This window comes from Hydrogenophaga sp. FG152 (genome assembly GCF_057809615.1).
The window spans coordinates 111,439-169,109 of the sequence record NZ_JBMDKH010000007.1; the positions used below are offsets into that span (position 1 = coordinate 111,439).

The following is a 57,671-nucleotide window of genomic DNA, read 5'->3' on the forward strand; positions in this document are numbered from 1 at the left end:
GTGGATCGCCTGGGCGCTGGGCCTGTTGTGCCTGCTGGTGCCGGCGATCGCGCTGCACTGGGTGGCCGGCCGCCTGAAGCTGCCACCGCGACCCGCCAGGGGCTGAGCCCCCGGGGCGCGGCGCGCCGAAACCACAGCAGCGTGCGCAATGCACGGACCGGGGAGAAACGGGCCGGCGCGTCACGAGGGAAGTGAGGACCGACCCCTAAAATCGGCCCACACTTCCCTGGACGCACACCTTGACGCCCAACACCACCCCCGCGCCGACCGATGCCTGCCCGCTCTATGTGGACCTGGACGGCACGCTCACGCGCAGCGACACCCTGCACGAATCGGCCATGTTGTTCGTGCGCGCCAACCCGCTGAACCTGCTGCGCATGCTCACCTGGCTCCCGCTGGGCAAGGCCGGCTTCAAGCAGCGGCTGGCCAGCGCGGTGCGGCCCGACCCCGCGCGCCTGCCCTACAACGAGCCCTTCGTTCAGTACCTGCGCGACGAACACGCGCGCGGCCGGCCCCTGGTGCTCGCCAGCGCGGCCGACGCGCGCATCGTGCAGGACGTGGCCTCGCACCTGGCCGTGTTCGACGACAGCCTGGGCACCAACGCGCAGGCCGACGGCATCAACCTCAGCCGCGGCAACAAGCGCGCGGCGATCGACGCCCACGCCCGCGCCCAGGGGCACGGCAGCTGGGCCTATGCCGGCAACAGCCGCGACGACCTCGACGTGTGGGCCGGCAGCGCCGAGGCAGTGGCGGTGAACGCCTCCAGCGGCGTGGTGGCCTCGCTGCAGCGCACGCACCCGCAGGCCCGCGTGTTCGAGCGCGAGCCCCTGCGCCTGAAAACCGTGCTGCGCGCGATCCGGCTCAAGCAATGGTCCAAGAACGGCCTGCTGTTCATCCCCCTGCTGGCCGCGCACTCGCTGGACCCGGCGCTCTGGGGCGCGGTGTTGCTCGCCTTCCTCGCCTTCGGCCTGTGCGCCTCGGCGACCTACCTGGTCAACGACCTGCTGGACCTGCCCAACGACCGTGCGCACCGCATCAAGCGCCACCGCCCGCTGGCCTCGGGGGCGATCGGCATCACCACGGCCGTGGGGCTGGGTGCGGCCATGCTGGCGCTGGCCTTCGTGCTGGCTTTCGCGGTCTCGATCGGCTTTGCCGTCATGCTGCTGGCCTACACCGTGACCACGCTCGCGTACTCGATGTACCTCAAGCGGCTGGCCCTCATCGACGTGCTGGTGCTCTCGGGCCTGTACACGCTGCGCATCGGCGCGGGCGCGGTGGCCTCCGGCGTGGACCTGTCCAACTGGCTGCTGGCGATCTCGATCTTCCTGTTCCTGAGCCTGGCGCTGGTCAAGCGCTGCGCCGAGCTGGAAGAGCTGGAAGATGACCAGCGCACACTCGCGCCGGGCCGGGGCTACCAGCCGCGCGACTTGGCCTCGCTGCGCGCCATGGGCATGTCCAGCGGCTTCATGGCGGTGCTGGTGCTCACGCTCTACATCGACAGCCAGAACAGCCAGAAGCTCTACGCCCACGCCGACTGGCTGTGGGCTGCCGCGCCGGTGCTGCTGCTGTGGATCATGCGCATCTGGCTCAAGACCGGGCGGCGCGAGCTGCACGGCGAGGACCCGCTGCAGTTCGCGCTGAAAGACCCGTTCAGCTGGGTCACGCTGCTCGTGATGGGCGGCATCGGCTTCGTGGCCACCGTCGGTTTCTGAACCCAGGACACCCCTTCATGAAATCCATCGCCCTGGGCCTGGCCCTGTTCTGCGTGCTGCTGTCTTCGGCCGCGCAAATCGCCATGAAGCGCGGCATGGGCGCGCCCAGCGCCGCCGCCGACGTCGGCAGCACCTACCTGCAGGCGCTCAGCAGCCCGCTGGTGTGGGTCGGCCTGATGCTCTACGGCGCCAGTGCCGTGCTCTGGCTGTGGGTGCTCTCCCGGCTGGACGTGAGCGTGGCCTACCCGCTGGTGAGCCTGGGCTTCGTGGTCACGCTCGCGCTGGGCGTGCTCTGGCTCGGTGAGCCCTTCTCGTGGCTGCGCGTGGCCGGCTGCACGCTGATCGTGGTGGGCGTGAGCTTGCTCGCCCTGGATGCCTGACCCCCTGACCATGCACGCTTCCGAGTTTTCCACCCACGCCTCGCGCCAGATCTTCTGGGTCGCGTTCGCCGCCACCCTGCTGCTCAAGCTCGTCATCGCCGCCGGCTTCCCCATCACCGGCGACGAGGCCTTCTTCTACCAGTGGGGCGTGTTCCCATCCTGGGGCTACTCCGACCACCCTCCGATGGTGGGCTGGCTGATCGCGGCGCTGCGCCAGATCAGCGACCACCCGCTGGCGCTGCGCAGCTTCACGCTGCTGCTCACCAGCGTCATCGCGCTCGGCGTGGTGGACCTGCTGCGCCGCTTCCTGCCCGAAGACCGCGAGGCCAGCGCCTGGCTGGCGGGCGCGGTCTACCTGGCGATGCCCTGGTCGTGGATGTTCGTGCTGGTGACCACCGACACACCGCTGATCTTCTTCATGGTGCTCTCGGCCTGGTGCTACCTGCGCGCCGACACCAGCGCGCAGCGCGCCAGCGTGCCCTGGTACGCGCTGGCCGGCGCCTTCCTCGGCCTGGCTTTCCTCTCCAAGTACTTCGCGGCGCTGCTGGGCTTCGCCTACGCGGCGCACTGCTTCGGCTGGCGGCGCGAACGCTGGTGGGCCCCGTTCCTCATCTTCGTGCTCGCCCTGCCCTCGATCGCGCTCAACATCGCCTTCAACGCCACACACGGCTGGACCAACGTGATGTTCAACGTGTTCAACCGCAACGAGGGCTCGGCCTGGTCGTTCGAGACCTTCGGCGTGTACCTCGCGATGGCGCTCTACCTGCTCACGCCCTGGCTGCTCTGGCGCGCGCTGAGTGCGCGCGGCACGGCCTCCGGCGTCTCGCCCACCACCAGCCGCACGCTGGCCGTGCTGTGGCTGTTCCCGCTGATCCTGTTCGCGCTGCTGAGCACGCGCCGCACCATCGGCCTGCACTGGGTGCTGGGCTTCGTGCCGCTGTTCGTGGTCTGGGCCGGCCTGCGGCTGGATGCGCGCGCGCTGCGCCGTTGCCTGACCTGGACCGTGGCGCTCTCGGTGCCGCACCTGCTCGTGGTCGCCGCCATCGCCTGGGCGCCGCTCGCCTGGTGGCAGCCCTTCAAGATCCACGACCGCGCGGTCTTCCTGCGCGAAACCGCCGCCGTGGTCGCCGCGCTGGAGAAAGACCTGCCGGCGGGCGCCACCCTGATGGGCCGCACCTACAACCCGGCGGCCATGCTCGCCTTCCACCACAAGCGATACGTGCCCGTCTTCGGCGTGGGCAAACACCATGCGCGGCAGGACGACCAGATCATCGACTTCCGCCGCTACGACGGCCAGCCCATCCGCGTGTTCCTCTACGACGAACCCAAGCTGGAGGAGTTCGCTCCCTACTTCGAGCGCGTGAGCGCCAAGCGTTTCGACGTGGACGGCGTCGCCTTCTACGCGGTCGACGGCCAAGGCTTCAAGTACCAGCCCTTCCACGACACCGTGCTGGCCGAAGTCGCCCGCGAGTTCCACGACATCCCGAAATGGCTGCCCATCCTCGGCAGCCCCTTCTGCGAGCGCTACGGGTTCGAGGCCTGCGCGCCCGGGCGTCCCTGATCAGGCCGCGGCGAACGGCACGCGGGGCGCCACCGCGCACATCAGCTCATAGCTGATGGTGCCCGCAGAAGAAGCCACCTCATCGATCGGCAGCACCTCGCCGCAAGACGACGAGGCCCGCCCCCACAGCACCACCTCCGACCCGATCCCCGCAGACGGAACGGAAGAAAGATCCACCGTGATCATGTCCATGCTCACCCGCCCGATCAGGCGCGTGCGCACCCCATCCACCAGCACCGGCGTGCCCGTGGGCGCGTGCCGCGGATAACCATCCGCGTAACCACAGGCCACCACGCCGATGCGCATCGGCCCCTCGGCCGTGAACGTCGAGCCATAGCCCACGGTATCGCCGGCCTGCAGCGTCTGCGTGCCGATGACCCGGCTGGACAACGTCATGGCCGGTTGCAGGTCCCAGTCGCTCACCCGCTTTTCGGGGAAATCGGGCGCGCTGCCGTACAGCGCAATGCCCTCGCGCACCCAGTCGGCCGACAGGCTTTGCGCCCCCCGCAGCGCCAGCTTCGCGTGGCGCAGGATGGCCGCGCTGTTGCACAGCGTGCGCTCGCCGGGCAGGTCGGCGGTGGCGGCCTCGAACGCGGCCACCTGGTGCGCGATGCCGCGCACGCCGTCGGCGTCGCTGAAGTGCGTCATGAGCGAGATCTCGTCCACCTGCGGCAGCGCGTTGAGCCGCGCCCAGGCGCTGCGGAAGGCCGCGGGCGTGAACCCCAGGCGGTTCATTCCGCTGTTGAGCTTGAGAAAAATGCGGTGCGGCACCTGCGTCTTGTGCGCGGCCAGCCAGTCGATCTGCTCGGTGCAGTGCACCGTGTGCCACAGGTGCAGGCGCGAGCACAGCTCCAGGTCGCGCGGCTCGAACACGCCTTCGAGCAAATGGATGGGGCCGCGCCAGTCCAGCGCGCGCAGGCGCTCGGCCTCGGCCAGGTCCAGCAGGGCAAAACCGTCGGCGCTGCGCAGCGCGTCGAAGCAGCGCTCGATGCCATGGCCGTACGCATTGGCCTTGACCACCGCCCACACGCGGGCGTCGGGCGCGAAGTGGCGCGCGCGCGCCAGGTTGTGTTGCAGGGCGTCGGCATGGACGGTGGCAAGAATGGGACGGGGCATGACGGGCGGCGGGAGGCGTCGGGGGAACGTGCGGGAAGTCGCGGGACGGGCCGTCGGATCGACACCGGGGGGAACCCGCCCCGGTATTTTCAGGGTGGCGTGCTATAACCCGGCATCGTCTGGAGACCCGTCAACTGTCGCACAAAAAAGGCCGGTGCATCGGCTCAGCTCCCCCTGGCTGAAGCGCCCCGGCACACAAAATCATCTCCATGAAGCGCGGCTTCTACACCATCATGACGGCGCAGTTCTTCAGCTCGCTGGCGGACAACGCGCTGTTCGTGGCCGCGATCGAACTGCTTCGCACGCGTGGCGCCCCCGAGTGGCAGAGCGCCGCCCTGGTGCCGCTCTTCGCGCTGTTCTATGTGGTGCTCGCGCCCTTCGTGGGCGCCTTCGCCGACGCCAGGCCCAAGGGCCAGGTCATGTTCATCAGCAACGCCATCAAGGTGGCGGGCTGCCTGCTGATGCTGGTGGGCGTCCACCCGCTGCTGGCCTACACCCTGGTGGGCCTGGGCGCGGCGGCCTACTCGCCGGCGAAGTACGGCATCCTCACCGAGCTGCTGCCGCCTTCGCAGCTGGTCAAGGCCAACGGCTGGATCGAGGGCCTCACGATCGCCTCCATCATCCTGGGCGTGCTGCTTGGCGGCCAGTTGGTGAGCCCCTGGATTTCGTCCCGGCTGCTGGCCGTCGACCTCCCCGGCATCCACCACGCAGCCGAAGCGGCGATCGCCGCGCTGGTGGTGGTGTACGCGCTGGCCGCCTGGTTCAATACGCGCATCCCGCTCACCGGCGTCACGCCGCGGCCGATGCCGACGAACCCGCTGGCCCTGCTGCCCGATTTCTGGCGCTGCAACAGCCGACTGTGGCGCGACCGCCTGGGCCAGATCTCGCTGGCCACCACCACGCTGTTCTGGGGCGTCTCGGGCAACCTGCGCTACATCGTGCTGGCCTGGGCCGGTGCCGCGCTGGGCTACGGCACCACCCAGGCCTCTTCGCTGGTCGGCGTGGTGGCGATCGGCACGGCAGTGGGCGCGGTGGTCGCGTCGATGCGCATGCGGCTGGACCAGGCCACGCGCGTGATGCCGCTGGGCATCGCCATGGGGGTGCTGGTGATCCTGATGAATTTCATCGACAACGTCTGGGTGGCCGCGCCCTTCCTGGTGCTGCTCGGCGGCCTGGGCGGCTTCCTGGTGGTGCCGATGAACGCGCTGCTGCAGCATCGCGGCCACAACCTGATGGGCGCGGGCCGCTCGATCGCGGTGCAGAACTTCAATGAGCAGGCCTGCATCCTGACCCTGGGTGCGCTCTACAGCTTCTCCACCGGCATGGGCTGGTCGGCGTTCGCTGCCATCACGGCCTTTGGCGTGCTGGTGGCCGGCTGCATGGCGCTGATCGCGCTGTGGCACCGCCACAACCAGCGCACGCACCCGCACGAGCTGGAACGCCTGCTGGAAATCGCCCGCCGCGACGACTTGCACGGTTGATCCCCCCGCGCCGCACCTGCGGTGCGTCACCCCCCAGGGGGCAACACCTGCGGCCCGGCAAAGCCGGTTCCGCGGTGTTCTGGACGGCGTTTCTTCTCTCGTGACGCTCCCCACTTCATCGACGTCAAAACCCGACGTTGGTGGGTGCGAAGCCGTTCAGACTGACCAGGCGGTGGTTGGCCAGCACCTTGTAGAGCTCGGCCTCGCCCACGGAACGGGAGAGGTAGGCGTCGCTGCCGGCCAGACCGGCTTTCATGCGGTCCATGCTGCCCGCGGTGGGCGCGAACATGATGACCACCGGTGCGCCCTTCGGGCCCTTGGTCTGCTTGGCGGCACGGCAGATGTGGTTGGCGTCGGGCTCACCCTTGAGGCGGTCGATCGCCACCACGCGGTAGGCATGGGCCTTGAGCATCACCAGCGCCTGCGCGCCCTCGCGCGACCAGTCCACCGTCAGGCCGTACTTCTTGAAGCGCTTGAGCAGGATGCGCCCTTCCACCAGGCTCTCGGCGACCAGCAGCATGTCGCCGAGTGGCGCATCGGGCACGGGCGCGGCCTTGTCGGCGCTGAGGCGGGACTTGGGTGAGCGGGTGCGGGGCGCGGCCAGCGCGGGCAGGTCTTCGAGGCTGCCGAAGTCGGTCATGCGCATCACGCCAGGGCGTGCGGCCGGCGCGGGTGCTGGCACGGTGCTGCCGCGCGCGGGCGCAGCAACCACCTCGCCGCGCACCAGGGGTCGCGTGGGTGGGAACTCGGTGTCGGGCGAGCGGCGCCGGCCGACGCGCGCGGCCGGCGCCATGGCGGGCAGCGGCAGCAAGGCCCCATAGGGCTGGGTCAGGGCGAAACCCCGGTCGGCCCCCGCGCCGGGCGCGACCTGGGGCGGGTGCGGGGGCGTGGGCATCGCGCGCCCGCTGGCCAGCTGCATGCTCGCATCCAGGCCCTGGAATTGGGACGGCTGGAAGGGCTCGCCGCCGCTCGCGGCATCGGCCGCACGGCGCCGCGCGGGCGGGGGCCGGGTGGCACCCACCATCTCGTCGAGCGCGGCCAGCATGGCCACCAGCTTGACGGGCTTGCGCTGCAGGGGCCAGCCGGTGCCGCCGTCGGAGCTGCCCACCAGCATCACCCGGCCGGGCAACTCGGCGTCGCGCACCAGCACCACGGCCTGCACGTTGTCGGCATTGACGATCAGGATCTGCGCGTCCATGACCTCGTCCTGCACCAGGTAGCCCGGCGGCCGGCGCGAGGCCAGGCGGAAGAACGATTCGAATGTGGACGACTCGGTCTGGGAGAACCCCACCAGCGCCACCGTGTATGCAGCCACCATTCTCCAGCCCCAGATTCGTTATTGGATGTTGCGGGTCAGTATGCCCGCACCGCCCAGGCCGGGGGAAGAGGGAAGCGTTACGCCAGCGCCCGAGAATGCACCTTTCGTCGTACATCTCCGCTGCGGCGCACAATCCGTCACACTGCACCCACCCCCGTCCCAGGAGCCCGCATGAGCAGCATCTACGACTTCGAAGCCCAGTCCATCGACGGCAAGCCCGTGCCTTTGCGGCAGTTCGAAGGCAAGCCTTTGCTGATCGTCAACACCGCGAGCGCCTGCGGTTTCACGCCGCAGTTCGGCGGGCTGGAGAAGCTGCACCAGGCGTACGGCGCGCGCGGCCTGGTGGTGCTGGGTTTTCCGAGCAACCAGTTCGGTGGCCAGGACCCGGGCAGCAACGACGAGATCGCCAGCTTCTGCCAGCTCAACTACGGCGTGAGTTTCCCCATGATGGGCAAGATCGACGTCAACGGCGCGAACGCGCACCCGCTCTACCAGTGGCTCACGGCCGAGGCCCCGGGCCTGCTGGGCAGCAAGGCCATCAAGTGGAACTTCACCAAGTTCCTCGTGGGCAAGGACGGCCGCGTGCTCAAGCGCTACGCGCCGCAGGACGCGCCGGAGAAGCTGGCGAAGGACATCGAGGCCGCGCTCGCGGGCTGAGGCCGAAGACGCCCTGATCGTCGCGGCGCTGATGAGCTACCGCTTTCTGATGCTGCGGCTCACCGGCGAGGCGAAGCTGCTCGATGCCCCGGAGCCGGCCCCTGGCGGTGCCGACGCGGCGCCCTTGCCCGCGCCGCGTCCGGCGCGTTTTCTGGTGCGCAAGCTGCGCCGCGAGTTCCTGGTGGCCGCGTCGGACATCGAGTGGGTGCAGGCCCAGGGCAACTATGTGGGGTTGCACGTCAATGGGCACGACTGTCTGCTGCGCTCGACTTTCACCGAGTTCCTGCAGCAGCTGGACCCGGAGCGTTTCGTGCGCGTGCACCGCAGCCACGCGGTGAACCTCGACCATGTCGCCGAGATCGAGCCGCTGGACAGCGGCGATGCGCGCCGGACCATGAGCGATGGCTCCACGGTGCCCTGCAGCCGCCGCCATCGGGATGCGATCGGCCAGCGCGGCAGCGTCTCACCCGGCTCTGGGGCGGTGGCACCTCGCTGAATACCTTTTAGGGGAGGCTCGTGCGGAGACCTCGCGTCAGGCCAGTGGCGGGATCCGACTGCTCCGGCCCTGCTCGCGGGTGTCTGCCCGGGTCCGCAAACGCCCCTTCGTCAACACCGGGTGGGCGCGCACCCTCTGTGGCAACCGCGAATGGGGGCCTGCGCATTCGGATCCCGCCACTGTCCTGCAAGAAGCGTGGGCACTCCCAGCTTGGCACGCCTGCTTTTGTCGTGGGGCGGGTGGTCCGGGCAGGAGGGCGCTGGCCCCATTCGCGGTTGCCACAGAGGGTGCGCGCCCACCCGGTGTTGACGAAAGGGTAGCGGCAGACCCGGGCAGACACCCGCGAGCGGCCGGCGCCCTCCTGCCCGGACCACCCGACCTTGCCAACCGCGGTGGAGCGGAAAACTCAGAACCCCAAAGCCTCGTCAAGCACCTCGACCCAGTGCCGCACCGGCGTGGCCGTGCCGCTCTGCAGGTGCGTGATGCAGCCGATGTTGGCGCTGGCGATCACCGCCGGCCGCAGCTCATCCAGGTGGCCAAGCTTGCGATCGCGCAGGGTGTGCGCGATCTCGGGGTTGAGCACCGAGTAGGTGCCGGCCGAACCGCAGCACAGGTGGGCCTCGTTGTTCGCCACCTGCACCGTGAAACCCAAGGCGCCCAGGTGCTGCTCCACCCCACCCTTGAGCTGCTGGCCGTGCTGCAGCGTGCAGGGCGGATGGAAGGCCACCACGCGCGCCGCATCCGGCGCCTGCTTCAGCAAGGGCCGCAACACCGGCACCAGCGCGGGCAGCAGCTCGCTCAGATCGCGCGTGAGTTCGCTCACGCGCGCGGCCTTGGCGGCGTAGGCCGGGTCGTCCTGAAGAATGTGCCCGTACTCCTTCACCGTCACGCCGCAGCCCGAGGCGTTCATCACGATGGACTCGACCCCGCCTTCGATCAGCGGCCACCACGCGTTGATGTTGGCCCGCATCTGGGCACGCCCGCCGTCCTGGTCGTTCAGGTGGAACTTCACCGCGCCACAGCACCCGGCCTCGGTCGCCACCACCCCCTGGATGCCGGCCGCATCGAGCACGCGCAACGTGGCGGCGTGGATGCTCGGCAGCATCGCCGGCTGCACGCAGCCCGCGAGCAAGAGCACGCGGCGCGCGTGCGTGCGCGTGGGCAAGGCACCGGCCGCGCGCGGCGCGGGCACCTTGTCCTTCAGCAGGCTGGGCAGCAGCGGCCGCACCATCTGGCCGAGCTTCATGGCCGGCGCGAACAGCGGCGAGGTCAGGCCCTCCTTGAGCAGCCAGCGCACGGCCTTTTCACCCACCGGGCGCGGCACTTTCTCATCCACGATCTGGCGGCCGATGTCGACCAGATGGCCGTAGTCCACCCCGCTCGGGCAGGTGCTTTCGCAGTTGCGGCAGGTGAGGCAGCGGTCCAGGTGCAGCTGGGTCTTGCGCGTGGGCTCGGCGCCTTCGAGCACCTGCTTCATCAGGTAGATGCGCCCGCGTGGGCCGTCGAGTTCGTCGCCGAGCAACTGGTAGGTGGGACAGGTGGCGGTGCAGAAGCCGCAGTGCACGCACTTGCGCAGGATGGCCTCGGCCGCGCGGCCGTCGGCGCGCTGCTGGTATTCGGGAGAGAGCTGGGTTTGCATGGCTCGGTTCCCGTCAGCCCATGCGGCCCGGGGTGAAGATGCCCGCCGGGTCGAACTCGGCGCGCAGGCGTTGCGTGATGGTCTGGATCGCCGTGGCCGCCGGGTGGAAGCGCGGCACGCCGGGCGCGCCGTCGGCCCCGGCGCGGAACAGCGTGGCGTGGCCGTTCACGGCCGCGGTGGCCGCCCGGATCTGGCCGGCCGCGCCAGCGGGTGCCCACAGCCAGCGCTGCGCGCCCTGCCATTCGATCAGCGGCGCCCAGGGCAGGTCCAGCACCGGCGCGGTCTGCGGCACCGACAAGCGCCACAGGCCCAGGTCGGCCGCCGGTGCATCGAAGAACGGCAGGCGCTGGTCGCGGGTGTCGGCCCAGTCGCGGCCGGCCTGCGTGGGGTCCACGCGGGTGCCGCCGGCCTCGAGCGCCAGGCGCTCGCAGGCGGCCTCCACCGCCGCGACGGCACCGCGCAGGCGCACGGTGAGGCGGTCCGCAGCCCAGCGGCTGGCATTGACCGGCAGCGGCTGGCCGCCCCAGCGGTGCACTTGCTCCAGCGCCTCGTGCTGGCCGAGTGGAAACAAGAGCGTGGCCTCGGCCGGCGCCACCGGCAGCACCTTGAGGCTGACTTCGGTGATCACGCCCAGCGTGCCCAGGGAGCCGGCGAGCACGCGGCTCACGTCGTAGCCGGCCACGTTCTTCATGACCTGGCCACCGAAGGTGAGCAGCTCGCCGCGCCCGTTGATGAAGCGCGCGCCGAGCACGTAGTCGCGCACCGCGCCGGCGCTGGCGCGCGCCGGGCCGGCCAGGCCGGCGGCCACCATGCCGCCCACCGTGCCGCCAGGGCCGAAGTGCGGTGGCTCGAACGGGAAACACTGGCCGCGCTCGGCCAGCACCGCCTCCAGTTCGGCCAGCGGCGTGCCCGCGCGCACCGTCACCACCAGCTCGGTCGGCTCGTAGCTGACGATGCCCGACCAGCCGGTGGTGGGCAGCAATTCATCCGCGCCCGGCTCGCCGTAGAAGGCCTTCGTGCGGCCGCCGGCGATGTGCAAGGGCGAACGCGTGGCCGCAGCGGCGCGGACCCGGTCAATCAGTTCGCCGGGGATCTCGTGGGGCGGGAAAGACATGGCGCCGATGGTAGTCGCGCAGCCACTCGCTGGCTTTGAATTTTCTGCACGCCGCGATGCAATCGCGGCCCGGGCTTACCTTGTGTAGCCCGCGCACATGCCGGCATTGGGCCGGCCCTTGCATTCGCGCAGAAGCCGCTTCTCGCGAGCGGCCGGCGCTTCCTCCGAGGTGGACTTGTGGAAGGTGACCTTGGATGGCAGCTTGCGCGCCGAGCTCTCGGCGGCGTGAAGCGTGGCGGCCGCCAGAGCGGCCACCAGGGCGACGGCGCCCAGGCGCAACGGGTTCCTGAACATGGTGTCCTCCTTGGATGGGTGAGTCCCGGGCGCGCATCATACGAAAGTTCTCATGTCGAAAAAAAACCCGCGTGCCCTGAGGCAACGCGGGTTCAACATCCAAAGGAGATTCGGGATCAGCGGTTGTAGGCCGTCTCGCCGTGCGAGGTGATGTCCAGACCTTCGCGTTCGGCTTCTTCGCTGACGCGCAGACCGACCATCATGTCGACGATCTTGTAGGCGACAAACGAGACCACGCCGGACCATACGATGGTCACGAGCACGCTCTTGACCTGCACCCACAGCTGGGCGCCGATGGCGTAGTCGTCGGCCTTGACGCCACCCAGGCTGGAGGCGGCGAAGACGGCGGTCAGGATGGCGCCGACGATACCGCCGACACCGTGCACGCCGAACACGTCGAACGCGTCGTCGGCACCCAGCATCTTCTTGAGACCACCCACACCCCACAGGCAGACCAGACCCGCGATCAGGCCGAGGGCGATGGAGCCCATCGGGCCGATGAAGCCAGCGGCGGGCGTGACCGCCACCAGGCCGGCCACGGCACCCGAAGCGGCACCCAGCATGGAGCCCTTGCCCTTGTGCAGCGCTTCGCCCGCGATCCAGGACAGCGTGGCCGCGCCGGTGGCGAGGATGGTGTTGATGAAGGCCAGACCAGCCACGCCGTTGGCGGCACCTGCCGAGCCGGCGTTGAAGCCGAACCAGCCGACCCACAGCAGCGAGGCACCGACCATGGTCAGCGTCAGGCTGTGCGGGGTGAGCGCTTCCTTGCCGTAGCCGATGCGCTTGCCCACCACGTAGGCACCCACCAGACCGGCGATACCGGCGTTGATGTGCACCACGGTGCCGCCGGCGAAGTCCAGCGCGCCGTCGGCGCCCAGCAGACCACCGCCCCAGACCATGTGGGCCATCGGGATGTAGCTGAAGGTGAACCAGATCACGGAGAACAGCAGCACGGCCGAGAACTTGATGCGCTCGGCGAACGAGCCCACGATCAGCGCGCAGGTGATGGCCGCGAAAGTCGACTGGAAGGCCACGAAGACGAACTCGGGAATCGTCGGCAGCAGGCCCGAGAGCGTGTCGGCCGTGATGCCCTTGAGGAAGACCTTGTCGAAGCCGCCCACGAACTTGCCTTCGCCCACGAAGGTCAGGCTGTAGCCGTAGACGCACCAGAGGATGGTGATCAGCGAGAAGATGACGAACACATGCATCAGCACCGACAGCATGTTCTTCGAACGGGCCAGGCCGCCGTAGAACAGGGCCAGGCCCGGGATGGTCATCAGGATGACCAGCATGGTGGAGGTCAGCATCCAGGCGGTGTCGCCGGTGTCGAGCGCGGGCGCGGCGGCGGCCGGTGCGGCCTCTGCGGCAGCGGCAGGCGCTGCTTCGGCCGGCGCAGGAGCGGCAGCCGGTGCGGCTTCGGCGGGGGCGGCCGCCGCAGGGGCTTCAGCAGGCGCGGCGGTCTGCGCCATGGCGTTCAGACCGCCAAAGGCCAGGCCCATGCCCAGGAACAGGGTTGCAATGAGTTTTTTCATGTCCGTGATCTTTCTTGTTCAGGGGGCGGCGATCAGAGCGCTTCCTTGCCGGTCTCGCCGGTCCGGATGCGCACCACCTGTTCCAGGGAAGTGACGAAAATCTTGCCGTCGCCGATCTTGCCGGTGCGCGCCGCACCTTCGATGGCTTCGATCACGCGCTCGACGAGCTCGTCGGACACGGCGGCCTCGATCTTGACCTTGGGCAGGAAGTCGACCACGTACTCCGCGCCGCGGTACAGCTCGGTGTGGCCCTTCTGGCGGCCGAAGCCCTTGACTTCGGTGACGGTGATGCCTTGCACGCCCATGCCGGAAAGTGCTTCGCGCACTTCGTCCAGCTTGAACGGCTTGATGATGGCTGAAACCATTTTCATGCTGTGATTCCTCTTCTAGAACGGAAGGGTGCTCAGACCGGAGGGCCGACACCGCGGTTTGCGGAGGGACCATGGAACTCCACGGCCCGGATTCAATCGCTTACACCCCCAAGCACGGACCGTGCCAACAGCCCCGCCCGCGTACCCCCCCGGGTTCGGGTCCTGGCGGCCACCTACAGTTGGGCCACGCGCCCGGATTTTTCAGGCGCCAGTGCCGCCCCGATCGCCCACAGCCACACCAAAGCTGTGCGCACCAATTGGGTGCGGTCCACCGTGCGCTTTTCGCCCCAGTTGGCGGCTTGGGCGCGCACCGAAACAGGGAGAAACCCCACATGAGTCTGTCATTGGTGCACAGCCGGGCGCTGCTCGGCCTGGAAGCCCGTCCGGTCTGTGTCGAAGTCCACCTCGCCAACGGCCTGCCCAGTTTCACGCTGGTCGGCCTGGCCGACACTGGCGTGAAAGAGGCGCGCGAACGCGTGCGCTCGGCCATCGCGAACGCGGGGCTGGAGTTCCCGTCGAACAAGCGCATCACCGTGAACCTGGCGCCGGCCGACCTGCCCAAGGACTCCGGGCGCTTCGACCTGCCCATCGCCCTGGGCATCCTCGCCGCCAGCGGACAGATCGACGCGGCGCGGCTGGCCGGCTGGGAGTTCGCGGGCGAGCTCTCGCTCGGTGGTGAGCTGCGGCCGGTGCGCGGCGCGCTGGCCATGAGCCTGGCCGTGCACCGGCAGGACACCGAGCGCCCGACCCGCCTGGTGCTGCCGCCAGGCAGCGCGGAAGAAGCGGCGCTGGTGCCGCAGGCGCAGGTCTACCGCGCACGCCACCTGCTCGATGTGGTCGCGCGCTTCCTGCCCGAGCGCGAAGCCGACACGGCGCCACCGCCGCCACCCGAGGAGGCCGGCTGGGCCCGCCTGGCGCCCACCGCGCGCGCCGCCCTGCCCCGCTACCCCGACCTGATCGACGTCAAGGGCCAGGTGGCCGCCAAGCGCGCGCTGGAGATCGCCGCGGCCGGCGGCCACAGCCTGTTGCTGGTCGGCCCGCCGGGTTCGGGCAAGTCGATGCTGGCCCAGCGTTTTGCCGGCCTGCTGCCGCCCATGGGCACGCTGGAGGCGCTGGAGTCCGCCGCCGTGGCCTCGCTGACCGGGCGCTTCAGCCTGGAGCGCTGGGGCCAGCGCCCCACCTGCGCGCCCCACCACAGCGCCAGCGCCGTGGCCCTGGTGGGCGGGGGTTCGCCGCCCCGGCCGGGCGAGATCTCCATGGCGCACCAGGGCGTGCTGTTCCTCGATGAGTTCCGCGGTTTGCTCTTTACAAGGCTCTTGTCAATTTGAGTTTTGGTATGCCTAGACCGTAGCTTTCTCTCTCTGTAGAAGGTCCAAAAACGGACCCACAAGGAGACCGGTAGTCGCTCAACCGAAGCTAGGCCGCCCGGTTGTCAATTTCATCGCCTCGGCCTCACACACACGGTCGGTCAGCTAGACGGCCGGCTCACCAGATGCCGAGGCGCCATAAAGAAAGGCCAGGAAAGTGTTCGGAAATACCGTGCACGGAGGTCACAAACCATTAGCCGCGAAACATTTATTTACACATTTAATGCACCGCGTCATATCAAATGATAAGAGTCGGCCGGTAATTTTCCATCAAGAATCAACAACTTAGAACAATCAGTCGGAATATTAAGATAACGTTATCATAATAGACGCTTTGCTTTTTTGGACGTATGGTATGCATCCATGCGTAATCCAGAACTGCCCCAGACAACTCGCAAAGCACAAATACGTACATTGCGAAGATTTCTCGGAGGGAAACCCATAATTCGCGGAAGGAATCGCTTCCTTTACCATGACCCAGTTGCCGTTCACCTCCCAATTGAGCAGTGCTTTGAGCAGATTCCAAAGCAATTTCGGACGAAGTTGCGTAATTCTTTTAGCTGCTACCTAGCCCTCACCTCCGCGCAGATTGCCCCCAGGTCCAATCTCGATCTCAATATCTACGCCGATAGCTTGGCGGGCTTTATTGGCGCCATCTATTGCAACGACTTCATTGAACTGAGTTCGCCCACCAAGTATTCATGGGTAAAAGCGCTTATTGAGGCATTTCAATATGCGCCAGTAATAGGCATAAAGCTACGCCATCTAAGGCCGAGCACACTTGGACCGACCGAAGCAATAGGGGAACAGGTACAAATCTTCCAAAATACTCCGCTCTGTGTCCGCGAGGCAGAGTATTGGTATTCGTGGTCAGCGCCCAATGCTAAAGGTGACCCACTTTGGCTACCATTTCCAAAATTGTACCGAAAGTTCGGCCGCAACTGGACACGAACCCTATTTTCATATGTTAAGACATGGCTTGCGGGGAGACACGCAACAACAATTCCTGTCCTTTCAGAATTCTGTGACTTCTTATCAGATAGCAACTATCTTGCCGAGGATTTGAAATCAGCAAATTGCATGCACCTGCTCTGGGAAGAGTTCTGGTCTGATTACGGGACGAGGATGAAAAATACTCAATCCTCAAATACCATAATAGTCGATTGGCATCACCACTGGTGTGACTTTGTTAAGACTGCGCTCGTCAGTTCTGGGCTATTCGCTCATGCAGATAACATCGATGGTCCTGATGCAGCAGCAGCACATTCAGTAAACACACGAGGAGACGCGACTCCTAAGCGCCATGAGAGTGACTGCAAATTGCTCGTTGACGTCCCCCTATCCGCTGGCGACAGAAAGGCTCTCGACTTACTGCTTGTTGAAATACCGCAATCACTGAACACAATTGACGCTTGGTGCAAGGCGTCATGCGCGGAAACGATGTGCAGGTACTTGCACAGACGGAGACTTCGAACGAAGGGGCAAGTTCGTCAGTTTCCCGCGCCAAAGCATGTCGGAGTAGAGGAGTGGAAGCTAAGTCGTAACAATCCTGAACATCTAGCAAATGCATCCGCGACCCTAGACCGATATGGGCTATCCAGTTTCGATGAGATTCGCCTCAACGAGCTATATCCGGTCCCGTTAGCTGTTACAGCATACGAGCTTGCGCTTCCGACAAGAGCCACATTACTGCCATTTGCTGCGGGCTTAGTGGCACTCCATCCAGAACTCACGCCATCCATGCTAGAAAATCTCACCCTATGGGATGAGAGGGGGAAACTACGGTACTTCTATCAAGTAAATTCCGATTGGTATTTAGAATGTGTGAAATTGAGGTCCGGGAAAAAAGCCTGGACAAGAATCAAACTCGAAAGACGGTCGAAACGGTTAATTCTTCAAATACTGCTGATAACACGTGAAGCCCGCAAACGTCTAATTCAGGACCAATCCGATGAGTGGCGCTTCCTTTTCATAGATACGTCGAAAGGATTTGGGAAACCAGGTCGCCTTAAGAAGTTTTCCAGTGACACTTCTCGCACAGACACTGTTCGCGAAATTGCCAAGAGATTCTGCCAAACAAGCGAGATATCTAATGATGCCGCAATTCGGTTGGCGACGAAGTTTTCACTACGTACTTTGAGAACCACCGTAGCTTTAGGTCGCGCCCTGAAAGCATGGTCGGAAGATGAGTTCTCAAAAGCCTTAGGTCACAGTCAGCCTGACCCTAAGCTACTTCGTCGCTATATTCCCGACAGTCTGATTAGCTATTTTCACGCTCGTGAAATCCGGAGATTTCAGAATTGCCTAATTCTTCATGCCACTGAAGGCACGGCATACCAGCTGAAAGCTACTGGTTTTGCGTCAATTGAACAGATGGAAGAATTTTTAGACGAGCAGGCGCTACCAGAACTCAAGGTAATTTTGGCGACTCGAGACAACCCACAGACAATTGCACCCGCTACCGGAAGCTTTCTTGCAGTTGCATCAGAAAGTGCATTTTTTTGCTGGGCGACATTGTCAAAGCGCAATTCTCAAAACAAGGCCGTGGGACTTCCTGCTACGAGCCTTGGTGAAATAGGTGAGCGCATTCTTGCATTCGTCGAAACACGTAGAGGAATTGACCCCTCAATTGACGACCGGGTTGACGAAATTTTGAAAAGGGTTCAGGTCAAGGAGGTCACTGCATGAGGCCACTGCCGACCCTAAACCATATTCATCATGCTATGGCATCAAAGCTCAAAAACGTGAGTTGGCATAAAACTGCTATAGGTAGTCCAATCTTTGCAGCGGACTTCGAGGATTTAGGCATTATTGAACTAGATTTCTCCGTACGTTTGTCGACTGGCCTTCTATTAACACATCCAAATCACAGCCAGCTCCTGATTGATATTCAAGAATATCTTTGCCTCCAGGGGGTGCGCGGCCTCTACAGTAAAGGGAACATCTCGCTCCGGTCTCAACGAGAGCATTTTATAAATGCCTGTAAAGTAGTTGACGGCCTACTTATGCATGACAAAGGGGAAATTGCGCGATTCGGATTCAAGGCGGTTTCGACCTATATGTTGAACTCGGTTGTTCAAGCCTATACAACATCTGGTGGCGGAGATGAGGGTTTATACAAATGGCGCAGCAGGCTTTCCAAATATTTGCGAGAACTGAGCGCTGAGGTAGACGATAGGGAAATTTTCATCACTAAGAGTGTCGTACCTGACATCGATGAACTCAAAGACATCGACCTACGTATCCTTGAGATTAATGACCATGAACTGGTCCGGGCAAGAGTAGCGCTGTACAAGATGGGAGTCGAGACCATAGACCCTATTTGGTCAACAAATAGCCTGGGAGCAGTTTGCACTGCGGTGCGCAGTGATATTTATTCTGACACCCTGTTGGGTGGTACGAACTTTCTTTCAAATCTTCATTTTCCAAATGAGATGAAATTTGGAAAACGGCGAAAACTCTATCGTGAATACCCGCGCGTGTACGTTCCTGAGAATTATGAAGCAGAACACATCCAGAAGAAGGGATTCAATGCTTTTAAAGGAGCAATCCTCTCATCGCGCCGTCTCTCCAACGCTGGGCTGAGCATTCCCGCTGACGTGTTGGATGAGTTTGAACAAATCGACCACACAGAACTGCTCCAGTTGACTGAAGCGGGTGGCTTTAAACACGCACCTCCGGATTTGGTTTTAAAGGCATTGCGGGCTTCAATCGAATTTTTTTACGAACACGGCGAACACCTTCTGGATTCGTGCGCTCGCGTGCTGACATCATCTGACCCAGCAATACTGAAGACTGGCAAGGCGGCCGCGTGTGATTTCCAGAAATACCTTGACCCTCGTAGCGTAGCTTTGGGCATTACAGAGTGGTCTCTCACGGTCTCGAGCGGGGCAGAGCACGGCAAGCGGTATGCCTCGGCGCTACGGAAGACAAGGGCCGGATTGCTCGACATGGTTCTTGTCCTCTTCGGAGCTTGCCAGGTGACGTTGGGTATCGTCCTGGCGCCCCGCAGCACCGAACTGCTGAGCATTAAATACGAGGACATCTCAGACGATGAGTTCTTCCTTGCTTTCTATTCGATGAAAACAGGGCATGGCGAACATCGGCGGCAGGACGAAGTCCCCCTTCCAAAAGTCGCGCTGGACATGCTCTTGTTACTCGACAGATTCCATAAGAGCGTTGGTACTTCGAGCCATCTGCTCTCCGTCCCAGGTGTCAGGGGAGGCTTCTCTAATAGTGATGAGGCTCTATACGAGGCACTAGACATCTTTCTTGACTTTATTGAGATTGACCTAGATTCGCATGGGCGTCGATATTATTTTAGACAGCATCAATTTCGCAAATTTTTTGCCGCAGTTTTTTTTCATTGCTGCCGGTTTGCGGGGCTCGACGCGCTTAGATGGATGCTAAGGCATGTGGATATGAGGCAAGTGTGGGCATATGTTCGCAGCTCTGTGCCCGGCCACGTTCTGAATCATTATTTTGCAGTAACCGCATCCCAACTGCTCAGGGACGGTTGCAATGAACTAATGTCGCTCTCAGACTTACTCCAAATTCATTTCGGAGTCAATGATTTGTCTTTGGTCTCAGAAGACGAACTCACCCAAAGAATCGAATATTTGCAATCAACTAGTGAGGTAGAGCTGCATCCCATTTTTATTAGTCAGGATGAGTTTGTTGACGTCCATGTTGGTGTAACCGTATTCAGCAAGGTGTTTGCATGAATTTCAGAGAAGGCAAGGACGCCTCCATCACACGACTATTTCAAGAGCTCAAAGCGGTTATTGAGAAAGATGGCTACTCTGCTTATCCTCAGATTTGCTCGAACAGCCTCAAAAGACAAGAGATGACAGCGGGCATCAATATCCCGGAAATTGGTGTCTTCCCCATGGCACTTGGCACCTTCAAGGCGAGTGCGCGCTGCCTGGATGGCGGCTTCGGAGCATTTGACACGCTGCGTCGTGCTGCTCTAGGGGTTGTTATCGGATATGAGGAGCGCAGCGCGACCCATAAGAAAAAGACGCTGCGGAGCCTTTCTCATCAACTAAACGACATTGAGACCGAACTAAGTGACTTGAGACAAGACCTTATGCGTGCTGGCAGCGCCATCAGATTTCTAATGAGAAAGTTGAACGCATATGCGAAAGAGTCAAACAATCCAGTGATTGTGACTAAAGCAATCCAGGACATTGACGCGGTTGAAAGGCTCCTTTCACACATTTCAACCATCGAACCCATCAGCAGAGGTTGACCATGTCTCAACTGTTTACCATGGCACCATCGACGTTTTGCTTAGCGGTCGCCCATACTGGAGGAAAAGAACTAGTCAGAGAAGCCCCAACTTCGCCGATACCAGAATGGCAAGATGGCAGCTTCTGCTTCCCCATTTGCTATTACGTTTGCAGCCTAATAGAGGCAGGAAAGACCACAGCGCCAGCAGGCGGCACCATCAAGACGTACCTCTGCTACTTGTCTGAGCTTATCCGATATTGCGACGATAAGCTAGACCGCGACTTTCTGCAGCTTACAGATTGGAGCTTTAGCGATACCGTTGGACGGCTATATCCTAGTAACAACTTTGACAAGCCTCGCGAAAATCAAAGCAATCGAAATCGCACGACAGTGCACAAGATGGTTTGTCAATGGTTAGATTTTCTCGCATTTTATGCGACCCTTCGGGGTCGCGACGATTTCCTAGGTGAACATGGAGTTATAAAAGCCGTACGGGTGGAGAAGACGGTAAAGAAGAATGGAAAAACATTCCGAACCTGGGTGTGGGAGCACAACGCCCTAGCTCCCGTTGACGCATACAGGTATCTCGCCCCAATGAGCGAAAAGCATCTTGCTCAGCTAAGGCGCGCCGTCCGACTATTAGAAAGTTCAGCTTTCACCAAACGCAAAAGGCTCACCATGCTTGAGCTATTTTCAACCGTGGGACTCCGACGCATTGAAGCCTCTTTGCTGAGGGTTATTGACGTCAAGTCAGCGATTGATGATTTGAACCGGCACCTGCAGAGTGCAAGCAAATTCGCGGACAAATTTGCTCAAAAAGTTGATGACATGGCTGCCAGCGCTAGGGCCGTCTTCACGTTGAAGTTCCGTATGCGCAAGCAAAAAAAAGGGCGTGAGCGCATTCGAACAACACCAATATCCGCCGTCACTCTTCAGTTTTTCAAAGAGTATCTGGAGGCAAGGGCCATTGAGGTGAGGAAGGCTGGCTACGTGGACGACGACGACTCTCCGTTTTTCATCAATTTGCAGAAACGCGAGCCTTATCGACCGAACTATTTCACTCAAGAGTTTTCTGCTTTAGCCATTGCTGCTGGCCTTGGTCAAGTCCCTTGTAGCCCGCACAGGATGCGTGCCCGCTTCATCGTGAATGAACTCATTCGACTTGGGCGCGATGCCATCGAACGAGCAGGAAGTGCTGCAAAGGGATTTGTAATTGATCTGCGCGACCTCATTGGCAAGTTGATGGAGATTACAGGGCATCTATCGACTGAAGCCATCGACGTCTACATTGGCTATGCAAAAGGCGAGCTGTTTGGCTTCGGTCAGTGTGACAGTCGCTCCGAGATGGAGAGGCGTCTAGCTGCAATCAATCATGCAGAGGAGGTGTACCGGATTCAGATTACGGCAGGCGTGGAGCCAGCAGTGGCTGGGGAGGAGCTAGCTCGAGCAATCAAGGTCGCGGCAGCTACCAGTTGACAAACAATCAAGGCGAGCAATTCATGAACAAAGACCTTGCTTTCAAGATATACCGGCAAGACGCGAGAACCTCATCCACGTGCACGCGACCGCATGCCCGCGTGGATGCCACAGGTGAAGACGCATGAGTCGCCGGCTGAGCATGCTGACCGGGCGGAGTCCAGTATGGAGGAGCGATTGCTTCTCGAGGTCCTTTCCATCGCGCGCGAGCTACATAGATCTGGCCTTCTCTCATACAAGGAACTGCGCTCAGTGAAGACGCGCCTCAAGCCTGCAACGGCCGTGAGTGTTCTTCGCAGACGGACCTCTAAGAGGGAAGCTGTGGCAGCTATGCAGCAACGCCGCTTTCAAGCGGTTGCCCGCGTGGTTGAGCGCTCAGTGCCTGCAAATGCCACTTTTGGACGCTTCCGAGAAGGACGTTGAATGTGCATCGAAAACGAGGCTACCCCATCTCTTTGTCTATGACCGCTGACCAAGTTGGCTACCCCTTACCCGGGCTCACCGGCGTGCTCTGCAGTGGAGGCTCCATCTCCAGTCGGCTGCGCAGCTTTGCTATGGTCGACCTGCAACTGAGACGTTTTCCGTAGAAGGCCACACAAATGAGCCACATGAGGTACGAGAACGCCGAAGACGATTTTGACCAAACCTACATACGCTTCCGGAAGATGTGGCCCAAAGTGCAAAGCGCTTTAGAGCGGCTGATTTCTTTTGCGGAAACATCAGACACACGACAAGCCAGAACAGTGGCAAGTTTGCTTTTGTCAATTCCCGGCCGTGGCACCTTCAATCTTTCGGAGCTCAGAACCCTGAACGGTCCAGTAAGGCGCGATGTGCTCCTCTGCATCGAGGCAGCTTGCTATGGTCATATAGTCGACATGCTACCCGGCGGCCTACTCCGATGCATCGAGGCCAACGAAGCTCACGGGCTTCTCAGAAGCGATCATGCTGAGCTTCTGCGTCAGGTACTAGGCGAAGCTGCCGTGCCTCCACGGGCCACGTCATCGGACGAGCCGATGTGAGTGAGAGCTAGGCTGCTGCAAGCAAACTATTGGCACTTGCGCCTACAAGACGAGAGTGTGACCACCCTTCGGGGAAACGACATCGCTCGTCGACTTCGCTCTACAGCTGAACCGTCTGGTGTACCGATTGAAAGAACGAAGGAAGTTCCTTCAACGACTCAGCTACTTGCGCATTCTGTTCCGAGGTGCTTTCAATCTACACAGCTGTCACATCGCGCGCCCCCCAAAAACACCGAGGGCGAAGTCCGTCTCCATCACAATCTGCATGCGTCGAAGCAGATTCAGTGAGCGCCTTGGCCAACTGGAGCGAGGCCACTAAGAGCAATACATGTCGTACTATGCGGCATGAACACTTTTGCGAACTCCCTGAAAGCTGAGATTGCTCGCGTGGCTCGCAAGGAGCTGAAGGCAGAGTTAGACGCACTTCGCAAGACCAATGCAAGCCAGCGCTCTGACATAGCCGCGCTCAAGCGCGACGTAAGAGCACTTCAGTCTCGTCTTCTAGTGGCAGAACGGGTGGCGAAAAAAACGGCAGCAGTTGTGTTGCCGGTCGCTGAACCTCCAACACAACCCGCTTCGCGTTCACCTGTAGGTCGACTGGGCTCCTTCAACCATCGGGCATTCGCAGAGTTTCGAGATGGTTTGGGCATCACTCAGGTGGAAATGGGGCGCCTCGTCCACGCCTCATCGCTGTCGGTGTGGAAGTGGGAGGCGGGAAAGGCGCAACCTCGCGCTGCCGCGCTCTTGAGGATTCAGGCTGCCATGAAGCTCGGCAAGCGAGCCGCTCTGGCGAAAGCAAGGCCTGCGGGCTAGACGCGACCATCAAGTGCTACTCACATCCACTCGAGAAGCGCAGGGACCTCACAGCCAGTCTCGAACATGTGTAGCCCCAACTACTAGGCGGCCAATGGGGTGCGGGTGTTTCTGTTTACTCCTCTACGCACAGTCTCTAGGAAGTTCAGCTGGCGGATTAGACTAGACAGCAAGTCACTTCACGGCATGAGGAAGCAATGCTGATTCGTTCATTTTCGGTTCAAAACTACAAGGGGTTCCGAGAGCACCAAACGGTGGAGCTCGCGCCTTTGACTCTTCTATACGGAGAGAATAGCGCCGGCAAGAGCGCATTGCTCCGTCTTTTGCCTTGGATATCGGAATCCATGAGCGACCCTCGCCCCGGGCCAGTCCTAGACGGTATCGTCGGCCGAGAAGCACTATGGAGCGACTTGGTTCACATTACTAGTCAGCATCACCCAGTAGAGGTGACCATCGCTTGGGAGGCTGGAAACCAAGCGCGTTGGCAGTTTCGCGGCGGCGCGCTACCAGGTAGTTGCGAACTAGCGAGTATCCACCTCGAAAATCTGTCTCGAGCTTGGATACTCAAGGATGACGGGGACGGCTTGTGGCGCGGGCGCGTCGAAGGCGTCCGAGGGCTACTCCCAGTGGTGGATGAGTCAAAACCTGAGTACGAGCATCTCAACCTTCGACAACAGTTCGTGCTTGATGTGCAGTGGCTTCAAGGCATTCGAGCTTCAGTCCCCCGCGTTGAGAAAGTACTTGCCACAGCGCCAAGTCACCTCTCGTCCAAAGGAGAGGGAGTAGCTCGCTTTTTGTACCAATGGGATCGGCAGTCACGGACTAGCAGAGAAGCGCGCGCTCTAGAGTATGTGCTGTCGTTCTTCCGAGAGCTTGGGCTCGAATTGCGAATCACGGATGTGGCGCCAGCGTTCTTTCGCCTGGATGTCGCACCCTTAGGAAACCCCTCAGCACTGGTAAACCTTGTTGACACCGGCGAGGGGCTGACGCAAGTGCTAGCGCCTCTTGTCGCAATGGCTCGCGCTCTTTTTGGGCTTGGTCCTCGTGTTGTATGTCTTGAGCAACCCGAGCTGCACCTTCACACCGACGCACAGAAGGTACTTGCTGCGTCTATTGCCAATGCCGCTGGAGCGGGCGCGCAGATTCTGATTGAGACCCACTCAGAAGTATTGCTTGCGGCAGTTCAACTGGCGATAGCAACTCGCACCAGCAGCATCTCGAGTGAGGACGTGGCTTTGTATTGGATTGCAAAGCGGAGGGACGCAACGTCGACAGCTAGACGTGCCCCGCTGGACACCCACGGCCGCCTGAGCGGGGCGTGGCCGCTTGACGCCTTTGGGGACCTACTGCAGCTAAAGGGGGAACTCCTTCAAGCTCAACAAAGAGGTACCTGGTGATAGTTACCTTCGAGGATGCCTGCTGGACATCTGATGACCACCAATGGAAAAAGAGCCTGTTCGAGGTTCTAGTACTGCTGGCAATGCGCGAGCAACACTCGATTCTTGCGAACTCGACTCTCATGCTGCCTTGGTGCCAGTCGCATATTCCTTTTCACGCAGATTACTTCAGAACGAGGCTCGCCTCGTCGCAGAATCGCGCAAACTCGATAGCTGTCACCGTGTCGCCAACCGGCCATAACACCGTAGTAGGAGAGCCTCCCTGGTGCACCACGGCGCTGGCCGCCCAAGACCTCGTGAATAGCCCATTACGAGTTGTTTTGGAGAACGACGTTTTCGACCGCATGTTTGTGGAGGCAACCCTCCCCTCCTTTTCCCAGTGGTGCGCAAAGGGATGGATTTCTCCAGCTATGGGTGGAGGAGCAGCGATGGCAAATGACATTGCGACTTCATTGGCTAACAATGTTTCGAAGTGGAGAACATTTTATCTTTTTGACAGTGACCGACTGCATCCCTCCGAGCTCACGGGAGGATGGAGCCCTCCTGGCGGGGATTCATGCCAAGGCCACATCTTCGAAATTGCGTGCACAAACCTGCCCCCAAGACGCTGGCATCGCTTGAGGCGTCGATCCATTGAAAACTATCTCCCAGAAGCGGTTCTGACCGCCTTGAAGCCTGCTACCTCCTCCACACTCTTCGGGCATTCCGTTGGGAGTATGGCGCACTTCTATAACGTTAAAAACGGACTTCGCGGAGATGGTGTTTCACCGCCAAACGCGGCACAAGCTATCCGAGCAGCACGCAGCCAAGGCTTTTGGAACTCGCTCTCCCCACAAGAGGTCTCTGCCTTAGAAGGCGGCTTTGGCCGCCAAGTGTCACGCGAATTTCAGAATGTGCCTCCAACGCACGCATGGTCAGCCGATATCCTGACTGAAATGGATGCACTCGCCGAGGCACTACAAGACGCAATCTAGGACATTTGATGAGCGAAACACCAAGCTATGTCTCACAACCTCAGGTCATCGATCTGCCAAAGCTACTGGCCGACGTTGCCTCCGGCCACATACAGGTGCCGCGCTTTCAGCGCCCTTTTGTTTGGGAAGACGAACGTCGCGTTGAGTTGCTGCGCTCACTGCGTGCGGGCATTCCGATTGGTAGCCTACTTGTGTGGAGGACCTCTCAAAGCCGCCTTCCTAGTTTCGATGCAATCGCGGGTGTAAAAATTCCGCGTCCAGAGAAGGGGCAAACCATCAGCTACTTGTTGGACGGACATCAACGACTAACAACGCTTTTCGCCGCATTCCAGACACCAGGTGCCGCCTCACAAGACGAGGTGGAGACACGTCCCGAAGACGAGACGCCTGCATCCATCTTCTTTGACTTGGAGCAGGATGACTTTGTTGTGGGGAATCCCACAAATGCTTGGTATTGCCTACCGCTGCACTTGTTCCTCGATGCCGTTGCCATCCGCCAGCATTTTCGCTTGCGGGAGCGAGCAGGTGACGTGGTGGACACCGAGATCGACCGACTCCAGCAGATTGCAGAGGGGGTGCTGTACGCGATGCAGTGGTGCAGGATTCCGGTGATTCCGCTCAGCACCGACGACGTCGAACTGGCTACACGGACATTTCATCGAGTGAACAGTCAGGGCGTTCCGATGACCGAGTTTCACATGGTCGCGGCACTTACCTGGGACGATGGATTTGACCTGCGCGGAATCTTCGAGCGTCAGTGGGATAAGCAGGAGTTGCCTGCGGGATGGGAGCCCGCTACTGAACAACAGACACTCAACGTGTTGAAAGGCCTTCTTGGCATGGACGTCGTCCGGTCAACGGGAGATCTGTTGGTCCGCAGAATTCGAGAGAAGCCAGAACTCGCCACGGAACCTGTTGAACTGCTGGCCCGCGCAATGCACCTTGCCGCAGCGAACTTGGTTCACACACCTATCGCAGTCCCTTATCAGATGCAGCTGACGCTTACGGCCATTGCGCTTCATGGCTTACCAGCCAATCAAGCACCGGATACAGAGTGGCTGCGGAGATGGTGGGGTCTAACCACGGTCTGGGGAAGCTTCGCTAGCGCGGCGACGCACAGAGTGCAAGCCGCACTCAAGCATTTGAGAGCGGGCCTCTCGGGCCGAAGGGAACCATGGCCAGACCTTTTGTTCCACAGCCTATCCTGCGCTCCACTGCCAACCCTGAATCTCAGGAATGCAAGAGCGCGGTACTTTGTGGATGGCTACGCAGCGGGTTGTGGCGGTATCGATTTACTCCACGAACGGGGGCCTAGAGCAATCATTTCCTTGATTGCAGGACAAGGGGCTCAGGTTGGCAATAGGTTTATCTGGCCCGCTGAACGTGTGGACGATTTGGATAAGGCGATACGTCAAGGCGACGAGAACCTTCTACGCTCACACTTCATGGATGACGTTTGCGTGAAGGCTTGGCTGCACCAGGACCACGATACTTTCTTGCGCAGACGTGAACAACTTATGAACGAATATGAATCGAGTTGGTTTCTAAGGCTCGGAGCGGAAGACTTTGTGGAAGGCAACACATGAAAGCCGCTTCTCATATTTCGACGCTGGGGTACTGCCGCTACTGGCACCCCCAACGGGAGAGACCTCACCTGCGGCTCCTCGCGTTAAATCTCAGGCTCATCAAGCACATACCCCATGCCACGCACTGTTCTCAACAGCTTTGCGTCGAACTCATCGTCGATTTTTGACCGCAGCCGGCCCACTGCCACCACTATCACGTTGCTCTCGCAGTCGAAGTTGATGTCCCACATGAGAGAAGCAATCAAGGACCGAGGCAACACTTCCCCACGACGCCTCATAAACAGCTCGAGAAGCCCGAACTCCTTAGTGGTCAGGTCCAGCAAACGACCAGACCTCGATGCCTTTCTACGTACCAGGTCCAACTGCAAGTCAGCCACTTGAAGTGTGGTGGACTCCTGGGACTGGGCACCTCTGCGGAGAACAGTCTTGATGCGTGCCAAGAGCTCCGAAAACGAAAATGGCTTCGCCAGGTAGTCATCAGCGCCCAATTCAAGGCCTTTTACGCGGTCCTCAATACTGTCCCTGGCAGTCAGGTAGAGCACGGGCAGATGAGGTTTCTTTCGCCTCAAAGAGCGAAGGACCGACCAGCCATCGATTCCGGGCAAGTTCACATCCAACAGCACGAGATCGTAGTCACCCTCAGTAGCCTCAATCAACCCATCGATGCCATCACGCACCAATTCAGTGTAGTAGCCGGCCTCTCTCAAACCCTGCTTTAGGTACTCGCCCGATTGGACTTCATCTTCCACTATGAGTATCTTCATATTGCAACTGTCTCCAAGGGCGACAGTTTGGCATTTCGAGGGCGCAGAACCCGGAAGTGACGAACATGTAATTCCGCTGACAGAGGGCGGTCCCCGCAGGGACAAACAGGAGCCAAACTCGAGGCTGCTTCCGCAGCGGCCGCTCGGGTGCACCGCTACCTATCGCCATTCGAGGACTTCACGCGACCGCGATGACTCTCTCCACCAATTGAAGGACTCAGGCGTCCGCAACTCCTCGAATGTCCAGCATGACGAGACCCTGCTCAACTGGAAGACAGAGCGCGACTGCAGAACAACTAGAGCGAAGAAGTACCGCACTGGCCGCAGAACTTGGCGCCTGTTTCCAAAGTGGTGCCACACTGCCTGCACGACTTCGGAGCGAGCGATGTCCCACAGTTCTGGCAGAAGCGCGCCGTTGCCCCGTTGGAGCCCCTGCAGCTAGGGCATGCAAGCACTTGGGGACGGGCCGCTGCAGATTCGTAGTTCCCCACGCGATCTCCTTCGCAGGAAGTCGGCCTGTGCCCATAGTTGTGGTCGCTCTTGCCTCTGTGGTGACTACCGCCAAGAAGGGTTTTCAACAATCCCATTTGTATTCTCACTCGAAGAGCCGTCACATCCCCAAAGATGAACGTTCGGCAAAGCCAGTAGCGGTGCCAAGCAAGCTTGGCCACCTTGGTACGACGGTCAATGGTGGCGTTTCAGTCGTACCTCCGCTGTACAAAAGTCTACGCACCGCGCATGCTGCGTCCGCGAATTTTCGATTACGTTTCTTTCATGTTTCGACCTGCCCTTCAACAAAAGGATCTTTGACATGCCGCGACAAAGAAATCTGTACAGCCGTCAGGACTCCATCGTCACTACTTATAGGCTCGAAGGACAAGCCGAAGTTGAGCGGCGAACGCCGTTCACTCGTTTTTGAAATTTACTGCTGCGCTCATGGTCCGGACTAGCCTCAGGACCACGAGCGACGCATCATGTTGGTTGGGTCGAAGAAGGATGCAGGGAGGATGAAGCCAACTCATCTTCAGCTTCGTCTTCTTCTCGCCTATACACCAGCCGATATAGGACCGGCAACACCAGCAACGTCAGCGCAGTTGATGACAAGATGCCTCCAATCACCACTGTTGCCAGGGGGCGCTGAACCTCTGCACCTGTGCCGGTTGCGATGGCCATGGGGACGAAGCCAAGCGAAGCCACCAAGGCTGTCATCAGCACTGGACGAAGCCGCGTCAAAGCGCCTTCGAAAATCGCGTCATCTAGTCTCGCGCCACTCTCCCGAAGGTTTCGGATAAACGAAATCATCACCAGCCCGTTCAGCACGGCCACGCCAGACAACGCGATAAACCCGACTGCTGCTGAGATAGATAGGGGAATATCCCTCAGCCAAAGCGCGAGGATGCCGCCCGTAAGCGCAAAGGGAATTCCGGTAAACACGATGAGTCCGTCTCGCACGTTGCCGAACATGGCGAATAGCAGAACGAACACCAGGAGAAGTGCTACTGGGACCACGATTTGCAAGCGCTTCGTCGCAGACTGAAGATTCTCGAACTGTCCACCCCACGTGGTCCAGTACCCAGTGGGAATGACCACCTTCTCCTTCAGGGCGGCTCCGGCCTCCTCCACGAACGAGCCCAAGTCGCGCCCACGCACATTGGTGCTCACGACGATTCTTCGCTTTCCGTCCTCTCGGCTGACTTGGTTAGGCCCCGGTGCCAAATCAAGTGTCGCCAGCTCTGAAAGCGGGATAAAGCTCACACGAGTGCTTCCGTCCGCCTGTGTGGCCGCCGGGAGCGTTACCGGGAGACGACGGATCGATTCCAGGTCCCCTCGCATTCTCTCTGGCAGTCTTACAACGATGTCAAATCGCCGGTCTCCCTCAAAGAGGGTTCCAGCATTGCGACCACCAATAGCAGTGGCGATAGTGTCTTGAATGTCTCCCACGTTGACGCCATAACGTGCCGCCTTGCTTCTGTCGATGTTGATGGAGAGCATGGGTAGGCCGGTGGTTTGCTCGACGTTCACCTCGCTAGCCCCACTGATAGATCCAAGAACTTCTGCGATTTCCTGGGCCGTTTTGTTCAGCACATCCATGTCATCGCCGAACACTTTGACTGCCACGTCCGCACGCACACCCGAAATCAGCTCGTTGAAGCGAAGTTGAATCGGCTGCGAGAACTCGTAGTTGTTGCCCGGGAGTTTGCTCACCCGCTCTTGAACAGCTTCAACGAGCTCCTGGCGTGTCCGCTTAGGACTTGGCCACTGGTCTTGAGGCTTCAGCATCACATAAGCGTCGGAGATGTTCGGAGGCATGAGGTCTGACGCAATCTCGGCAGTACCTGTACGGGCGAACACACGCTCAATTTCAGGAAACTCTGCCACCAATGTGCGCTCAAGTTGCTGTTGCATCTGAACAGACTGAGACAAACTCGTACCCGGAATTCGCAACGCCTGGATAGCGAAGTCACCCTCGTTGAGGCTGGGTATGAACTCACTGCCCAAGCGAGTTGCCAAAAGTCCCGACAGCACAACGGCCACAGCTGCAGCGGTCAGAACAACGGCCCTCGCGCCCATGGCACGTTTGAGCAACGGGTGGTAGGCGCGACGAGCCCAGCCCATGAGACGATTTTCCTTCTCGCCGACGTTGTTGCCGATAAACATGGCGACAGCTGCAGGAATAAACGTGATTGAGAGAATCATGGCACCCAACAGTGCGATTACGACTGTCAGAGCCATCGGATGGAACATCTTCCCTTCCACGCCTGTAAGGGCGAAGATGGGTAGATAGACGACCATGATGATGAGCTGGCCGTAGAGGAGTGGCCTGCGAGCCTCCTGAGATGCGGCAAACACTTCATGGAATCGCTCCGCCTTTGTCAGCGGACGTCCATAGCGCTCTTGCGCATGCGCTAGGCGACGAATGCAGTTTTCCACAATCACCACGGCGCCATCGACGATGATGCCGAAGTCAAGCGCTCCCAGACTCATCAGGTTGGCGCTCACCTTCTGATTCACCATCCCGGTGAAGGTGAAGAGCATCGAGAGCGGAATGACCAGCGCAGTCAGCAACGCAGCTCGGATGTTGCCCAAGAAAAGGAACAACACCGCGATGACGAGCACGGCACCTTCAAACAAGTTCTTCTTGACCGTGGAGATTGCCTTGTCCACTAGAACTGTTCGGTCATAAACAGTAATCGCGTGTACGCCCTCTGGAAGATTCTGATTAATCTCCTCCATCTTCTTCGCAACAGCTTGGGCGACAGTTCGGCTGTTCTCGCCCAATAGCATGAACACCGTGCCCAGCACGACTTCGCGACCGTTGTCCGTGGCTGCACCAGTTCTCAAGTCCTGGCCAATTTCGACCTCAGCAACGTCGCGGATTCGAACCGGAGTTCCACCGTTGTTCGCCAAAACGACATTGCGGAGGTCTTCAAGGCTGCCGACTTGGCCTGGAGCCCGAATCAGATACTGCTCGCCACGTCTCTCGATATAGCCGGCGCCCACATTGGCGTTGTTTCGCTCAAGAGCTTGAACGACATCCGGCAACGTCAACCCGTAGGCCAACAAGCGCTCAGGTATCGGAGCGACCTGGAACTGTCTCTCAAAGCCGCCGATAGAGTTAATCTCAGTCACACCCGGCACATTGCGGAGTTGCGGTTTGATGATCCAATCCTGAATCACACGAAGGTCGGTCGGCGTATACGGTTTGCCGTCCGCATTCTTCGCTCCTTCTTCAGCCTCCACCGTCCAGAGGAAGATTTCACCCAAGCCGCTGGATATTGGCCCGACAGCTGGATGAACGCCCTCTGGCAGAGAGCTGACCGCACCCTGCATTCTCTCGTTCACCAACTGGCGCGCGAAGTAGATGTCGGTGCCGTCCTTAAACACCACGGTGACCTGAGATATGCCATAGCGCGAGATGGACCGCGTTTGTTGAAGGCCAGGCAGCCCGGCCATGACGGTCTCAATCGGGAACGTGACGCGCTGCTCTGTCTCAAGAGGCGAGTAGCCAGGTGCAGCCGTGTTGATTTGCACTTGGACATTGGTGATGTCCGGCACAGCGTCAATGGACAACCGTTGGAAGTTGTACACGCCGAGCCCAACCATTCCGAGCACGGCCAACATAACCAGCCATCGTTGTTCGATGGCGAAGCGGATGATGCGTTCAAACATAGTGGGCGGCCTTTAGTGCGCGTGCGTCGCCGAGCTCTTGCCCTGCTCAGACTTGACGACGAAGCTGCCGTCTGCGGCATAGGACTCACCAGCCTTCAGGCCATCCAGAATCTCAACCCGCTGACCATCAGTGCGCCCGACACGTACAGCTTTCGCGACAAAGCCGCCTTCAACCTTGGTGAAGACCGAAGTCTTGTCTTCCACGGTTTGAAGCGCGTTTGCATCGACTGTTATCGCCGATGCCTTGTCATTGTCATTCGTAAGCACCTCGACGGTTACGAAGAGCCCAGGCCGCCAAGCGCCCTGCGGGTTGCTCAGTTCAACACGAGCAGGTGCCGTTCGAGTTTGAGCACCAATCAGCGAACCAACAAACGCAATCTTTCCATCCGCAACAACATCTGCGGCGTCAGCTTTTACTCGTACACGCTCCCCGACTCGAACCTTGGCAAGGTCACTTGCACCCACGCTCATCTCAGCCCACACCGTTGAAAGGTCGGACAAGGTGAACACGTTTGCGTCCTCGCGTACGGCCTCGCCGATAGCGATGTGCTTTTCCACGACCATCGCATCGAACGGTGCCCGCAGCTCAACTCGACCTAGAGCACCGGAGCCTGCTGATGCCCCAAGTGTTCGCAACTTCTGAGTGGCATTTGCCACTGCAATCTCTGCCTCACGCAAGGCTTGTCGGGCTTGCAGGACATCCTGTTCCGGCGAAATCTTCTGCTGCCAAAGTGTGTTTTCGCGTTCGTAGGTCGTCTGTGCAAGTTCACGACGCTTCGTTGCCGCTTGGAGCTCAGACCTAACCTCCGAAACGGCAGAACTAGAAATCACCGCCAAGACTTGGCCTCGAGACACCTTCTGCCCGAGATTTGCGCTCACACTTTCAACGACCCCCGCTGCTCGCGGAACGATGTGCGCGGTTCGGTCCTCGTTAAATCGAATCTCTCCAGGGAGCTGCAGCGTGGTACGAATCACAGCAGCACCACTTTCCTTAATCACGATACCGGCTGCCTTCACCTGCTCGTCCGTCAGAGCCACCTTTTCCTCATCCTCCTTGTGCGCCTCTTCGCTTGCTCCGGACGGTGACTTGCTCTGTTCAGCAGAGGTGCCGGAACCAGTTTCCTTGGCTCCTGCTTTGCTGGCACCGCCTTCGACCTGTGAGCTTTCTTCTTCATGGCCATGGCCATCGCTTTCGCCGTGGCTCTCTCCGCCTCGCAGGATTAGGGCTCCTCCGACTGCGCCCAGCACCAGGATGATGGCGATGATGATGAGCTGCTTTTTCTCAGGACTTGCATTCATAGGTGATTTGGTAGCCATGGCAGATTCAGTTGAGAGTGTTGTTTCCAAGGAGCCGAGCGACATCTGCTGCCGCTCGATGAGATTCGCCTAGCGAGCGCAGGTACTGGGACCGAGCCTGTAGCAAAGTCCGTTGTGCATCGAGAACGTCGAGGTATTCGAACTTTCCGAGCTCGAAACCTTGCGCGGCGGCGTCGAAGGCGAGCTGTGCACTGGGAAGGATTTCCGCACTGACGGCGGCCACCTCTTGTGAGGCGATTTCCATTCGCTGCCTTGCAATCGCGAGATCCGCTCGCAACCGCAACTCAAGTACCCTCGCGTCGTCTTCCGACTTGTCCCGCAGTCGCAGCGACTGGATGATGTTTCCGCGATTGGTGTCAAACACGGGCAGTGGAATCGAAACCCCAACGATGGCCGTCGAGCGACCGTCCTGCTGAGAACGCTGCATGCCGAGGCTTACGGCTATGTCTGGCTTCCTCTTTGCCTGTTCAAGGTCCGCAAGTGCTGACAGTCGGCTGGTCTCAAGTCGAGCTTGTCGCATCGTCGGTGAGTTCTCCACGCGAGCCTGCAGAACGTCGATTGGAGGGAGTGTCGGAAGAAGCAAGGCGTTTCCGTCTAACGCGTCGAAAGGCACCCCACCAGCCAACAGCGCACGCAACTCTTGAAGCTGCGCTGCCAGCTCACCCTGCGCCTGGACAAGCTCGAGGCGTACGTTAGCCTCTGCGACCTTCGAGCGTGTCTCCTCCAGAGGAGACACCTTCCCAGCCTGGACGCGCTTGGACGCAGCCTGGCTGCCAGAGCGAGCGATGTTCAGAGACTCTTGCGCCAACCTCACACGCTCCTGCGATAGAAGCGCAGATAGGAATGCGGCCGTGACGTCTGCCTTCAATTGAGCTTCAGTCGCCTCGCTCTTAACGCGAGTTGCTTCCAGTGCGCGCTCCGCCGCAGCCACTCTCGCTGAGCGTTTTCCTCCAAGCTCCAAAGGCTGGCTCAAGGTAACTGTTGTGCTACGCATACCGGAGCGGAGGTCCTCCACTTCCAAGTCGAGCGACGGGTTTTGATAGACCCCCGCCTGCGTGAGCGCGCCTTGAGCAGCATCTATCTCACGTCTGGCAGCGGATAACGTAGGGCTGTTGTCGATTGCGGACTGCAGTGCCGCTCCCAAAGTCAGAGGCTGAGAAGCTTGCGTGGAGGACGCTACTACAACTGATGGGGCGCTAGTGGGAGCGACTTGCTGCGCGTTCGCGCCAAATCCGACGAGCATCGCAAGCCCCAGGGCGAGCGACATGGGTTTCCTGGTCATTTGGCTTCTCCCGTTGACCTAAATATCAATGAACGAATCGAGGCAGCACGGCAGTGCTCTGCTAGTTGCACAAGCAAGTGACGCAAAGTCGTGGTGGCCATCAGATGGAATCTCGGTCCTGGTGCCCAACTGGCCTAAAGCTGCTCAAGCGACGGGGTACCGCCACTTCAGAGCAAGTTTTTTTCGACAGCTCAGCCTTGAAATGGTCTGAGCAGGTCGCTTGGCCAAGAAGAGCTGTTACCGGCGATAGAGCTGGTTTCTAGCCACGTAAACGCGGTAGTCCTTGGCAACGAAACCCGAAGGAGCAAACTGCTTCAGGTTCCAAGACCGACCATCAAGGCCGTTAAAAGTCCAAGCAAACGTCTTCCCGTCTGCACCCTGAAACAAGATGGTTTCGCCATATGTGACACTGGCGGACTTCGTGGACATCACGTCTACCACGCGTGCGTTCTTTGCTTCCACAGCAAGTTGCCCATAAGGGGACTCGCCACTACGAAGCGTGTCTGCCGAAGCAGCAGATGTCAGAAGAGCAGACGATGCAAGGGTTAACGCCGTAAGCACGACTTGAAGTTTTTTCATCGAGGCCTTAGAGTCGGTTGGAACAGGAGCCAAAGTTCTCTTTTGGCACTGACGGAACTGTAGAACTGGCATCTCCACAGTTCGAAAACCGGTAAATGACAAATCAGTCATATTGGGTGTCAGTGGCGACGGAAGAGCTCGTGAGACTCTTCAGGAGCAGCTATGAGACTGCTGCCCAAGATGCAATCACAGGGGGCATGTGAGCAGACCTTCGCTCTTCCCCTGACGGCCTTGCTAGCTGCTAGCTATTGCTCTTTTTGAGCAGCGGCAACTGGCTCATGCGCTGATTCTCTAGTGGCCTGCAAGCTACTCAAAGATTGGATATCGAGTGCAGCAAAGCTCACACGACCGCAGTCGCGGCGGATTGACCGAGTACCCATGGTCCGCCCAGTTATGCGCGTCGCTTCTGCACCCAGAACTGATACATCCCAACAAAGGTTTGGGGATTTTCTGCTTCGAATTGGTGCCACATTCCCAAGTCGTGAACAGAGTCATCATCAGGAAACCGTGCTTGGAATTTTCGAAGCACCTCTGGCTCAACATGCATGCCTACGAGGTCGAGCGACAGCTCTTTCAGCAGCGCATCAATAGCGAGTAAGTTTGTGCGGTGCTCTTGCGCATGGAATAGCAAGTCGCGGCATGCACTCAAGCCGTAGAAGTCTCCGAACGCGGTGAGGTGACTCAGTGCCTCCGGACAATCTGCCCCCATGATTGCCGCGCGACATTCTCGAATGCCTTGTGCAGTAGCGAGATAGCCATGATGAGCAATGAATTGCCGCGCGGCGACTACTGGAGCGCGCGCTGCTTCGCTGTACAGGCCGAGCAACATGAGTCCGCCTGGCCGTAGCATTTGGAGTAGTGCTCGCCATCCCGCCGCTGGGTCAGCCAAATGATGAAGCACACCTACGGACTCGATGAGGTCGAAGCGTCGGTTGAGCGACGATAGTTGCAGAATGTCGGCTTGGGCGTACTCGACATTGCATTGACCGAGCTCATGAGACTTGCGCATCGCGTAGGCGAGGCTGCTTGCACTTAGGTCAATCGCAAGCACTCGCGAGTCGCTATATGCGCTTGCACTCTCAGTTGAGTGACGACCGCTTCCGCATCCCGCAATAAGAACGTCGACAGTACCGATTCTGTTCATTGGTTGAAAACGCGCGTGCGGAATCTGCATGCGCAGCCGGTCTTCCAACGTGAGTGGGGCGGGAAACAAAGAGGAGCGGACCCAGCGCGGGTAAGGGTTCTCTTCGTACTGTTGCTGAACCTTGCTCGACGAGTCTTGGTCTATCGCTGTTATTTTTGGAAGGACCGAGCGCCAATTGAACTCCTGCCTCACTTCATCAATTTGCTGACGTATCACCGACCGCAGCGAATCAGACCAGGCATGTTCCCTCAGAGCGTCTACAAATGGCAGATTGCACAGAGGTAGATAGCTAGCAAGCGCGAGCATGACTTGTGGCAACGGCATTCGACCCGATTCGATAGCGAGACTCGCACGCTTCAGTAGCTCTTCGACCTTCTCGCTTTCTTCTGGGTGCACGAGCCAAGAGTATTCGTTCACAAAGCACTGCTGTGCTAGGGCGGAACGCAAGCTCAGCAGCTCATCATCTTCCACATCGAACCTCAGAGCGTCATCCAGAAGCGTCTCGCGGACCGCTGTCAACAAGCGCTCGAGCTCGACATCGCAAATCGTCGCACTCTCAAGCAACGCAAGAAGAAGTCTGTTTTCGCACCAGTCGGCAAGCAATCTCTCTCGCCCAACTCCTTTCGACAATGCTTCTTGGAATCCTGCCTCGCACTTTAGGAAGGCGATGGCGGCGGGCGCGAGCTCTTCAGGCCGGCGCCAGGCTTCAGCGATTGCGCGCGTGAGAAGGGGGCGCAAGTGGCTCACGCCTGGCGAGACGCGGAGGCGCTGCAAGCACTCGGCGAGGCCAATCTTCACTTCTGTCGCCTCACGAATGGCCAGTGCCTCCTGGTAGCTGGACAAGGCCTGAAGCGGCTGACCCAAGCGGTTAAGCACAACGCCCAGATTGCAATGTGCTTCGACGAATCCAGGCGCAGATGCGATTGCTTGGCGGTAGTGCGAGGCAGCCTGCTCATGCTGGGCTTGCCTCATATGAATAAGCCCGAGGTAGTAGTGCGCTTCAGGAAACTGCGGGCGCGCCAGTGCAGCTTTCCGGAAGAGATCCAGAGCATCCCAGAAATTTCCGCTTTCACAAGCCAAGACGCCCAGCAAGTACAGCGCATCCGGCTGCGTCGCATCTGAACGAAGAACTGTTCGACACAGATTCGCCGCCTCGGTTGCTTGGCCCGACTCGAAGAAGCTCCATGCCACGTTAAGCGCATCGACTGGACTAGTCGCTTCACCCGCCGCCAACGGGGTCGAACTACGCGTCATGCAGCAATGCTTGTACTTCTTCCCGCTGTAGCATGGACATGGCTCATTACGCCCAACTGCGCTCACAGCTCCCCTCTACATAAGAAGACTGGCGTCATGACTTCAGTCGTCCGCAGCCATTAGCGGAAAGACAACCTCACCCTTGAACCAACGTTCCTCGCAGGTTGGGTCAGTAAGCGCCATGAGTAGCGCCTCGCCCAGCTCGTGGATGGAGAGGGGACTCTTGGCCTTTGAATAGGCCTCTCGAACGCCACTGACGAGCGCCAATGACTTCAGCGCCAACTCGCCGTCCTCTAGCGCGCTGATTCCTGGTCGCTTGCACTCCTCAACATCTAAGGACAGGTACTTCCTGCAAGTCGACGGTCTGTCTTCGTAGACGGAGCAACGGTCGTCATTCAGCAATGGGCAGTTCATCCAGTGCTGCGCTCTAGGGACTCCTTGTGACCTTTGAACATGAAGACGAAGCCGTTCAGTCACCAGGTTTAGTTGGTCGCCTGGCAGCGCCCGCAGCCTTCGAGCCAGAACAAACACCTCGGGCGGGAAGACCTCAATGCGGAAGTTGCAGCAATGCGAGCACCCCGGTTTGCAGTCGAAGCGCACATCAGGTCTTGCTTGGACCCTTGTCACCAGTTCGTCTATCTGCCGATGCAGGTTGTGAATCGCATGGATGGCGAACGTCTTGTTTTTGTTTGCCGAAAGCATCTGGCGGTAAGTCTTCTGCTGCCTTTCGGCGATGGCTCTGACTTCGGCTTGACGCTCCTGGGAAAGAAACTCCACGGATAGTTGTCCTGGGATTGAGGGCACGGCCTCTAACCGCACTCGAGAACAAAGCCATCGACCTGACATCACAGTGGACATGGGCCGAGTGAACGTTTGCAGACTTAGCGGTCCGTCGGATCGCTACGCGGTTGCCAGCGGGAGCCGTCATCTGTTGGACTTAATTTAGAGAGCGCACCGACACAAACCGACATCCGAGCGATGACAAATGCGTCACTTTCTGCTTATGTGTCGGAAGAGCTGAGTCGCGTTCAGCCTGGCTCTGACCGGAGGAATCGGTTCGTGCCAGCAGTGAGCGCCCGGGTTGAACTGAGAAGCAGCCAAACATGCAATGGGGAGTTGCACGAGGGCAGTTGCTTTCAAGTTGCTGAATCGCGCTTGAAGAGCCAAATTCACTAGCGTTTCAATGAATGCCCTGAAGTTTTCTCTTGGTGAAACGCTATGCCATAGCAAGCTGTCTACGTCGAGTCCCGTGCCCTCGTTGCCTGCAATTGAGGGTGGGGGTCAAAAGCTCCGACTCGGCTTTTATCTGTTCATCACCACTTGAAAGCTCACTCATGAAAACAACCATCTCCCCCAAGACCCTGGCCGTCCTCACATTGGCAGCGCTTCCCATGCTGGCCAGCGCCCAGCTGAGCGCGAACGTCAGTCTCGTCACCAACTACAAGACTCGCGGCCAAGACCAGGATGTGCGAGAAGGACAGCTGCGACCTGCGCTGCAAGGCGGTTTCGACTACTCCCACGCAAGTGGTTTCTATGCTGGAAACTGGAACTCGACCGTCAACTTCCAGACGAGTGCCACGGGCCCGACCGCAAATCTGGAAAGCGATCTCTACGCTGGCTACATCTTTGCAACCGGCGAGCTCAGCTGGGACGCCGGTGTTCTGCGCTATCACTACACGGGCGCCAGCGCTGTAAACACAACTGAGCTGTACCTCGGTGTGGGTTGGGGTCCTCTGAGCGCCAAGTACTACCACACCGTATCTGACGACTACTTCAACGCTGCGGGCTCCGCGCTCGGGTCGGGTTTGAAGGGCAAAGGTACTGGGTATCTGAACGTGGCCTACGCTCAAGAGATCCATCCCAAGTGGACCTTGAAGGCTTCGCTGGGCTACACCTCGTACAGCAGCGACATTACCCTTCCCAACTATGTCGACTACAGCGTTGGCGCTGTCTATGACCTTGGCGATGGCTTCTCAGTGTCAGGCGCCATGGTCGGTGCAACCAAGAAGAACTCATTCCTCGGCAAGGCAGATGGAAAATCTGTGAACGCAAACACGCTTGTCATGATGTTCACGAAGAAGATGTAACTTTCAGGAGTTGATTGCGCGTTAGTAGGCCGCAACCAAACCTTCGCGGAATCCCCAACGAAAAAAGGCCCAAGAACCGCAAAGCTCTTGGGCCAATTCCACGGGGAGCACTTTATACGCCGCAGCACAGACACCACATCCGTGCTGCGGCTCTTTTTGTCAGAACGAGTGACGCACGCCGATGGAGTATCCGGTTGCGCTGTCGCCGGCGGCGATGAGCGGAGACGCCAGGGAAGACGAGGAGACTGCGAAGCCGCGATTCGCGTTGCTGTCGTTGCTCACTCGTGCGAGCAGGCCGTAGACCACAGTGCGCTTGGACAACTTGTGGATGTAGCCGAGACCCAACTTCGAGGAATCGGCCTCGACCTGGTTGCGGGTGCTGAAGCGTGTATAGCCGACACGGAACTCACCCGCCTGTCCGACGGGGGCCGACGCGCCCAAGGTATACGCATTGACACCGCGCCCGGCGCCACGTTCGGTCGCAATCAGCACCATCGGCTTCACGAATCCGAGGTCGTACGAAGCGCCCAAGTTGACCGCTTTGTAGGTCACTTCCTGGATAGCAGTGCCACCCTTCAACTGTGCATAGCCCAACGCGATGTCGAGCGGGTTCGATTGATATCCCACGCGTGCGGAGACGAAATTGCCTCGGCTGTTGTTCGGCTCGCTGCTAGCTCGCTCGCCGAAGCCGTATTGCACCTGGCCGTGGAAGCCACCCATCTTGGGCGTCAGATACGAGACGATATTGCTTGCGCGCTTGGAGTGGCTACCCTCTTGCGTGCCAGCGGCGACCGTTGCGTTGCCGAGCATGTTGTTAGCGCCGTTTCCAGCCACTCCAATGTCGCCGAACGGGTCAAAGGTCTCTACGTTCAGATAGGACGCGAGCTTGTCCCGGCCAAGTCGAACCTCGCCAAACCCGCCAATCAAGCCAACAGTGGAGCGACGGTCAAAGCGAAATGTTGTACCGCCGTTGTCAACGGCAACGCTGCCTTCAAGCCAGAAGCTGGCCTTGAGACCTCCGCCGAGGTCTTCCAGTCCACGAAAACCCAGACGGCTGCTAGATTGTTCACCACTGGAGAGTCCCGTGACGCTCGCGCTGTCGCTGGACAGTCGTGTCACAGATGCGTCGACAACACCGAAGAGAGTGGTGCTGCTTTGCGCAAACGCCCCTGCAGTGGTCGCGAGAATCGAAAGGGCGATGAGAGAGTGTTTCATGTCGTCTATTGCTGTGCAGTTGAGTTGGACCGTGTTCCGATGCGACCTACATCGCAAGGACTCGGTGGAACGACAACCCAAGTCGGGCTGACACAAATGATTAGACCGACGCAATGTGACAAAACGAGGACGAAAACACCTCTGGCGAGCTTTGCACCATGGATAAAAATTATCTAACGTGAATGTGACGCGAACATGACTTTTGCGATATGTTTTCGGTGCACGTGTCAGCCGTTCAAGAATCAAGCGTTCACGAGCTTCTTCGCACACCTTCTGCGAGCAAAGTTCAGCTCTTTTCTCTTCAACTCAGTCGTATAGAGCGACCATCACGTCATGTCTGAAAAGCTTCGCCTCGACCTCCCTGTTCTTCTGCCGAGCATTCCTGGCGAAGCAGATGCCTGCGTTGAGCGGCTGCGACAGCTGCTGCGCAATCGGCCAGGCGTTGACGAAGTGCACGTGCGGCCTGGTGCCGCAGAAAAGTCGCCGCAGCTATGCATTCACTATGACCCGGACCAGCTTTCGTTAACGCGCATTCGTGAACTTGCGAAAGCAGCTGGCGCAGAAATCTCTAGCCGCTTCGGCCACCTTCAGTGGCAACTTGACGGGGTTAACCATCAAAGGAAGGCTGGGTCCGTGGCCGACCGTCTGCAGAAGTTGGAGGGGGTTCTTGAAGCCAACAGCAATGCTTCAGGGCTCCTGCACATCGAGTTCGACCGCGAGAAGACCTCGGAAGAAGTAATACGTGCCGAACTCTCAAGCCTTGGAACGAATCCGCGCGAGGCGGAGGAAGACCATAGCGCGCATAGCCACGACCACGGTGACCACAAACATGCTTCCGGCGGCCACGAAGGGCACCAGCATGGCGGCGTGTTCGGCGCGAACAGCGAAATGATCTTCGCGCTGATCTGCGGAGCGCTGCTCGGTGCGGGAGCCGTCACGGAGAAGCTAATCACGGGCGCGCCATCCTGGCTTCCACTTGCTTGTTACGTCGCTGCGTACTTCTTTGGCGGTTTCTATACATTGCGAGAAGCCATCGACAACCTTCGACGCAAGCGCTTCGAGATTGACACCCTGATGTTGGTCGCGGCTGCCGGCGCAGCTGCTCTCGGGTCATGGGCAGAGGGCGCGCTTCTTCTGTTTCTGTTCAGCCTGGGCCACGCACTTGAAAGCTATGCCATGGGTCGGGCAAAGCGCGCCATTGAGGCACTGGCAGAACTAGCGCCAGACACGGCCACCGTTCGCCGCGATGGGCAGACATCTGAGATTGCGGTAGAAGAGCTCGTGGTCGGTGACGTCGTTTTGGTGAGGCCAAATGAGCGCCTTCCCGCCGATGGATTTATTCTGGTTGGCACAACAAGCATCAACCAGGCGCCGGTCACTGGCGAGAGCATGCCTGTCGATAAGCGGCCCGTCGATGATGCAGCCCTCGCTCGCTCGAGACCCGATGCCATCGAAGCAGCCTCCCGCGTTTTCTCGGGCACCATCAACGGGGCACATGCCATCGAAATTGAGGTGACGCGACGCTCCACCGATTCGACCCTGGCCCGAGTGGTCAAGATGGTCAGCGAAGCAGAGACGCGCAAGTCTCCAACGCAGCGATTCACGGACCAGTTCGAACGCATTTTCGTGCCCGCTGTTCTGTTGCTGGCGTTCCTACTCTTGTTTGCTTGGGTAGTCGTGGACGAGCCGTTCCGCGATAGCTTTTATCGCGCCATGGCGGTTCTTGTGGCTGCCAGCCCGTGTGCTTTGGCCATTGCGACGCCTAGCGCGGTTCTTTCAGGTATTGCTCGCGCAGCACGAGGCGGCGTTCTGATAAAGGGTGGCGCTCCTCTTGAAGAACTCGGCTCACTCAACGCAATGGCATTTGACAAGACCGGCACACTTACGGAAGGCCGACCGCGAATCACCGATGTGGTGACAGCGGAAGGTGTCACCGAAACGGAACTGCTCGCTGTAGCGGTTGCGGTCGAGTCCTTGAGCGACCACCCGCTTGCTGCTGCGATAGCGAAGGATGGTCGTGAGCGCTTGGGGCAGCAACCCATCCCAACCGCAAGCAATCTCGAGAACTTGATTGGACGCGGGGTGACTGCCACTGTGGACGGGGAGACAGTCTGGATTGGCAAAGCAGAACTCTTTGGAAGCGATGGCATCGCCCCCCTGGGTGCTTCGGCCGCGTCAGCAATTGAAAGTCTACGTGAAGCAGGCCGCACATCCATGGTTGTGCGCAAGGGTGAGCGAGATCTCGGCGCCATCGGACTTCTTGACACCCCACGCGAAGGCGCACGTGATGCACTGAAGCAGCTTCGAGAGCTCGGCATCACCCGCATGATTATGATTTCCGGGGACCACAAGAAGGTGGCAGAAGCAGTTGCCAGTGAGGTAGGTCTCGATGAGGCCTGGGGTGACTTAATGCCCGAGGACAAGGTCGAAGCGATTCGCAAGCTTCGCGAGGAAACGAAAGTGGCAATGGTGGGCGATGGCGTCAATGACGCGCCCGCTATGGCCAACGCGACCGTAGGCATCGCCATGGGTGCTGCAGGCTCAGATGTTGCACTGGAGACAGCCGACGTGGCGCTGATGGCCGACGACTTGAGAAACCTTCCTTTCGCCGTAGGCTTAAGCCGTCACACGCGTTCGGTGATTCGTCAGAACGTCTTCGTGAGTCTTGGCATTGTGGCGGTTTTGGTCCCCGCGACCATCATGGGTCTTGGCATTGGAGCAGCCGTTGCCGTTCATGAGGGTTCGACGCTCTTGGTCGTCTTTAACGCACTGCGCCTTCTGGCATACAAGGGCGGCGACAAGAAGTAAAACGGGCTACACACCATACGTGTGTAGCCCGTGTACTCCAGGAGCCTATCGTGGCAATCCCCGTCCCGGCAGCGCGGATTCGCCCACTACGAGCGATGAAGGCTCAGCTGCGATACAGCGGATTACGACTCACGAACACTCGGAACTGCTTGTCGGAGAAGCCGGCTGGGGCAATCTTGGCAAGGTCCCAGGAACGACCACCAACACCGTTGAACGTCCATGTGAACTGGTTGCCTCCATTGCCGCGAAAGACGACTGTCTCACCGTAGGAAACGTTCGCGTAGCTGGACGCACTCAGGTCGATGACACGTGCCGATGCCGTGGCAGGAGCGGGTTGGCCAATCAGCGCCTGCTCCTTGCTGGAAACGCCAGCAGCGGAGGCGCTGGCCAGGGTGGCTGCAATTGAGACTGCGAAGGCGGCTTGTCGGAAGGTATGGATTTTGGACATGTAGGACCTCATAAGTGATTTGGAAAGCCTCTCGTGTGAGGCAACAGCTGCCGTTTCGGCACTGAGAAGCACTGTATGAGTTGGTCCTCAACAACATGAAGTCATCAAAATGACAAATCAGTCATATTTGAAAGCAAGGCTGAAACGCGAGTGCGCAGTACAGGTTGCCGGGCAAACTCGCTCGTGAGATTGCCCACACCGATGTGGAAAATCGGTTATCGACCTACTTAGCGAACCGCTTCAGACGGATGCCCACGCTGGTGACTCCGTGGCTCGATGCAGCCATGGTCGTGCCGCCATGCATACGCGCAATGGCCGCAACAATTGAGAGACCGAGGCCGTGATTCTTGCTAGCTCCGCTGCGTGATGCATCGGCTCGAAAGAACCGGTCAAACATCCTAGAGAGGGTCTGGGTGTCAACCGGGGCCCCGCGATTCTCGACAAGAACCGTCACCTGCTCGAAAGCATCGGGTTCAATCCTCACTACGATGGTCGAGCCCTTTGTGGCGTAGCGAGTGGCATTGCTAACCAGGTTAGAGAACGCGCGCTGCAACAGCTGCAGGTCGAACTCGCCATCGACGTCCCCCTTCACCTCAAGGGTTAGTCCAGCATCATCGAGGGTAGCTTCGTGGTATTCGGCAACACGCCGTACGACTGCCGCGAGGCTTGGAGTCGATGTGCGACGCGCAGCCGCCCCCCTGTCTGCTTGCGAGAGAAACAGCATGTCGTGCACTATTCCAGCGATGCGCTGCAGATCCTCCAGATTCGAACCGAGCAACTCACGTATCTCGTCCAGGCTCTTGGATGAATTCATCGCCAGTTCAGCACCGCTCATCAATGTAGTCAGCGGCGTCAACAACTCGTGGGCGACGTCAGCGTTGAAGCCCTCCATTTGTTCATAAGACTGGTCGAGTCGGGCCAACAAATCGTTGAATTGCGCAATCAACGGAGCGAGCTCGTCGGGCTGTCGCGAACCATCCAGTCGGATGTGCAGCGTCCCTGCTGTGAGCACTTTCACCTGTGCCGAGAGCTCGCGCAAAGGCCGCAATCCAAGCCACACCAGGAGAAATCCGCCGAAGGAAATCAGCAGTACACCTCCAACCGCCGCCCCAAAGAGAATCCAGGCGATGCGTCGCAACACCAGCGCATCGCCACCTACATCCAGCGACAACTCCGTGCGAAGCATTTTCTGACCAGGTTTCGGGGAGTCGAGGTTGAACTGAATCGTTCGTCGCTCATGCCTCGACGGTGGCAGCAGTTTCTGGTGAAAAATTCCTCCATCTGTCTGTGCGACAGAAAGCCCGAGTTGGGGATGGCCAACCATGAAGTCGTCGAGCTCATGCTTGAGCTTGACTTCATTGCCGTTGCGCGCGGCCTCGGAGGCAAGATATGTCAGCAGCGCCCGCTTCTGGTCCAACTCCTCAAGCTGCCGCGCCTTGAACGCGTAGTGTGTGGCTCCGTACACCGTTGCACACACGATTAGCAGCCCACCCAAGCTTTGCCACGCAAGCCAGGCCGACAGCCGTCGTCCTAGCGAATTTGCGCTATTCCGATTCATTCTTGTCGGGGTTCTAGGATGTAGCCAACGCCCCGAACCGTGTGAATCAACGGGCTGTCAAACGGCACATCCACTTTGGTGCGCAAGCGTCGGACCGCAGCGTCCACCACATTTGTGTTGCTGTCGAAGTTCATGTCCCACACTTGCGAGGCAATTTCGGTTCTCGAAAGTACTTGGCCCTGTCGTCGCAGGAGCAAGGAAAGAAGGCTGAACTCTTGCGATGTCAGGAGAATCTTTTGCCCTCGGCGAGACACCTTGCGACCGACCAGGTCAACCTCTAGGTCAGCCACGCTAAGCACCGTGGGCTGCTCAGCTCCCACTCCTGTCTGTTCTCTTCTCAACAATGCCTGAACCCTGGCAACGAGTTCAGAAAATGCAAACGGCTTGACCATGTAGTCATCTGCACCTGTGTTCAGGCCGCGCACTCTGTCTTCGACCTTTATTCTCGCAGTCAGCATCAAGACCCTTGTGCGCTTGGTCTGACGCAACGCGGCCAACAAGCCAAGCCCGTCAATGCCAGGAAGCATGCCGTCTAGCACGATGAGGTCGTAGTCGGACTCCATTGCGAGATGCAAGCCATCGATGCCATTGTGCGCAAGGTCCACAACGAAACCAGCTTCCTGGAGGCCTTTCCGAAGGTACTCCGCCAGTTTCACTTCATCCTCAATCACCAACAGCTTCATGTGCCTCGAGTCCAAAAAAAAGTGGTCGTGGGTGGCGTGCTCCGCGATTGCATGGTGAGCGCCTGATGGTGCGCTCTTGAAAACCGCTCTTCAACAGGTACCTCCACTTGAAGTAGCCAGGAGCGAGCTCTGTCGGAGAGAAGGTCGATTCGCGCATCGATGCCATGTCTTCGCGCCAGACGCGAGAAGCAAAATCACCTGACTCTTGCGAGTCGACGCCTTCAGATGGGACAAGAGGAAGTGTACCGAAGCGGGCGTCACGTGACACCTGTGCTTGCAAACGCCCAATTAACCTCACGCCAAACTTCACGCCACCGTTCAAGAAGGCGATGCTATTCATTTATGGAATCCCTCACGCCGTTTGTGGCTGTGCGGCCAAAAGACAAAGGGCCTCGCATCCCTTGAAGGAACGCGAGGCCTCTTTCTTCGAAAGCTAACGCTCGGGCAGCGAGGCTGCCGAGAGCACGAGCAGCTTAGAAGTTGTGGCGAATGCCCACAGCAACGGAGCTGAAATCGGCACCAGCGGTGCCGGTCATGTAGGTCGCGTTGGTGCTGTTGTTCACGCGGGTGTAGTAACCGTAGACCTTCGTGCGCTTGCTCAGGTTGTAGTTGTAGCCCAGCGTGTATTGCGTAGCGTCGCTGTCGACGATGTTCTCGTATTCGCCTGCACGGCCCACGTTCACGTGAAACTCCGAGGCGCCAACGCTGTAGGCTGCAGCCAAGCGGAGATTGTTGCGTGTTCCAGCTCCCGTAGCCAGCAGTTGGTTTGCGTCCTTGTTGCGCTGATAGTAGCCACCAACGGTAAATTGACCGAAGGAATACAGAGCACGCAAGGAGAACTGCTTGTTGCTATCAATGGCGCTGTAGCCTGCGCCAAGGTCCAGTGCGCCCATGGCGTAGTTGGCAGCAAAGTCATAGCCATTCTTGCCGCCGGTACCGGGTGCTTGCTCATGCAGCACAACAGAACCTTCCGCAGTGAAGCCACCGATGTTGGGGGTGCGGTAGGCAATCTTGTTGCCGGTGCCTGGGCCGCCGAACCAGACCGGGTCGTAGTACAGAGCGTCAGACGAGGACCCAGTGTCGTGGTTGTGCATGCTGACATAGTCGGCAGACGCGAAGTACGAGGCGGGGAAGAAGTTGCCCAAGCGAACGGTACCAAATCCGCCCGACAGGTTCACTTCGCTGTGGCGGCCGAAAAGCGCACCACTGCCAACGCCGGTGTCAGACTGAAAACCGCTTTCCAGCTGGAAGCCAGCGGTCAGTCCACCGCCGAGATCCTCAACACCCTTGAAGCCGAAGCGGGAGTTGTTGTTGGCCACAACCGTGGTCTTCACGCCACCCACATCTTGGCGTTCCACCGTGGTATTCACACGGCCGTACAGCGTCACGCTGCTTTGGGCAAAGGCGGCAGTGGTCCCGAGGAGGGCGAGCACGGCCAGTGCCGAACGATTCGTCTTGTTCATGAGATTTCCTTTACGCTGATAGCTCTATTCAGAGACTAGTTTGGGGGGACGAATCGCACCTCGCATGCTGGTCAAAGAGTCACCGAAGACGAACAGCCAAAACTGATGGCTGTCTGACCAAGCACATGACGACGGTGCGTACCCGTGACTATGTTCACGTCTACGCATGAACGCTCACCCCGCGTCTAGTTCTGAAAAATTCGCTAGCGATTTGCCTGAAAACAGGCGAAATGCGTTGCTCTCTTCGCACGTACCAACCCAGCCCATCCGTAGGGCGTTGTGTTTTTCCGTCACTACGTACGGGAAGTCCAATTCGTGAAAATAACAATTTGGTGACGACATCGTCATCAGAGCGAAAGCTCGTGGAAACCAGCATCTCGATAGATTCCCCGACAGGTTTCTATCGAAGTTCTGGAAAACATGCGGCGTCAAGACGTTCAACTGCTGGCCCTTGCTAGACAAGGCGACTTGGATGCGTTATGCGAGGTTGGGCAACGCTACTTGCAAGGTGTGCAGGGCTTTCCACAGTACACCGATCTAGGCCTCAAATACCTATCCCACCCAGCGCTTTCCACTTCAGAGCGCTCCGCCAGAATCATTGCGGAAAGCCTTTCGTTGAGCGACCTCGTCCGACGCGACCTGGTCCCAATGCTGGTTGCCGCAGCAAGTGCTGGTTCGTCAGGTGCTTGCCTGAAGCTGGGGGTATGGCGTGGTTTGATGCAACTGGACGAAGAGCTTGCTCTCGAGCTATGGGAGCGAGCCGAAGCCTTGGGTAGTGCGACAGCCTCAGACGCTCTAAGTGCTTACAAGAGCTCCAAGGAAGGCTGTCTCTTGTCGGCATTGAAAGCTCTTGTCAAGGAGCCCGACGTCGCGGCCGAAGGCACTGTTGAACACGCGCTCTCCGAGGCCACACAATCTGGAAACTTTGCACTCGTCATTCGACTGCTCAAGTACGCAATTGCGCTGCCTTTGGAGCGAGGCTCAGCGCTGTGCGATGCCGTTTGCGGCGCCCTTGTCTTCCTGCAAAGCGTTCAGGTGTCTCTCCCCGAACTTGACAGTACGACGCTTCATGCCATCCTGGAGGACTGCGTGGGCCGAAGGAACGCCGAGGCTGCGTTGCTTTTGGGCCGCGCATTTTGCGGCATTGACACCGCATTTGCATCCTCCGAAAGTCTGGTGCCCCGGCGAAATCTCAGAGGGGGTACCGCGCTACTACTTCGTGCGGCGGATGCAGGTCTGAGCGAGGCTTGGTTGCTCCTCTACCGAGTCCACTCCGATGGCCATGGCTCCGTGGCAAATCCCCAGGCAGCGCTTTTCTTTCTTGAGAAGGCTGCCGCTAGTGGCAACGCCAATGCGCAACGTCAGCTTGGAGCAATGATTCTCAAATCAGCTACTGGCATCGCAGAGCAGGAGCTTGGGCTTCACTGGATGTCTCAAGCTGCAGCCCAAGACGACGTCATTGCGAAAAGCCTGCTGCAATCGTTCGTTCTTCCCGTGCGAGGAACTGACGACGACGCTCTACATGTCATTGAAGAGCTGGAAAAAATCGACCCCTGGGTCGCACATCGTTTACGCGTCTCGAGGCATTTCGGATTGACCAAAGCCGAAGCAACGTGCGTGGACGTTGTGTCCGGCGTAAGGTCATGGGGCCTGGTCGTTTCAAGCGGCGCGGCTGACCGCAACCAGAGAACCAGGTTTGGCCGAGCAATACCGGCGCTAAAAGGTCAATTTGTCGACAGCTTACGCGAGTCTGCAGAGTTCTTCCGACTCGCGGGTGAGGGCCCGGTGCTGTCCAACGCCGAGCAGCGACAGCGGTCGCAGAAGCTTCGATATCGACTTGACCGCAGCGGCGTCGATGAGTCCATGTTCTTTGCACAGGTCCCAACATCGACCCTCACCTCGCTGCGACAGGGCTCCAGTTGGGCGCAAGGGGTACGACAAACCTTGCGAACCGCAATTGCCAACTGAACGCCCTGTCCTGACAAAAAAGTAATGCTCAGGCAGCGCTCTCGTCACGGCCATCTGGGTAGCTTAGGGGGGTACGCAGGTACTCCGAAGCAATAGTGCTGTTCGGACAATCACAGAAGGAACATATATGAAAACGAAACTTGCCATCGTGGCCCTTGCTCTCGCCTCCACTTCCGTCTTCGCTGGGCACGCCGCCGTTGAAGCCGCCAAGGAAATCATCCCGCTCAAGGACGGAGGCAGTCTCTACATCTTCCCCGATGGAAAGATGGGCAAGGAGAGCCGGGTAGGTACCGCCGTCTACTTGAAGAAGGGCGAAGTTCTGGAGGCCGTAGATGGTCGGTCAATTCCTGTCACGAGCAACGAAGTGGCCCGCATGGACTATCTTCTGAACAAAGACCACAGCAACAACTGAATCGAGCTCACCTAGTGCAACGGGGACACCACCTTCTCAAATTCGAGGACAAAGGTGTTGGCCCCTGCTAGGGACCTCAGCTTGACTTGACCGTGGTGGGCTCTCATGATGGCTTTGGTGATAGCAAGTCCGAGGCCCAGACCTCCAGCATCCTTTACGCTCGGCGAAGAGAGTCGCACAAAGCGGTCAAAGAGCGACGCTTGAGAGGCAACAGGAATCTCTTCCCCCCTGTTGGTAATCGCCAGACTGACCTTCCCCTCAGCTGTGCTGATGCTGATGTCGATGGTGGATGCGGGCTGCGCATACTTCACTGCATTTGACAGAAGGTTGCTGATTGCTCGACGAATCATCAGACGGTCACCTTGCACTCGAGCGGAGCCCCTGACTGCAAAGTTCAGCGATTTTTCGCTTGCCGTCACGTCGTAGAAATCAACCAACGATTGAGACTCTACGTCGAGCTGGACGAGTTGGACAGATGGCAGAGCGTGCATGTTCTCCGTTCGCGCCAGGAAGAGCATGTCAGAGATGGTTCTCGCTTGGTCTTGCAATTCTTCCGATATCGTCTCAATCGTGCTTCGATACTCGTCACTGGTTCGTGATTGAGCCAGCGTGACTTGCGCAACGGTCAGAAGGTTGCTGACTGGCGTGCGCATCTCATGAGCCAGATTCGCTGAAAAGGCGCTCAGACGGTCAAAGTCGCCTTGAAGGCGATCCAGTAAGCCGTTCAATGAGTTCGCAAGTTCGCGCATCTCCTTGGGCCAACTCTGTGCAGCGATGCGCTCCGATAGCCTGTTCGCATTTATTTGCTCGGCTCTGGCCCTCATCGTAGTAAGCGGCTGTAGGCCACCTCGGCTTGCTAGCCAGCCGAGCATCGTGCCCACTATCACCGCGAAGCACACATACCCCAACGTCTTCATCGACAGCACGTCAAGGAAGTCCGTATGCTGGCGTGTGTCTACTGCGGCAATTACTGAGAGTATTTTTGAACCGTCTCCCCCTAGACTGACCTCGAAGCGCTTGGCATGAAAGCTGTGGACTGTCCTTCGCCAGTCTTTGGTCTCCCCAGAGCCCGAAAACTCTTCTGCCAGGCCGGTTGGCAACTGCAAATCTCGATGCTCAAATAAGTCCCCCGAGTCGCTGAGCACTTTGATGTAGAGGCCAGCATGCCCGGGCATGCTTGTAGCAAGCCAACCCCTCAGCTCATCCTCCGTCCGGCTGTTTCGCGCCGCTTCAGTTACGAGCTGAACCTTGCCCTGCAGGAGTAGCTCGTCCAACTCGTGAAATCGGCTGCTTGTCTCCCGAAAGACCAGCCATGAGAACCCGGCTAAGACAACCGCCAGCACGCAGGCGAACAGAATCGTCAATCGAGCGGTCAACGACATAGTTCTCAAACACTTTCAGGGCTCGGGTTCGTCAAGCACGTAGCCCATGCCACGCACTGTTCTAAGCAGCTTGGCGTCGAACGCGTCATCAATTTTTGACCGGAGCCGCCCCACTGCGACAACAATCACATTGCTCTCACTGTCAAAATTGATGTCCCACATCAGCGAAGCTATCAAGGTACGTGGGAGAACCTCCCCTCGGCGCCGCATGAAGAGCTCGAGAAGTCCGAACTCCTTCGCAGTCAGGTCAAGGCGACGACCCGCCCTGCTAGCCCTTCTCCGCACAAGGTCTAGCTGCAAATCGGCCACTTGGAGGGTTGTGGACTCCTGCGACTGAGTACCTCTGCGCAGCACCGTCTTTATGCGTGCGAGAAGCTCGGAGAACGAAAATGGCTTGATGAGGTAGTCATCTGCGCCCAATTCAAGGCCTTTGACGCGGTCTTCGATACTATCTCTTGCCGTAAGGTATAGAACCGGTAGATGAGGCTTCTTTCTCCGCAATGAGCGAAGCACCGACCATCCGTCAATTCCAGGCAAATTCACATCCAGCAGCACGAGGTCGTAGTCGCCCTCCGTCGCCTCGTGCAATCCGTCGACACCATCCCGCATCAGCTCGGTGTAGTACCCCGCTTCTCTCAGACCTTGCTTGAGGTACTCGCCCGTATGGGCTTCGTCTTCCACGATAAGAATTTTCATACGGCGACCGTCTCCAAGGGCCGGCAGTTTGGCACGTGAAGTTCTTCAATCTGGAATGTGACGAACATGTAATTCGGCTGACAGAGGGCTGTTGCACTCCGGGGCTAAATGGCGTCCTTTCGACAAGGAGTCTGGCCCAGACCCGCAGGGCGAGACGCTTTAGACGATAAAGCGCCTGCTATGGTCCACGTCCAGAGCGATGCCTGTGAAAGGCGGTGATTGGTCGCGCTGAAGCAACCTTCACCGCCATTCCATCTCACTGTGGTGCGAACATGAACCTGAGCTACTGGCCCACGAGCCAGGTACTGGTAGTCACCGATCAACGGCGATACAACGGACTCTTGGTCACGTAAACACGATAGTCCTTGCTCGTAAACCCGGCAGGTGCGAACTGGGCGAGATCCCAGGAGCGACCATCCAAACCATTGAAGGTCCACGAAAACTTTTTACCGCCCGCGCCCATAAAAGAGACCGTTTCCCCATATTTGACGTTGGCGTACTTGGTTGCTTCAACGTCCACGATTCTCGAGCCAGCATCCGTGCTGGCCGACTGGCCTTGGACCGACTGACCATTGCGGAACGTTTCAGCTGCAGACACTGCACCCAGAGTGCTGGTGAATGCGACTGCGATTGCTGCGATGCGGAGTGTTGAAAGTGCTTTCATTTGGAACCTCAATAGTGAATGGAACTGACCCTTGAGCTAGGCAGGGTTGCCCTCAAGAACCGACATCAACTTTAAAAACGAGGCTCCTACAACATTGAGATTGAAGAATGACAAATCCGTCATGTTGCTCAGGAGGACGGCGATTTCTTCGCTGCGCGCACACGAAAAAGCACGCAGACCTGCCATACCGGCCAATCTGCGTGCGAGAAGAACCCGAGGTCACCCCGAGAATCGGGGTATCTGCTTAGAAGGTGTGGCGCAGGCCCACTTCGAAGCCGGAGGAGTTTTCACCTCCCAGCATGCCGGCAGGAGGCGTTCCGAGGACAGAACTACGGGCAGCGCCGTCGTTGCTGATGCGGCTATACGTGGTGTACAGCGCCGTACGCTTCGACAGGTCATGCACATAGCCGATTGCCAGACGACTGCTGTCGTCGCCATCTGCATAGCCAGAGCCCACTGGACCACCAGAACGATTGGCGCGCGTGTAGCCAACGCGGATAGTGCCGGTGGCAACAGGAACGCTGGCGCCGATGGAGATGTCCTGCGTCTTGCGGTCACCCCAGGTCTTCACGTCATACAGCGTGTGCAACGTTGCAAAGCCAAACATGTAGTTGAACTTGACGTTGTAGTGTTTGAAGTCGGAAGGCGTTCCGACATCGGTTACACCGTACGCCACACCAACGTCCATCGCCGAGTTCTTGTATCCGAGCCCACCACCCGTATAGCGGTTGCCCACAATTCCTTCGCTTGGCGCGACTTGAATCTGGCCATACACGCCACCCATGGCGGGCAGCAGGTAGCTGATTGCATTGTCCGCGCGGAGAACCGTGCTGGCCACGCTGCCCAGGTTCGAGCCAGCTCCATAGAGGAAGATGCCGCGTGAGCCAATACCCACGATTCCAAACTCGTCGCCCAGGCCGTTCATGAAAGTGGGGGTGTAGTCACGACCCAGTCGGACTTCACCGAATCCACCACTCAGACTCACTGTCGAGCGGCGGCCAAAGAACTTTGCGGGGTCCGCTGTACCCGTGTCCACGGCGAACTGTGATTCGAGGTGGAAGCTGGCTCTCAGGCCACCACCGAGGTCTTCCACGCCGCGCAGGCCCCAGCGACTGGTCATGTTGTCGCCAGAGGCAAGTTGAGTTTGCGACCCGGCAGATCCGTTCTTCACCGAACGCACCGCAGCGTCGACAACGCCAAACAGCGTCACAGAGGATTGGGCGCTTGCGACGGTGGACACAGCTGCCAGCGCAGCGAGCGTCAGCATTTTCCTGTTCATATTGATTGCTCCTAGTTTGGGTTTGGTACGCACCTCCAACTGCTCTCGTCGCGGCCACTGGCAGCAAGAAAGCTTGGTGCGATACGTAGGCTATGGGCACAACAAGGAATGAAGCAGGTCGGCCCCGAGTTGCAGAAACAATCGCAAGTGATTTCTCCTACAGGAGGCGCCATCTGTATGCTGGCGTCCACGGGCTCGCCGCACTCGCGCTCATCACAGCCACGAAATCTATGGACGGGAGTGCAGCGCTCTAGCCATAAAAAGATGTCAAGGCGGCACACGTTCTTGAGGCGGAGAGTTCTGTTGAAGACCGGAGCAATCAGGTGTGCGCAGCTCAAGCTGAAGGCTCGCGTCTGAAAGAGAAGCGCCGCAGGCATCGCATCGGAGAACAGGCGCGAACTCCGAAGGAGAGCAACGGGCCGATGCACCCGAGGGGCTTCAGGTGGTACTACTGATAGTCAAGTCAGTCGATGAGTGGCGACGAGTGCGCCATACCGTGCTTCTTCGAACAACGCTTGATTCGCCCCGCAGAGTCAGCGTATCCGCGAGACGTCTCCACCTCGACTCAGCGATGCCATTGACGTTGATATGCCCATTGGGCGTATCGAGCATGCGCTTGTGCGGTCTCCACCAGTCCTGGGTCGCCTTCCGGCAAATCACTCAACACCCCTTTGGCGTAGCGCATGACCCTGGCGGGACGGTCTGGCTGCAAAACTGCCAGACGGTCGCCCTCCATGTATGCCTGAATCTTGTCGAACTGGAGAATGGCTCGACCCACTCGCGCGCGTTGAGCTGGGTCACTCATATCCCGGCCCATCCAGGGACTCTCCCCGCTCAGACCCATCAACGACACCAGGGTCGGTGCAAGGTCTATCTGACTTGCGATGGACGCGATGCGTTCCGGCGAGCGAATCGCGCCTCCAAGAATGAGACCTAGGATGTGAAAGCGTTCGACCGGTATCACGGACGGTCCATACACTCTCGAGTTGTGGTCAGCCACCACGAGGAAGAGTGTGTTTTGCCAGTACTCAGAAGACTTGGCCTTCTCGAAGAAGCGTCCAAGTGCATGGTCCGCATACTTCACAGCGTTGTTGACCGTGCTTCTTGGTTGCTCATACAAGTCGAAGTTGCCGTCCGGAAACTCGAATGGCGAGTGATTTGAGGAGCTGAGCACCAGACCGAAGAATGGCTTGTCCTTAGGCTGCTGAGTGAATTGCTGGTGAGCGAGTTCGAACAGGTCACCATCGGATGCGCCCCAAGTACCTATGAACGCGCTCTTCGGCATGTCCTTTTGCTCTACTACACGGTCAAAGCCGTTGCCCATGAAGTAGCTTCGCATATTGTCAAAATGCGACTCGCCACCGTAGAAGAACGTCGACGTGTAGCCATGCGGCTTCAAGAATCCGGCGAGGGTAAAGAAGTCACGTTGGGACTTTGCCAACTTCACGGTGCTTACCGCAGCCGTCGGTGGGAAGCCAGCCACCACTGCTTCAATCCCCCGCACTGAGCGAGTTCCTGTTGCGTAAAGGTTTTCAAACCAAATGCCCTCATCCGCTAGGCGGTCAAGGTTGGGAGTGAGGGGAAGACCTCCAAGCCGCCCTACGAACTCGGCACCGAGGCTCTCCTCCAGGATAAGCACGAGATTTAGTGGCCGCGCTCGCGGCTGCAAGCTCGCTATCTGATGGCGCAACGGCACCGAAGGGTCTCGAAATGCAGTCGAGGGAAGGCCTGTTTCACGGCGAACGATTTCTACGACCTTTGACTCGGGAATATCCGCGTACGTGATGCCGCCTTCTTCAGCCTTTCTTGACTGATAAATTGCATAGCTGACTGTGTAAAGGGAGCTCAGTGGAAGCTCGTTGACCAGGTGGTCGGTCGTCACTGCAGCACTCGCCGGGTTGGCCGCTCGGTGGCCGAGGGCTCCCCGAGCGCTTACAGCCAACACTGCAAGGAGCAAGACCGAGAGCAACGGCGCTTGCCAGAGACGCAGCTGAGCGGAGGCACGAACGGGTTTGCTCATCCGCCAGTAGGCCAATGCCAGAAGGGGGAGAAGGACTGCAGTGAAAAGCAGATGTGGCCAATAGTCCTTTAACAGCGTGCCACCCACTTCCTTTCCATAGCCGAGGTACTCGACAAATAGGTAGTTGGGGCGGCTGTCGTACTGACCAATGAAGGCTGGTGTGGCCAGCTCCATGAAAGCCACCAGCAGCACTGCCACTCCGCCGTAGCAGCGCAGAAAGGTCGACCACCAAAGACGACTGCCACGATACAGCGCCATCCAAGGTGTTGCAGCTGCGGGAAACACCCAAATCATGCCAACAAGAACCAGGTCGAATCGGAGACCCTCAAGCAGGAGGTGCCCCCACGCGTCAGCCTCCGAAATGCGACTCGCCTGCCAGAAAGACATGGCGAAACGGGATACCCACAGCATGGCCAGCATGCATGCCATGGGAATGAGCAACGGTCGCAACACGACCATGAGGCTTTGCAAAGTTGAATGTGCTTCCAACTCGCGATGACTCGTCAGAGCGCTCCCTAGCCGGCGGCTAGAAGCGGCACTTGTCTTCAATTTAGATTGAGATTTCTTCGAATTCCAAAGCGGCATGCTGGTCTCAGCGCATAGTCGGACTCTGCGACGTCCTCAAGCTCAACACCTTCCTCCGTAGCCACGAAAGCACAAATGAAGTGGTTAAGAAGAAGGTCGTGTTCGCAGGGGGAGGCGACGTAGAGCAAACGGCCACTCACGGCGAGTCACCTCGCGCAAGGCAATCCCGTTCTTTAACGGACAAGGTACATCCTGGCGTCACCGCTCGAACGTGCGCAACGTCGCGAGAGGAATCTACTGAGGGACAAGTTTCTAGATGCTTGCGTCTTGGTTAAAACGAAGTCACCTTGTCGTTAGAAATCTGCACCTGCATAGCGCGGTAGACAGTGCTCTTGACGACGTCAAGGTATGAGCTGCA

The 57,671-nt window shown here is 59.2% G+C and carries 45 protein-coding genes and 3 pseudogenes (1 of these 48 running past the window's edge); 21 read left to right on the forward strand and 27 right to left on the reverse strand.

The window, feature by feature from the left end; translation table 11 throughout:
* From ACODTB_RS10530 to ACODTB_RS10545, 4 genes are all read left to right on the forward strand, one after another.
* A protein-coding gene (locus ACODTB_RS10530) for a hypothetical protein (RefSeq protein ID WP_488929292.1) crosses the window boundary here: on the forward strand, window positions 1-106 show its 3' end. The gene continues 287 nt to the left of window position 1, outside the view; 106 of the gene's 393 nt are visible here — the last part of the coding sequence; the start codon falls outside the window, past its left edge; it ends in the stop codon at window positions 104-106.
* 133 nt (window positions 107-239) lie between these two features.
* A complete protein-coding gene (locus tag ACODTB_RS10535) occupies window positions 240-1,712 on the forward strand; it encodes a UbiA family prenyltransferase (RefSeq protein ID WP_488929293.1) in 1,473 nt (490 codons plus the stop codon).
* A 17-nt stretch (window positions 1,713-1,729) separates the two neighbouring features.
* Entirely contained in the window at window positions 1,730-2,092 is a 363-nt protein-coding gene (locus ACODTB_RS10540) for an SMR family transporter (RefSeq protein ID WP_291121883.1), read from the forward strand.
* A gap of 10 nt (window positions 2,093-2,102) precedes the next feature.
* Window positions 2,103-3,653, forward strand: coding sequence for a glycosyltransferase family 39 protein (locus tag ACODTB_RS10545; RefSeq protein WP_291121884.1), 1,551 nt, complete (start codon window positions 2,103-2,105; stop codon window positions 3,651-3,653).
* Here the strand turns inward: ACODTB_RS10545 and alr are convergent, their stop codons facing one another.
* Window positions 3,654-4,769, reverse strand: coding sequence for an alanine racemase (alr, locus tag ACODTB_RS10550; RefSeq protein WP_488929294.1), 1,116 nt, complete (start codon window positions 4,767-4,769; stop codon window positions 3,654-3,656). It abuts the gene before it with no gap.
* 209 nt (window positions 4,770-4,978) lie between these two features.
* Here alr and lplT point away from each other — a divergent pair, with 209 nt between their 5' ends.
* A complete protein-coding gene (lplT, locus tag ACODTB_RS10555) occupies window positions 4,979-6,250 on the forward strand; it encodes a lysophospholipid transporter LplT (protein ID WP_488929295.1) in 1,272 nt (423 codons plus the stop codon).
* A gap of 124 nt (window positions 6,251-6,374) precedes the next feature.
* Here lplT and ACODTB_RS10560 read toward each other — a convergent pair whose 3' ends face one another.
* Complete coding sequence (locus ACODTB_RS10560; protein WP_488929296.1) at window positions 6,375-7,568, reverse strand: response regulator transcription factor; 1,194 nt, start codon at window positions 7,566-7,568, stop codon at window positions 6,375-6,377.
* Window positions 7,569-7,739: 171 nt separating this feature from the next.
* Here ACODTB_RS10560 and ACODTB_RS10565 point away from each other — a divergent pair, with 171 nt between their 5' ends.
* Both ACODTB_RS10565 and ACODTB_RS10570 read left to right on the forward strand, forming a co-directional pair.
* Window positions 7,740-8,225: a glutathione peroxidase gene (locus ACODTB_RS10565; protein ID WP_382163347.1), complete on the forward strand. Its 486-nt coding sequence runs from the start codon at window positions 7,740-7,742 to the stop codon at window positions 8,223-8,225.
* 13 nt (window positions 8,226-8,238) lie between these two features.
* A pseudogene (locus tag ACODTB_RS10570) lies at window positions 8,239-8,721 on the forward strand (LytTR family DNA-binding domain-containing protein); the annotation flags it as partial.
* Between the two features lie 406 nt (window positions 8,722-9,127).
* Here ACODTB_RS10570 and glcF read toward each other — a convergent pair.
* The 5 genes from glcF to ACODTB_RS10595 form a co-directional block, all read right to left on the reverse strand.
* Window positions 9,128-10,360, reverse strand: a complete 1,233-nt coding sequence (gene glcF / locus ACODTB_RS10575) for a glycolate oxidase subunit GlcF (RefSeq protein WP_488929297.1) — start codon at window positions 10,358-10,360, stop codon at window positions 9,128-9,130.
* A 13-nt stretch (window positions 10,361-10,373) separates the two neighbouring features.
* Window positions 10,374-11,474: a glycolate oxidase subunit GlcE gene (glcE, locus tag ACODTB_RS10580; protein ID WP_291121888.1), complete on the reverse strand. Its 1,101-nt coding sequence runs from the start codon at window positions 11,472-11,474 to the stop codon at window positions 10,374-10,376.
* Window positions 11,475-11,549: 75 nt separating this feature from the next.
* Window positions 11,550-11,768 carry a hypothetical protein gene (locus ACODTB_RS10585; protein WP_291121887.1) on the reverse strand — a complete coding sequence of 73 codons (219 nt, stop codon included), beginning with the start codon at window positions 11,766-11,768 and terminating at the stop codon, window positions 11,550-11,552.
* Window positions 11,769-11,884: 116 nt separating this feature from the next.
* A complete protein-coding gene (amt, locus tag ACODTB_RS10590; protein ID WP_291121886.1) occupies window positions 11,885-13,300 on the reverse strand; it encodes an ammonium transporter in 1,416 nt (471 codons plus the stop codon).
* A 32-nt stretch (window positions 13,301-13,332) separates the two neighbouring features.
* Window positions 13,333-13,671 carry a P-II family nitrogen regulator gene (locus ACODTB_RS10595; RefSeq protein ID WP_291124926.1) on the reverse strand — a complete coding sequence of 113 codons (339 nt, stop codon included), beginning with the start codon at window positions 13,669-13,671 and terminating at the stop codon, window positions 13,333-13,335.
* Between the two features lie 332 nt (window positions 13,672-14,003).
* Here ACODTB_RS10595 and ACODTB_RS10600 point away from each other — a divergent pair.
* The 10 genes and pseudogenes from ACODTB_RS10600 to ACODTB_RS10645 form a co-directional block, all read left to right on the forward strand.
* Window positions 14,004-14,963 (forward strand): annotated as a pseudogene (locus tag ACODTB_RS10600) (YifB family Mg chelatase-like AAA ATPase); the annotation flags it as partial.
* A 438-nt stretch (window positions 14,964-15,401) separates the two neighbouring features.
* On the forward strand, window positions 15,402-17,726 hold the full coding sequence (locus ACODTB_RS10605; RefSeq protein WP_488929298.1) for a hypothetical protein: 2,325 nt from the start codon (window positions 15,402-15,404) through the stop codon (window positions 17,724-17,726).
* Window positions 17,723-19,762 carry a hypothetical protein gene (locus tag ACODTB_RS10610; RefSeq protein WP_488929299.1) on the forward strand — a complete coding sequence of 680 codons (2,040 nt, stop codon included), beginning with the start codon at window positions 17,723-17,725 and terminating at the stop codon, window positions 19,760-19,762. Before ACODTB_RS10605 ends, ACODTB_RS10610 begins: the two co-directional genes overlap by 4 nt.
* On the forward strand, window positions 19,759-20,289 hold the full coding sequence (locus ACODTB_RS10615; RefSeq protein ID WP_488929300.1) for a hypothetical protein: 531 nt from the start codon (window positions 19,759-19,761) through the stop codon (window positions 20,287-20,289). Before ACODTB_RS10610 ends, ACODTB_RS10615 begins: the two co-directional genes overlap by 4 nt.
* 2 nt (window positions 20,290-20,291) lie before the next feature.
* Window positions 20,292-21,746 carry a site-specific integrase gene (locus ACODTB_RS10620; protein ID WP_488929301.1) on the forward strand — a complete coding sequence of 485 codons (1,455 nt, stop codon included), beginning with the start codon at window positions 20,292-20,294 and terminating at the stop codon, window positions 21,744-21,746.
* 665 nt (window positions 21,747-22,411) lie between these two features.
* Window positions 22,412-22,765 carry a DUF7673 family protein gene (locus ACODTB_RS10625; protein ID WP_444691501.1) on the forward strand — a complete coding sequence of 118 codons (354 nt, stop codon included), beginning with the start codon at window positions 22,412-22,414 and terminating at the stop codon, window positions 22,763-22,765.
* A gap of 345 nt (window positions 22,766-23,110) precedes the next feature.
* A complete protein-coding gene (locus tag ACODTB_RS10630) occupies window positions 23,111-23,578 on the forward strand; it encodes a helix-turn-helix domain-containing protein (protein WP_444687917.1) in 468 nt (155 codons plus the stop codon).
* A gap of 344 nt (window positions 23,579-23,922) precedes the next feature.
* Window positions 23,923-24,975, forward strand: a complete 1,053-nt coding sequence (locus tag ACODTB_RS10635; protein ID WP_488929341.1) for an AAA family ATPase — start codon at window positions 23,923-23,925, stop codon at window positions 24,973-24,975.
* On the forward strand, window positions 24,972-25,949 hold the full coding sequence (locus tag ACODTB_RS10640; protein ID WP_444687915.1) for a hypothetical protein: 978 nt from the start codon (window positions 24,972-24,974) through the stop codon (window positions 25,947-25,949). Before ACODTB_RS10635 ends, ACODTB_RS10640 begins: the two co-directional genes overlap by 4 nt.
* A gap of 8 nt (window positions 25,950-25,957) precedes the next feature.
* On the forward strand, window positions 25,958-27,535 hold the full coding sequence (locus tag ACODTB_RS10645; protein ID WP_444687914.1) for a DUF262 domain-containing protein: 1,578 nt from the start codon (window positions 25,958-25,960) through the stop codon (window positions 27,533-27,535).
* Between the two features lie 83 nt (window positions 27,536-27,618).
* On the opposite strand, the gene ACODTB_RS10650 is transcribed toward ACODTB_RS10645, so the two are convergent.
* The 9 genes and pseudogenes from ACODTB_RS10650 to ACODTB_RS10690 form a co-directional block, all read right to left on the reverse strand.
* Window positions 27,619-28,299 (reverse strand): heavy metal response regulator transcription factor, encoded by a 681-nt coding sequence (locus ACODTB_RS10650; RefSeq protein ID WP_488929302.1) that lies wholly within the window; start codon window positions 28,297-28,299, stop codon window positions 27,619-27,621.
* A gap of 296 nt (window positions 28,300-28,595) precedes the next feature.
* Window positions 28,596-28,886: a double zinc ribbon domain-containing protein gene (locus ACODTB_RS10655; protein ID WP_444687912.1), complete on the reverse strand. Its 291-nt coding sequence runs from the start codon at window positions 28,884-28,886 to the stop codon at window positions 28,596-28,598.
* Between the two features lie 385 nt (window positions 28,887-29,271).
* Window positions 29,272-32,469, reverse strand: coding sequence for an efflux RND transporter permease subunit (locus ACODTB_RS10660; protein ID WP_444687911.1), 3,198 nt, complete (start codon window positions 32,467-32,469; stop codon window positions 29,272-29,274).
* A 12-nt stretch (window positions 32,470-32,481) separates the two neighbouring features.
* Window positions 32,482-33,786 carry an efflux RND transporter periplasmic adaptor subunit gene (locus ACODTB_RS10665; protein WP_444687910.1) on the reverse strand — a complete coding sequence of 435 codons (1,305 nt, stop codon included), beginning with the start codon at window positions 33,784-33,786 and terminating at the stop codon, window positions 32,482-32,484.
* Between the two features lie 7 nt (window positions 33,787-33,793).
* A complete protein-coding gene (locus tag ACODTB_RS10670; protein WP_488929303.1) occupies window positions 33,794-35,053 on the reverse strand; it encodes a TolC family protein in 1,260 nt (419 codons plus the stop codon).
* A gap of 252 nt (window positions 35,054-35,305) precedes the next feature.
* Window positions 35,306-35,647: a CzcE family metal-binding protein gene (locus ACODTB_RS10675; RefSeq protein ID WP_444691560.1), complete on the reverse strand. Its 342-nt coding sequence runs from the start codon at window positions 35,645-35,647 to the stop codon at window positions 35,306-35,308.
* A gap of 391 nt (window positions 35,648-36,038) precedes the next feature.
* The gene (locus tag ACODTB_RS10680; protein ID WP_488929342.1) at window positions 36,039-37,982 is read right to left on the reverse strand and encodes a methyltransferase domain-containing protein; all 1,944 of its coding nucleotides are present in this window, start codon (window positions 37,980-37,982) and stop codon (window positions 36,039-36,041) included.
* 60 nt (window positions 37,983-38,042) lie between these two features.
* A pseudogene (locus ACODTB_RS10685) lies at window positions 38,043-38,111 on the reverse strand (SEC-C metal-binding domain-containing protein); the annotation flags it as partial.
* A gap of 36 nt (window positions 38,112-38,147) precedes the next feature.
* A complete protein-coding gene (locus tag ACODTB_RS10690) occupies window positions 38,148-38,822 on the reverse strand; it encodes a YkgJ family cysteine cluster protein (RefSeq protein ID WP_488929304.1) in 675 nt (224 codons plus the stop codon).
* A 557-nt stretch (window positions 38,823-39,379) separates the two neighbouring features.
* On the opposite strand from ACODTB_RS10690, the gene ACODTB_RS10695 reads away from it, so the two are divergent.
* The gene (locus tag ACODTB_RS10695; RefSeq protein ID WP_444687906.1) at window positions 39,380-40,132 is read left to right on the forward strand and encodes a TorF family putative porin; all 753 of its coding nucleotides are present in this window, start codon (window positions 39,380-39,382) and stop codon (window positions 40,130-40,132) included.
* Between the two features lie 159 nt (window positions 40,133-40,291).
* On the opposite strand, the gene ACODTB_RS10700 is transcribed toward ACODTB_RS10695, so the two are convergent.
* Entirely contained in the window at window positions 40,292-41,347 is a 1,056-nt protein-coding gene (locus tag ACODTB_RS10700; RefSeq protein ID WP_488929305.1) for a porin, read from the reverse strand.
* A gap of 333 nt (window positions 41,348-41,680) precedes the next feature.
* Between ACODTB_RS10700 and ACODTB_RS10705 the strand changes: the two genes are divergently transcribed.
* Complete coding sequence (locus ACODTB_RS10705) at window positions 41,681-44,155, forward strand: heavy metal translocating P-type ATPase (RefSeq protein WP_488929306.1); 2,475 nt, start codon at window positions 41,681-41,683, stop codon at window positions 44,153-44,155.
* Window positions 44,156-44,258: 103 nt separating this feature from the next.
* Here ACODTB_RS10705 and ACODTB_RS10710 read toward each other — a convergent pair whose 3' ends face one another.
* The 5 genes from ACODTB_RS10710 to ACODTB_RS10730 form a co-directional block, all read right to left on the reverse strand.
* On the reverse strand, window positions 44,259-44,603 hold the full coding sequence (locus ACODTB_RS10710) for a CzcE family metal-binding protein (protein WP_159597256.1): 345 nt from the start codon (window positions 44,601-44,603) through the stop codon (window positions 44,259-44,261).
* A gap of 223 nt (window positions 44,604-44,826) precedes the next feature.
* Window positions 44,827-46,161, reverse strand: coding sequence for a heavy metal sensor histidine kinase (locus tag ACODTB_RS10715; RefSeq protein ID WP_488929307.1), 1,335 nt, complete (start codon window positions 46,159-46,161; stop codon window positions 44,827-44,829).
* Entirely contained in the window at window positions 46,158-46,844 is a 687-nt protein-coding gene (locus ACODTB_RS10720) for a heavy metal response regulator transcription factor (protein WP_159597254.1), read from the reverse strand. The genes ACODTB_RS10715 and ACODTB_RS10720 overlap by 4 nt, the downstream gene beginning before the upstream one ends.
* A complete protein-coding gene (locus tag ACODTB_RS10725) occupies window positions 46,825-47,184 on the reverse strand; it encodes a hypothetical protein (protein ID WP_488929308.1) in 360 nt (119 codons plus the stop codon). The genes ACODTB_RS10720 and ACODTB_RS10725 overlap by 20 nt, the downstream gene beginning before the upstream one ends.
* 133 nt (window positions 47,185-47,317) lie before the next feature.
* Window positions 47,318-48,307: a porin gene (locus tag ACODTB_RS10730; RefSeq protein ID WP_488929309.1), complete on the reverse strand. Its 990-nt coding sequence runs from the start codon at window positions 48,305-48,307 to the stop codon at window positions 47,318-47,320.
* 615 nt (window positions 48,308-48,922) lie between these two features.
* On the opposite strand from ACODTB_RS10730, the gene ACODTB_RS10735 reads away from it, so the two are divergent.
* Together ACODTB_RS10735 and ACODTB_RS10740 are read left to right on the forward strand one after the other, a co-directional pair.
* Window positions 48,923-50,275 (forward strand): tetratricopeptide repeat protein, encoded by a 1,353-nt coding sequence (locus ACODTB_RS10735; protein WP_488929310.1) that lies wholly within the window; start codon window positions 48,923-48,925, stop codon window positions 50,273-50,275.
* Between the two features lie 127 nt (window positions 50,276-50,402).
* Window positions 50,403-50,687, forward strand: coding sequence for a CopK family periplasmic copper-binding protein (locus ACODTB_RS10740; RefSeq protein WP_488929311.1), 285 nt, complete (start codon window positions 50,403-50,405; stop codon window positions 50,685-50,687).
* 11 nt (window positions 50,688-50,698) lie between these two features.
* Here the strand turns inward: ACODTB_RS10740 and ACODTB_RS10745 are convergent, their stop codons facing one another.
* The 5 genes from ACODTB_RS10745 to ACODTB_RS10765 form a co-directional block, all read right to left on the reverse strand.
* Complete coding sequence (locus tag ACODTB_RS10745; protein WP_488929312.1) at window positions 50,699-52,069, reverse strand: heavy metal sensor histidine kinase; 1,371 nt, start codon at window positions 52,067-52,069, stop codon at window positions 50,699-50,701.
* 15 nt (window positions 52,070-52,084) lie between these two features.
* On the reverse strand, window positions 52,085-52,765 hold the full coding sequence (locus ACODTB_RS10750) for a heavy metal response regulator transcription factor (protein ID WP_444687897.1): 681 nt from the start codon (window positions 52,763-52,765) through the stop codon (window positions 52,085-52,087).
* Window positions 52,766-53,084: 319 nt separating this feature from the next.
* Window positions 53,085-53,429: a CzcE family metal-binding protein gene (locus tag ACODTB_RS10755; protein ID WP_488929313.1), complete on the reverse strand. Its 345-nt coding sequence runs from the start codon at window positions 53,427-53,429 to the stop codon at window positions 53,085-53,087.
* Between the two features lie 244 nt (window positions 53,430-53,673).
* Window positions 53,674-54,696: a porin gene (locus ACODTB_RS10760; RefSeq protein WP_444687895.1), complete on the reverse strand. Its 1,023-nt coding sequence runs from the start codon at window positions 54,694-54,696 to the stop codon at window positions 53,674-53,676.
* Window positions 54,697-55,273: 577 nt separating this feature from the next.
* Window positions 55,274-57,217 carry an LTA synthase family protein gene (locus ACODTB_RS10765; RefSeq protein WP_488929314.1) on the reverse strand — a complete coding sequence of 648 codons (1,944 nt, stop codon included), beginning with the start codon at window positions 57,215-57,217 and terminating at the stop codon, window positions 55,274-55,276.
* Between the last annotated feature and the right edge of the window lie 454 nt (window positions 57,218-57,671).

Coding starts and splice junctions, on each gene's coding strand:
- ACODTB_RS10540 (WP_291121883.1), top strand. CDS start 1,730: ATGAAATCCATCGCCCTGGGCCTGGCCCTGTTCTGCGTGCTGCTGTCT.
- ACODTB_RS10545 (WP_291121884.1), top strand. CDS start 2,103: ATGCACGCTTCCGAGTTTTCCACCCACGCCTCGCGCCAGATCTTCTGG.
- alr (WP_488929294.1), bottom strand. CDS start 4,769: ATGCCCCGTCCCATTCTTGCCACCGTCCATGCCGACGCCCTGCAACAC.
- lplT (WP_488929295.1), top strand. CDS start 4,979: ATGAAGCGCGGCTTCTACACCATCATGACGGCGCAGTTCTTCAGCTCG.
- ACODTB_RS10560 (WP_488929296.1), bottom strand. CDS start 7,568: ATGGTGGCTGCATACACGGTGGCGCTGGTGGGGTTCTCCCAGACCGAG.
- ACODTB_RS10565 (WP_382163347.1), top strand. CDS start 7,740: ATGAGCAGCATCTACGACTTCGAAGCCCAGTCCATCGACGGCAAGCCC.
- glcF (WP_488929297.1), bottom strand. CDS start 10,360: ATGCAAACCCAGCTCTCTCCCGAATACCAGCAGCGCGCCGACGGCCGC.
- glcE (WP_291121888.1), bottom strand. CDS start 11,474: ATGTCTTTCCCGCCCCACGAGATCCCCGGCGAACTGATTGACCGGGTC.
- ACODTB_RS10585 (WP_291121887.1), bottom strand. CDS start 11,768: ATGTTCAGGAACCCGTTGCGCCTGGGCGCCGTCGCCCTGGTGGCCGCT.
- amt (WP_291121886.1), bottom strand. CDS start 13,300: ATGAAAAAACTCATTGCAACCCTGTTCCTGGGCATGGGCCTGGCCTTT.
- ACODTB_RS10595 (WP_291124926.1), bottom strand. CDS start 13,671: ATGAAAATGGTTTCAGCCATCATCAAGCCGTTCAAGCTGGACGAAGTG.
- ACODTB_RS10605 (WP_488929298.1), top strand. CDS start 15,402: ATGCGTAATCCAGAACTGCCCCAGACAACTCGCAAAGCACAAATACGT.
- ACODTB_RS10610 (WP_488929299.1), top strand. CDS start 17,723: ATGAGGCCACTGCCGACCCTAAACCATATTCATCATGCTATGGCATCA.
- ACODTB_RS10615 (WP_488929300.1), top strand. CDS start 19,759: ATGAATTTCAGAGAAGGCAAGGACGCCTCCATCACACGACTATTTCAA.
- ACODTB_RS10620 (WP_488929301.1), top strand. CDS start 20,292: ATGTCTCAACTGTTTACCATGGCACCATCGACGTTTTGCTTAGCGGTC.
- ACODTB_RS10625 (WP_444691501.1), top strand. CDS start 22,412: ATGTGGCCCAAAGTGCAAAGCGCTTTAGAGCGGCTGATTTCTTTTGCG.
- ACODTB_RS10630 (WP_444687917.1), top strand. CDS start 23,111: ATGAACACTTTTGCGAACTCCCTGAAAGCTGAGATTGCTCGCGTGGCT.
- ACODTB_RS10635 (WP_488929341.1), top strand. CDS start 23,923: ATGAGCGACCCTCGCCCCGGGCCAGTCCTAGACGGTATCGTCGGCCGA.
- ACODTB_RS10645 (WP_444687914.1), top strand. CDS start 25,958: ATGAGCGAAACACCAAGCTATGTCTCACAACCTCAGGTCATCGATCTG.
- ACODTB_RS10650 (WP_488929302.1), bottom strand. CDS start 28,299: ATGAAGATACTCATAGTGGAAGATGAAGTCCAATCGGGCGAGTACCTA.
- ACODTB_RS10655 (WP_444687912.1), bottom strand. CDS start 28,886: ATGGGATTGTTGAAAACCCTTCTTGGCGGTAGTCACCACAGAGGCAAG.
- ACODTB_RS10660 (WP_444687911.1), bottom strand. CDS start 32,469: ATGTTTGAACGCATCATCCGCTTCGCCATCGAACAACGATGGCTGGTT.
- ACODTB_RS10665 (WP_444687910.1), bottom strand. CDS start 33,786: ATGGCTACCAAATCACCTATGAATGCAAGTCCTGAGAAAAAGCAGCTC.
- ACODTB_RS10670 (WP_488929303.1), bottom strand. CDS start 35,053: ATGTCGCTCGCCCTGGGGCTTGCGATGCTCGTCGGATTTGGCGCGAAC.
- ACODTB_RS10675 (WP_444691560.1), bottom strand. CDS start 35,647: ATGAAAAAACTTCAAGTCGTGCTTACGGCGTTAACCCTTGCATCGTCT.
- ACODTB_RS10695 (WP_444687906.1), top strand. CDS start 39,380: ATGAAAACAACCATCTCCCCCAAGACCCTGGCCGTCCTCACATTGGCA.
- ACODTB_RS10700 (WP_488929305.1), bottom strand. CDS start 41,347: ATGAAACACTCTCTCATCGCCCTTTCGATTCTCGCGACCACTGCAGGG.
- ACODTB_RS10705 (WP_488929306.1), top strand. CDS start 41,681: ATGTCTGAAAAGCTTCGCCTCGACCTCCCTGTTCTTCTGCCGAGCATT.
- ACODTB_RS10710 (WP_159597256.1), bottom strand. CDS start 44,603: ATGTCCAAAATCCATACCTTCCGACAAGCCGCCTTCGCAGTCTCAATT.
- ACODTB_RS10715 (WP_488929307.1), bottom strand. CDS start 46,161: ATGAATCGGAATAGCGCAAATTCGCTAGGACGACGGCTGTCGGCCTGG.
- ACODTB_RS10720 (WP_159597254.1), bottom strand. CDS start 46,844: ATGAAGCTGTTGGTGATTGAGGATGAAGTGAAACTGGCGGAGTACCTT.
- ACODTB_RS10725 (WP_488929308.1), bottom strand. CDS start 47,184: ATGAATAGCATCGCCTTCTTGAACGGTGGCGTGAAGTTTGGCGTGAGG.
- ACODTB_RS10730 (WP_488929309.1), bottom strand. CDS start 48,307: ATGAACAAGACGAATCGTTCGGCACTGGCCGTGCTCGCCCTCCTCGGG.
- ACODTB_RS10740 (WP_488929311.1), top strand. CDS start 50,403: ATGAAAACGAAACTTGCCATCGTGGCCCTTGCTCTCGCCTCCACTTCC.
- ACODTB_RS10745 (WP_488929312.1), bottom strand. CDS start 52,069: ATGTCGTTGACCGCTCGATTGACGATTCTGTTCGCCTGCGTGCTGGCG.
- ACODTB_RS10750 (WP_444687897.1), bottom strand. CDS start 52,765: ATGAAAATTCTTATCGTGGAAGACGAAGCCCATACGGGCGAGTACCTC.
- ACODTB_RS10755 (WP_488929313.1), bottom strand. CDS start 53,429: ATGAAAGCACTTTCAACACTCCGCATCGCAGCAATCGCAGTCGCATTC.
- ACODTB_RS10760 (WP_444687895.1), bottom strand. CDS start 54,696: ATGCTGACGCTCGCTGCGCTGGCAGCTGTGTCCACCGTCGCAAGCGCC.